The organism is Kamptonema sp. PCC 6506, from assembly GCF_000180455.1.
GTDB classification, from domain to species: domain Bacteria; phylum Cyanobacteriota; class Cyanobacteriia; order Cyanobacteriales; family Microcoleaceae; genus Kamptonema; species Kamptonema formosum.
Genome location: NZ_CACA01000083.1, coordinates 1 through 43730, shown reverse-complemented (window position 1 = coordinate 43730; position 43730 = coordinate 1). Strand labels below are relative to the sequence as shown.

Annotated in this window: 34 protein-coding genes, 1 pseudogene and 1 riboswitch; of the genes and pseudogenes, 16 read left to right on the top strand and 19 right to left on the bottom strand. The window is 42.5% G+C overall.

Translation table 11 applies throughout. From position 1 onward, the window contains the following. The coding region (locus OSCI_RS04320) for an alpha-mannosidase (protein ID WP_052638526.1) at positions 1-2845 on the top strand (2845 nt) is incomplete at its 5' end. 210 nt (positions 2846-3055) lie between these two features. Here the strand turns inward: OSCI_RS04320 and OSCI_RS04315 are convergent. Beyond that, on the bottom strand, positions 3056-3274 hold the full coding sequence (locus OSCI_RS04315; protein WP_007353649.1) for a hypothetical protein: 219 nt from the start codon (positions 3272-3274) through the stop codon (positions 3056-3058). 150 nt (positions 3275-3424) lie between these two features. Between OSCI_RS04315 and OSCI_RS04310 the strand changes: the two genes are divergently transcribed. After that, positions 3425-4069 (top strand): Uma2 family endonuclease, encoded by a 645-nt coding sequence (locus OSCI_RS04310; protein ID WP_007353648.1) that lies wholly within the window; start codon positions 3425-3427, stop codon positions 4067-4069. 165 nt (positions 4070-4234) lie between these two features. Here OSCI_RS04310 and OSCI_RS04305 read toward each other — a convergent pair whose 3' ends face one another. Further along, complete coding sequence (locus OSCI_RS04305; RefSeq protein WP_007353647.1) at positions 4235-5422, bottom strand: anion transporter; 1188 nt, start codon at positions 5420-5422, stop codon at positions 4235-4237. 284 nt (positions 5423-5706) lie between these two features. Here OSCI_RS04305 and OSCI_RS27815 point away from each other — a divergent pair, with 284 nt between their 5' ends. Next, positions 5707-7788, top strand: coding sequence for a diguanylate cyclase domain-containing protein (locus OSCI_RS27815; protein WP_148288845.1), 2082 nt, complete (start codon positions 5707-5709; stop codon positions 7786-7788). 157 nt (positions 7789-7945) lie between these two features. On the opposite strand, the pseudogene gcvP reads toward OSCI_RS27815, so the two are convergent. After that, positions 7946-10899, bottom strand: a pseudogene (gcvP, locus tag OSCI_RS04295) (aminomethyl-transferring glycine dehydrogenase). Positions 10900-11181: 282 nt separating this feature from the next. Here gcvP and OSCI_RS04290 point away from each other — a divergent pair. Next, positions 11182-13119, top strand: a complete 1938-nt coding sequence (locus tag OSCI_RS04290) for a methyl-accepting chemotaxis protein (RefSeq protein WP_007353642.1) — start codon at positions 11182-11184, stop codon at positions 13117-13119. Between the two features lie 51 nt (positions 13120-13170). Here OSCI_RS04290 and gcvH read toward each other — a convergent pair whose 3' ends face one another. Next, positions 13171-13560: a glycine cleavage system protein GcvH gene (gene gcvH / locus OSCI_RS04285; protein WP_007353641.1), complete on the bottom strand. Its 390-nt coding sequence runs from the start codon at positions 13558-13560 to the stop codon at positions 13171-13173. A gap of 174 nt (positions 13561-13734) precedes the next feature. On the opposite strand from gcvH, the gene OSCI_RS04280 reads away from it, so the two are divergent. Continuing rightward, positions 13735-14547 carry an alpha/beta hydrolase gene (locus OSCI_RS04280; RefSeq protein ID WP_026103682.1) on the top strand — a complete coding sequence of 271 codons (813 nt, stop codon included), beginning with the start codon at positions 13735-13737 and terminating at the stop codon, positions 14545-14547. A 167-nt stretch (positions 14548-14714) separates the two neighbouring features. Here OSCI_RS04280 and gcvT read toward each other — a convergent pair whose 3' ends face one another. Beyond that, positions 14715-15887 (bottom strand): glycine cleavage system aminomethyltransferase GcvT, encoded by a 1173-nt coding sequence (gene gcvT, locus OSCI_RS04275; protein ID WP_007353639.1) that lies wholly within the window; start codon positions 15885-15887, stop codon positions 14715-14717. Positions 15888-15981: 94 nt separating this feature from the next. After that, complete coding sequence (locus OSCI_RS04270; RefSeq protein WP_007353638.1) at positions 15982-18048, bottom strand: cation:proton antiporter; 2067 nt, start codon at positions 18046-18048, stop codon at positions 15982-15984. A gap of 198 nt (positions 18049-18246) precedes the next feature. On the opposite strand from OSCI_RS04270, the gene OSCI_RS04265 reads away from it, so the two are divergent. After that, complete coding sequence (locus tag OSCI_RS04265; protein WP_026103684.1) at positions 18247-19371, top strand: THUMP domain-containing class I SAM-dependent RNA methyltransferase; 1125 nt, start codon at positions 18247-18249, stop codon at positions 19369-19371. Positions 19372-19381: 10 nt separating this feature from the next. Here the strand turns inward: OSCI_RS04265 and hpxZ are convergent, their stop codons facing one another. The 3 genes from hpxZ to OSCI_RS04250 all read right to left on the bottom strand — a co-directional run bounded on the left by hpxZ (position 19382) and on the right by OSCI_RS04250 (position 20826). Then, positions 19382-19768, bottom strand: coding sequence for an oxalurate catabolism protein HpxZ (gene hpxZ, locus OSCI_RS04260; RefSeq protein ID WP_007353636.1), 387 nt, complete (start codon positions 19766-19768; stop codon positions 19382-19384). A 192-nt stretch (positions 19769-19960) separates the two neighbouring features. After that, the gene (locus tag OSCI_RS04255) at positions 19961-20380 is read right to left on the bottom strand and encodes a peptidylprolyl isomerase (RefSeq protein ID WP_007353635.1); all 420 of its coding nucleotides are present in this window, start codon (positions 20378-20380) and stop codon (positions 19961-19963) included. Positions 20381-20616: 236 nt separating this feature from the next. Next, positions 20617-20826 carry a hypothetical protein gene (locus OSCI_RS04250; RefSeq protein ID WP_007353634.1) on the bottom strand — a complete coding sequence of 70 codons (210 nt, stop codon included), beginning with the start codon at positions 20824-20826 and terminating at the stop codon, positions 20617-20619. A 612-nt stretch (positions 20827-21438) separates the two neighbouring features. On the opposite strand from OSCI_RS04250, the gene OSCI_RS04245 reads away from it, so the two are divergent. The 3 genes from OSCI_RS04245 to OSCI_RS04235 all read left to right on the top strand — a co-directional run bounded on the left by OSCI_RS04245 (position 21439) and on the right by OSCI_RS04235 (position 26054). Continuing rightward, on the top strand, positions 21439-22317 hold the full coding sequence (locus OSCI_RS04245) for a PstS family phosphate ABC transporter substrate-binding protein (RefSeq protein WP_007353633.1): 879 nt from the start codon (positions 21439-21441) through the stop codon (positions 22315-22317). Between the two features lie 76 nt (positions 22318-22393). Then, the gene (locus OSCI_RS31280; protein ID WP_019487127.1) at positions 22394-24514 is read left to right on the top strand and encodes a sensor histidine kinase; all 2121 of its coding nucleotides are present in this window, start codon (positions 22394-22396) and stop codon (positions 24512-24514) included. Positions 24515-24866: 352 nt separating this feature from the next. Further along, a complete protein-coding gene (locus tag OSCI_RS04235) occupies positions 24867-26054 on the top strand; it encodes a DUF3747 domain-containing protein (protein WP_007353631.1) in 1188 nt (395 codons plus the stop codon). A gap of 50 nt (positions 26055-26104) precedes the next feature. Here OSCI_RS04235 and OSCI_RS04230 read toward each other — a convergent pair whose 3' ends face one another. Genes OSCI_RS04230 through OSCI_RS04220 form a run of 4 tightly spaced genes read right to left on the bottom strand, consistent with a single transcriptional unit; the run spans position 26105 to position 28948 of the window. After that, positions 26105-28099 (bottom strand): pentapeptide repeat-containing protein, encoded by a 1995-nt coding sequence (locus tag OSCI_RS04230; protein ID WP_007353630.1) that lies wholly within the window; start codon positions 28097-28099, stop codon positions 26105-26107. A gap of 4 nt (positions 28100-28103) precedes the next feature. Continuing rightward, the gene (locus OSCI_RS31275) at positions 28104-28256 is read right to left on the bottom strand and encodes a hypothetical protein (protein WP_019487128.1); all 153 of its coding nucleotides are present in this window, start codon (positions 28254-28256) and stop codon (positions 28104-28106) included. Next, the gene (locus OSCI_RS04225) at positions 28249-28617 is read right to left on the bottom strand and encodes a DNA-binding protein (protein WP_007353628.1); all 369 of its coding nucleotides are present in this window, start codon (positions 28615-28617) and stop codon (positions 28249-28251) included. Before OSCI_RS04225 ends, OSCI_RS31275 begins: the two co-directional genes overlap by 8 nt. Further along, positions 28610-28948, bottom strand: coding sequence for a type II toxin-antitoxin system RelE/ParE family toxin (locus tag OSCI_RS04220; protein WP_007353627.1), 339 nt, complete (start codon positions 28946-28948; stop codon positions 28610-28612). The genes OSCI_RS04225 and OSCI_RS04220 overlap by 8 nt, the downstream gene beginning before the upstream one ends. 123 nt (positions 28949-29071) lie before the next feature. Between OSCI_RS04220 and typA the strand changes: the two genes are divergently transcribed. From typA to OSCI_RS04205, 3 genes are all read left to right on the top strand, one after another. After that, positions 29072-30862 (top strand): translational GTPase TypA, encoded by a 1791-nt coding sequence (gene typA, locus OSCI_RS04215; RefSeq protein WP_007353626.1) that lies wholly within the window; start codon positions 29072-29074, stop codon positions 30860-30862. Positions 30863-31197: 335 nt separating this feature from the next. Beyond that, positions 31198-32070, top strand: a complete 873-nt coding sequence (locus OSCI_RS04210; protein WP_007353625.1) for a ParA family protein — start codon at positions 31198-31200, stop codon at positions 32068-32070. Continuing rightward, positions 32067-32519, top strand: coding sequence for a hypothetical protein (locus tag OSCI_RS04205; RefSeq protein ID WP_007353624.1), 453 nt, complete (start codon positions 32067-32069; stop codon positions 32517-32519). The genes OSCI_RS04210 and OSCI_RS04205 overlap by 4 nt, the downstream gene beginning before the upstream one ends. Positions 32520-32628: 109 nt before the next feature. On the opposite strand, the gene hpsL is transcribed toward OSCI_RS04205, so the two are convergent. The 5 genes from hpsL to OSCI_RS04180 form a co-directional block, all read right to left on the bottom strand. After that, positions 32629-34293 carry a hormogonium polysaccharide biosynthesis protein HpsL gene (gene hpsL / locus OSCI_RS04200; RefSeq protein WP_007353623.1) on the bottom strand — a complete coding sequence of 555 codons (1665 nt, stop codon included), beginning with the start codon at positions 34291-34293 and terminating at the stop codon, positions 32629-32631. Positions 34294-34340: 47 nt separating this feature from the next. Beyond that, positions 34341-36146, bottom strand: a complete 1806-nt coding sequence (gene sppA, locus OSCI_RS04195; protein ID WP_007353622.1) for a signal peptide peptidase SppA — start codon at positions 36144-36146, stop codon at positions 34341-34343. Positions 36147-36190: 44 nt separating this feature from the next. Beyond that, positions 36191-37240: a type 2 isopentenyl-diphosphate Delta-isomerase gene (fni, locus tag OSCI_RS04190; protein WP_007353621.1), complete on the bottom strand. Its 1050-nt coding sequence runs from the start codon at positions 37238-37240 to the stop codon at positions 36191-36193. Positions 37241-37303: 63 nt separating this feature from the next. Beyond that, positions 37304-37747 carry a hypothetical protein gene (locus OSCI_RS04185; protein ID WP_007353620.1) on the bottom strand — a complete coding sequence of 148 codons (444 nt, stop codon included), beginning with the start codon at positions 37745-37747 and terminating at the stop codon, positions 37304-37306. Continuing rightward, the gene (locus tag OSCI_RS04180; RefSeq protein WP_007353619.1) at positions 37740-37952 is read right to left on the bottom strand and encodes a hypothetical protein; all 213 of its coding nucleotides are present in this window, start codon (positions 37950-37952) and stop codon (positions 37740-37742) included. The genes OSCI_RS04185 and OSCI_RS04180 overlap by 8 nt, the downstream gene beginning before the upstream one ends. A gap of 310 nt (positions 37953-38262) precedes the next feature. Then, a riboswitch (cobalamin riboswitch) is annotated at positions 38263-38412 on the top strand. Positions 38413-38433: 21 nt separating this feature from the next. Here OSCI_RS04180 and OSCI_RS28195 point away from each other — a divergent pair. The 4 genes from OSCI_RS28195 (at position 38434) to cobW (ending at position 40551) form a co-directional block, all read left to right on the top strand. Continuing rightward, positions 38434-38625, top strand: coding sequence for a CbtB-domain containing protein (locus OSCI_RS28195; RefSeq protein WP_071592475.1), 192 nt, complete (start codon positions 38434-38436; stop codon positions 38623-38625). A gap of 49 nt (positions 38626-38674) precedes the next feature. Further along, complete coding sequence (locus tag OSCI_RS29585; RefSeq protein ID WP_019487129.1) at positions 38675-38848, top strand: hypothetical protein; 174 nt, start codon at positions 38675-38677, stop codon at positions 38846-38848. A gap of 157 nt (positions 38849-39005) precedes the next feature. After that, entirely contained in the window at positions 39006-39392 is a 387-nt protein-coding gene (locus tag OSCI_RS04175) for a DUF1636 domain-containing protein (RefSeq protein ID WP_007353617.1), read from the top strand. 112 nt (positions 39393-39504) lie between these two features. Continuing rightward, positions 39505-40551, top strand: a complete 1047-nt coding sequence (gene cobW / locus OSCI_RS04170) for a cobalamin biosynthesis protein CobW (RefSeq protein ID WP_007353616.1) — start codon at positions 39505-39507, stop codon at positions 40549-40551. Positions 40552-40780: 229 nt separating this feature from the next. Here cobW and OSCI_RS04165 read toward each other — a convergent pair whose 3' ends face one another. After that, positions 40781-43627, bottom strand: a complete 2847-nt coding sequence (locus OSCI_RS04165; RefSeq protein WP_007353615.1) for a sensor domain-containing protein — start codon at positions 43625-43627, stop codon at positions 40781-40783. Positions 43628-43730: the final 103 nt, after the last annotated feature.

Genomic DNA, 43730 nt, shown 5'->3' with positions numbered 1-43730 from the left:
AGATAGGGGAGATAGCGAGGATTTGTTTGTTCATCTAAGAGCTAAAATTCCTAATTCTAAATTGGTTGGGGGCGCAGTTGTAGATCGAGAAATTGTAGAAGCAGTAGAAGCAATTGTACCTGGAAGAGAAACTCCTCTGCAAAATCAACTTGCTCCAGCCTTGCCAATTCAAACAACAATTCAATCTTCCCTTAAACAATTTCAAATTCACCTACTAGGACACGCTCACTTAGACTTAGCTTGGTTGTGGCCAGTCAGCGAAACTTGGGAAGTAGCACAGCGGACATTTGAATCAGCACTCCAACTATTACAAGAATTTCCCGACTTGATTTTCTGCCACTCCACACCCGCCCTTTACGCCTGGATAGAAAAACATCGCCCCGACTTATTTGCAAACATCAAACAACAAGTCGCCGCCGGACGATGGGAAATTGTTGGGGGAACTTGGGTAGAACCAGAATTAAACCTCATTTCTGGTGAGTCAATTATCCGCCAAGTTCTTTACGGTCAACGTTACGCACGAGAGAAATTTGGAGAATTAATGCGAGTAGCTTGGCTACCGGATACTTTCGGTTTTTGTTGGCAGTTACCTCAAATTTTCAAGCAAGGCAAAATTACCTACTTTGTCACCCAAAAGCTAAGCTGGAACGATACAACAGAATTTCCTCACAGTGTATTTTGGTGGCAGTCGCCAGACGGCTCTAAAATATTGAGCTTGATGTCGGCACCGATTGGCGAAGGCATTGAAGCAGTAAAGATGGCAAGTTATGCCTACGATTGGGAAGCTAAAACAGGTTTGAGGGATGCTCTTTGGTTGCCAGGAGTTGGCGATCATGGCGGTGGGCCGACTCGCGATATGTTGGAAGTAGCTAAGCGTTGGCAACATTCGCCGTTTTTTCCCGAATTGAAATTCACTAAAGCGGTTGATTATTTATCTGCGATTAGCGGTAAGTTGTCAGAAGAGTTGTCACAAGTACAGCCGAGAGATGAGACAAATACGCCATTACCAATTCCGGTTTGGAATGACGAACTTTACTTGGAATTCCATCGCGGCTGTTACACGAGTCATGCCGACCAAAAACGTTGGAACCGCCGTTGTGAAGGCTTATTATACGAAGCTGAACTGTTAGCGGCCTTGGCAACTTTGAGTGCAGGTCTGGTTTATCCAAAAGTTGAATTAGAGACAGCTTGGAAACAGGTTCTTTTCAATCAATTTCACGATATTTTGCCCGGTTCTTCCATCGGTGAAGTTTACGCGGAAGCGAATCAAGGTTGGGCAGAGGTGGAACGGGTTGGTGAGGAAATATTAACAGCGGCGATGGATGCGATCGCATCTCAAATTACTTTACCTCCACCGCCGCACCCCCAGGCGCAACCAATTCTAATTTTCAATACCCTCAACTGGTCGCGGTCTGAGGTAGTTGCTCTACCTTTACCAACTTCTACCCAGCTTTTAACAGAAGTTGGAGGAGATATGGACTGGCAAATCTGTGATTTGTCTGGAGAAAGGCTAACTTCCCAGCTCTCTAATCCTGAGCATGACTCTCCGGCTACGCTGTTATTTTTGGCGACAGAGATACCGCCTGTCGGCTATCGGCTGTTTTGGTTATATCCGCAAGCAGTTGGAACCCTTGAGAATGCGTCGAGTGAGGAAGAGAGCCAGAAAAAAGTCAAGCTACCCCAGGTTACACCCGTAATTTTAGCACGAGATCCCGACTTTGAACAAAAAAAATATTTTGAGGCAAAAGATTGGATTTTAGAGAATGAATTTATCCGGGTAAAAGTGGAGAGTAATACTGGCAATTTATCCAGTATTTTTGATAAAGCTGACAGCAGGGAAATCCTCAATCAAGGCGGAGGAAATCAACTGCAAGCTTTCCAAGATAGCGGCCAATATTGGGATGCTTGGAACATCGATCCAAATTATGCCGAACATCCTTTACCTACACCCATATTAAAAGATATTCGTTGGATAGAGCAAGGAAAAATCCAGCAGCGATTGCGAGTAGTGCGACAAATTGGTGAGTCAGAATTTTGCCAAGATTACATCCTCGAAGAGTCGTCACCCGTGCTAAAAATTGCCACAATTGTAGATTGGCAAGAACGTCATGTATTAGTAAAGGTAGCTTTTTCACTTAATTTAGAAACAGACGCAGTAACCTATGAAATCCCCTGCGGTGCGATTGAGCGGAAGACGCGATTAAGTGCGGAACAAAACCCGTCATTTGCTAAATGGGAAGTACCAGCTTTGCGCTGGGCTGACATAAGTGTTGGTGGATACGGTGTGAGTTTATTGAATGATTGCAAATATGGTTATGACGCTCAATCAGATCAATTGCGGCTAACCTTGTTAAGGGGTTCCACCTGGCCAGATGAAGCAGCAGATCGAGGTATTCATCAATTTACTTATGGCATTTATCCTCACGCAGGAAGTTGGCAAGATGCTCAGACAGTTAGACGCGGCTATGAGTTGAATTTGCCGTTAAAGGTGAAGGCGTTGCCGATAGGAGAAGAGGGAGGTAAGAGTCTACCACCTGTAGGTAAGTTGTTGGACTTATCGGGGGAAAATTTAGTTTTGATGGCGTTTAAGCAGTCGGAGGACGATGAGAATATTTGGATTTTACGGTGTTATGAGTGTTGCGGAGGAGAGGGAAGGTTGGAATTGAAGAGCGATTTGGGGTTGGCAATTGTGCAGTCAGTGAATTTGTTAGAAGAAGGGGAGGATGAGGAACTAACTGCAAAAATGCCGAGAGAAGAGCAAGAGAGAATTAATTGCCGGGGGGATGGGCAAGCTTTTAAGATTGCACCTTGGAAAATTGTTAGTTTTGCTGTTGTGAAGAGCTAAGAAGATGGGGAAGATGGGGAAGATGGGTAATTAGCGATTAGCCATTACCAATTATGAACACGGATTTTACCGATTACACGGATTACACGGATTAGTTAGAGTCACGATCGTTGAGTCTGTGAAATCAGAGGAATCTGTAAAATCTGTGTATCCCAATTACCAATTACCAATTACCAATTACCAATTACCAATTACCAATTACCCAGTAGGTTATTCAAAATACTCCTGATATAACTCCTTGAGTAGACTTTCCAATTCTTCTTCAGGACAGCACTCAATCAAAGCTGCAAAGACACCTAACAATTTAGCTGCGCTTTCTCCCAGCATTGGACTTAATCCCCAAACATCCTGTACCCAATCTTGAGGACGATCGTCATCGAAAACAAAACGTTCGAGTAGTTGCTTGGCTTCTATTTTGGAAATCGACATCGGGTTGACCTGTAGCTAGAAAAACGTTAAACTAAATTTATCCGCCTCAAAGATTGTAGGAGGCAATATCTCCTCTACTAATAATAGCGCAGACTTGACAGTTTTGTTCCCTTTTCAGACAAAATTAAAATTTTTAATTGATAATTGCTTATGACTACTTTAAATCTGGTTGCCAAACCAATTAGTCTCATGAAGTTTGCTCCCGGTAGCGCCGTCACGATCGCCAATGTAAGTTGGCTGGAATTCGAGTCAATTTTACAAGAATTAGGACAAAAACGACGGGCGAGAGTTGCTTATAGCCAAGGTAATTTAGAAATTATGGTTCCCTTACCCGAACACGAAATTCCGAGAGATTTAATTTCAGATATTGTCAAAACTTTGCTGAGGGCGGCTGGTATTCGTTATCAACCTTTTGGCTCTACTACGTTTAAAAAAGAAGGTAGAGCAGGTATTGAACCCGATGCTTGTTTTTATATTGAGAATTATCAGCAGATGATTGGTCGTCGCCGACTTGAACCTAACGATCCACCTCCCGATTTGGCTATCGAAGCTGATGTCACTTCTAAAACAACTCTGGAAGCATATCAAGGGATTGGAGTACCTGAAGTATGGGTTTATGATAGTGGGAGGTTAACTATTTATTTGCTGAGGGATGGAGAGTATGTAAAATCTGATATTAGTCCTACTTTTTCACGGATAGCTATTACTAAGATTATACCCGCTGCGGTAGCCCGTTCTTGGGTGGTGGGAAATCTTCAGGCTTTAGAAGAATTGGAACATGACTTACGAAAGTGACACTTTAAATAAAGGTATAGCCTTTCTCAGTTAGATGAGGTACGACTGGTAATTGCTAACTGTTAACTGTTAACTGTTAACTGGGGAAAAATCCCCCCGTCTTCCCATCCTCCCCATCTTCCCTAGCCCCTAGCCCCTAGCCCCTAGCCCCTCTTCATTAAACATTCAATATATCCAAAAATAAGCAATGACCAAAGTGACCAAAGTCAAGGGCAAGCCAAATCGTAAATGTTCCTGAAAACTCAGCCGATAACCTTGCTTACCCCCCACCTCCGCCACAATCAAATTAGCCACAGAACCCAATAAAGTTAAATTCCCCGCCAGGGTAGAAGCAGCCGCCAATAGCAACCAAGCTTGCGTATCTCCTTTCGGAATAAGAGACTGGAGAACCAACACAGCCGGCACATTAGAAATTAAATTAGAAAGAATTACCGTGACTGCCAATAAACTTGGTGGCTGCTCGATCGAACCCGTTAAATTATTTAATATTCCTAGTTCCTGGGTAGCATGAGTAATCACAAACAATCCCGCAAACATTACTAGCAGGTTCCAGTCTATATTACCCAAAATGCGATCGCTATTGACTCGACGAGTAATCAATAAGATACTAGCAGCAATTAAAGCCGAATCTGCTAAAGGATATCCCGTTAAAAATGCGATTAAAAGTCCCGCCGTCACCCATAAACTTTTAAATAATAAAGGTTTAAAAAGACGATAACGAACTAAGGGATAAGTGGGAAAAGGTTTCAAAGAACGTACTTCTGGATAAAGCCACCACAGCCAACCCACCTGAACCAAGAGACAAATTAAAGCAACAGGTGCAAGAGATCGCGCAAATTCTAAATAGCCGATTCCCGAAAAAGAACCAATCAGAATATTTTGCGGATTCCCACTGATAGTCGCGACGGAACCCAAATTAGTACCTCCCGCTAAAGCTAATAAATAAGGTAATGGATTCACAGACAGAGAGCGAGTCAAAGTCAATGTTAAAGGCGTTAATAAAATAGCGGTTGTATCGTTGAGGAAAAATGCTGATAAAATGCCGCTACCAAAGGTGATAGCCACCAAAATTCCCAAGGGACTCTTACCGAAGCGAGTCAAAAAGACTAGAGCTAATTGAAAAAAACCAGAGGCTCCCAAAGCCGAATTAACAACCATCATCCCTAATAGGAAAACAATAGTTCCAGCGTCAATTGCTTCCCAAGCTGAGTTAAGGTTAAGAATTCCCAAAGCCACAACCAAACCAGAACCTGCGATCGCGATCGCAGCACGGTTCATTCGCAGTCCTGGCAAGTATCCCAAACCCAAACCCAAGTAGGTCAGGCCCAAAACTAAGTATTTAAGTAGTATCATGTATTGTAGAAAATCCTGTAGTACCGATTTCTTCCATTGTGGAGGATACTGGAAAAAAGAGATCGATTGGCATTAATGAAGAGCTTATGGCTCCGAGTGCTGCGATCGCAAACAGTCGAGCTTCCAGACAAAGGATGCACCAGACTCCTTAGCACTGAAAATGAAGAGGTTATAAATTTGTTACAATTTGCAGCTTTTTGGAACCAAAAGCATTAGTTTAGTTTCAAGCAAAAGCTAAATCTGACTACATAGATACAGTTGATAAACAACGATTTAAGCCAAAAGTGTCGATCAGAAAATCCCACTCAAGCGACCAAGAAAGAGAGAATCTCCACTCTTCCGATGACTGTACCAGCGTTCCCCAGATGCGAGAATTTTCCACAGAAGGAATGCCTGAACGGGAGTGGTATCGAATGCTGTGGGAAAATCTTCCCTGCATCTACTTTGTTATAGATGCTAGAGGTATTGTTTTTTCCGTAAATCAGTTTGGTGCAAACCGCATCGGTTATAGTCAACGAGAGTTAACTTCCCAACTAATTTTTAGCATTTTTAACTCAGAATGTCGCGATTGCCTAGAAGAGCAGTTTTTCGCTTTCGCACAGCAGACAAACAGCCATTCATCTCCAACCTCTGCCTTAAGAGAAGCGCGTATAACTTGCAAAGATGGTAGCATTCTGACTGTAAAATCGATCTTACACGCCTTGCCGCCACTAACTGGGGAAGAAATCGCCAGAGAGAGAACATTGGTAAGTGGTAATTGCCAATTACCCTTAATTCTACTAATTTGTGAAATCCTATCTGTGCCAATTACTAATGTGGAAACAAGCTCAGAAAAAAAATATAGCCAACTTGCAGAAGAAGCTTTGGAACGAGAGCGAAACCTGTTTACAACTGGCCCAGTTACAATTTTTCGCTGGCGACCCCAAGAAAATTGGCAAGTGGAATACGTCTCCCCAAATGTCGTACAATTCGGCTATGAAGCTAGCGATTTTATCAGCGGTAAATTGTTTTATACTAATATTATTCATCAGGAAGACTTAGCGAGAGTCGTGGCGGAATTCCAAAGTTATAGCGAAGCAGGAGCGACTTCTTTTGAACACAATTACCGGATTGTTAAAGGAGATGGTTTAATCCGCTGGGTGTACGATTTCACCTCAGTTACCCGTAATAGTATTGGCGAAATTGCTTATTGCGATGGGTATGTTTTAGACATTACGGAGAGCAAACTCGCCCAAATTGCGCTTCGCCAGCAAGCGGAAAGAGAACGCTTAGTTGGACAAATTCAAGCTCGCATTCGCTCTTCCTTGGACTTAAATGCAGTTCTCAATACTGCGGCCGCAGAAGTGAGGCAATTTCTGGCAACTGATAGAGTAATTATTTTCCGTTTTCGACCAGACTGGAGTGGCGATGTGGTGGTAGAATCGGCGAGTAAGGGAACAATGTCAATTTTGAATACAAATCTCTATGACCCTTGTTTTGGACAAACCTATGTAGGACAGTACCAAAAAGGTAGAATTCGAGCTATAGAGGATATTTACAATGCTGGTTTGAGCGAGTGTCACGTCAATTTATTAAGCAACTGTAAGGTGAGAGCAAATTTAGTAGTGCCCATTATTCAAAGCGACCAAACAGTTAAAAATTCACCTTCCTCCTCTTCAGTTGTTAATAGAGGCAGTCAAAATCAAAATAGTTTATGGGGTTTGCTAATTGCTCACCATTGCAACAACACTAGGCAATGGCAGTCTTGGGAGATGGAGTTGCTAAAACAATTGGCTACTCAAATTGCGATCGCGATCGAGCAATCTCAACTTTACCAGCAGTTAGAAGCAGCTAACCAAGAGTTACAGAATTTAGCCTCCTTGGACGGCCTGACAAAAATAGCTAATCGCCGCCGATTTGACGAAGTTCTTACCCAAGAGTGGCAGCGGTTAATAGTTGAACCCATACGGCTATCTTTGATTTTGTGTGATATAGACTGTTTTAAAGCTTATAATGACACTTACGGCCACCAAGCAGGTGATTCTTGTTTGCAACAAGTAGCCACTGCCATCCGCGATGCTTGCCGCGAAATTCCGCCGGAACGCCTCTATTTGGTAGCGAGATATGGAGGGGAAGAATTTGCAGTTATTCTGCCGAATACAGGAATTACAGATGCGATCGCAGTGGCAGAGGAAATCCGCCGTCGCATCCAGACTTTAGCAATTCCCCACCAGCAATCTTTTGTCTCGGAGTATATCACCCTCAGTTTAGGCGTAGCGAGTGCTGACGCTGCTGAGGCTTTGCCGGAAACTTTGATTGCTGCTGCTGACAAGGCCCTCTACGAGGCAAAATCTTTAGGTCGCGATCGCGTTGTGGCGAAGGAATAAAGAACAGGGAACAGGGAAAAAAGGAAAAAGCATGAGCATCTTCAATTTTTCATATCATAAACTACTGAAACCCACTTATCCTCTTCCCCTATTCCCTATTCCCCCTATTCCCCAAACCCTAGCCCCTTCTTCCCCTATTCCCCTCTTTCCCTAGCCCCTAGCCCCTAGCCCCTAGCCCCTCGCCATAGGCCTCCATTGGCAAACAAGAACAGACAAAATTGCGATCGCCAAAGGCATTATCAATTCGTCCCACCGCCGGCCAGAATTTGTATTCTCGCGTCCAAGGCGCAGGATAAGCTGCTGCTTCGCGAGAATAAGGGTGATTCCATTCAGATACCATTAGCGATTCTGCCGTATGCGGTGCATTTTTTAACAGATTATTGGTAGCATCCATTTTACCATTTTCAATCTCCTCAATTTCCTTGCGAATCGCAATCATCGCCTCACAAAAACGGTCTAATTCCTCCTTCGATTCGCTTTCCGTCGGTTCCACCATCACCGTACCCGCAACAGGCCAAGAAACAGTAGGCGCGTGAAAACCATAATCCATCAAGCGCTTAGCAATATCTTCCACTTCAATACCAGCGGATTTTTTTAGCGATCGCAAATCCAAAATACACTCATGGGCAACCAAGCCCGCCTTGCCTTTATACAAAACAGGATAGTAACTTTCTAACCGCCGCGCAATATAATTAGCATTCAAAATTGCCACCTTAGTTGCCTCAGTTAAACCCTCCCCACCCATCATCTGAATATACATCCAAGAAATAGTCAAAATGCTAGCACTTCCCCAAGGCGCAGCCGAAACATAACCAATAGATTTTGCCTCTTCAACTTCATTTCCCCCTCCCTTACTAAGGGGGGGTTGGGGGGGTGAATTGTCGGCAAAAATTCTACCAAATGCGACATTACCCCAATTGGCCCCATGCCAGGGCCGCCGCCACCGTGAGGAATGCAGAAAGTTTTATGCAAATTTAAGTGACAAACATCCGCCCCAAAATCTCCCGGCCGACACAAACCAACTTGGGCATTCATATTAGCCCCATCCATATAAACCTGTCCACCTTTAGCATGGACAATCTCGCAAATTTCCTGAATTTGCTCTTCAAAAACGCCGTGAGTAGAGGGATATGTCACCATTAAAGCAGCCAGTTCGCTGCTATGTTTTTCCGCCTTTTTCTGCAAGTCTTCAACATCAATATTGCCTTGGTCATCGCAAGCAACAGGCACAACTTTCATCCCTGCCATCACCGCACTTGCCGGATTTGTACCGTGTGCAGACTGAGGAATTAAACAAACATTCCGATGACTTTCACCTCGACTTTCATGGTATTGCCGAATCACCAATAAACCTGCATATTCGCCTTGAGAACCTGCATTTGGTTGTAGAGAAATGCCAGCAAAACCAGTAATTTCAGCTAGCCATTCTTCAAGTTGTTGGAACAGAACTTGATAGCCTTGAGTTTGCGATAAAGGTGCGAAGGGGTGCAGCTTGCCAAACTCCGGCCAAGTCACTGGCAACATCTCCGAAGTTGCATTTAACTTCATCGTACAAGAACCCAAAGGAATCATCGATGTAGTTAGCGATAAATCCTTACTTTCCAGTCGGTGTAAATACCGCAAAAGTTCGGTTTCCGAGTGATAGCGGTTGAATACAGGATGAGTTAAATAACTGCTAGTACGGGCAAAAGGTTGATATTGTAAAAGCATTTCTTCGGTACGAAATCCAAACAAATCCTTGGAATTAGGATCGAAGCCCGCAAACACATACCAGAGATTTCTCAAATCTCCAACACTCGTAGTTTCATCAATAGAAATCCCGACAGTCTTTTCATCAAAAATTCTTAGATTAATTTGACGTGAATCAGCAGCTTCTATAATTTCTGCCAGCGACTTTTTTGAACCTAATTCAACGCGAAAAGTATCAAAAAAAGGTTCAGTGCCAATTTTATATCCTAAGCGTTCCAATCCAATTGCGAAAGTAGCAGTAAACCTGTGAACTCTCTCGGCAATTCTTTGCAATCCCTCCGGCCCATGATAGACAGCATACATACTAGCCATTACTGCTAACAAAACTTGGGCAGTACAAATATTGCTAGTAGCTTTATCGCGGCGGATATGCTGTTCGCGAGTTTGCAGTGCTAACCGTAAAGCTGGTTTCCCATTTACATCCTTAGAAACCCCCACAATTCGCCCCGGAACTTGCCGTTTAAACTCCTCTCGCGTGGCGAAATAAGCTGCATGAGGCCCCCCATATCCCATCGGTACTCCGAAGCGCTGAGTGCTGCCTACGGCAATGTCAGCGCCAAATTCACCGGGGGGTTTAAGCAGACAAAGACTCAAAATATCTGCGGCGACTGTTACTAAAGCACCGCGATTATGGGCTTGTTCGATGAAATTTTTATAATCATAAATTATGCCATCGGTAGCGGGATATTGTAGCAGCGCCCCAAAAATTTCTTTGTCAAATTCAAAGGTTTGATGGTCGCCAATAATAATATCAAAACCCAATGGTTGAGCGCGAGTTTGTACTACTTCTATAGTTTGGGGATGGCAATCTTTAGAAACAAAAAATGCTTTGGCTTTATTTTTACTGATGCCATAAGTCATAGTCATGGCTTCTGACGCTGCTGTGCCTTCATCGAGTAAGGAAGCGTTAGCAATTTCCAATCCTGTGAGGTCGATAATCATGGTTTGGAAATTCAGCAAAGCTTCTAATCTACCTTGGGCAATTTCGGCTTGATAAGGCGTATAAGCTGTGTACCAACCTGGATTTTCTAGAATATTCCGCTGAATTACTGGCGGCGTGATGCAGTCGTAATATCCCATGCCAATAAATGAGCGAAATACTTGATTTTTAGAGGCAATTTCTTTAAGTTGCGCGATCGCGGCATATTCGCGTGTGGCTGCGGGCAATTTGAGGGGTTGCTTGAGGCGGATCGCTTGGGGTACAGTTTTGTCAATGAGGCGATCGAGGGTGGGAGAACCCAAAACATCAAGCATAAGCTGGACTTCAGCAGCAGTAGGGCCAATATGCCGATTCACAAAGCCACCTGTAGAGGCAGGAGTTGGCTGCTGAGTGGACTTAATTTCAGGGCTATAGGGTGTCAAGGGTGATTCTCCAGTACTGAGTGCTTATTATTTTGTAACATTTTTCCAAATTATCAGGTATCGCGATCGCACTTTGGCAATTACAGGCTAAATCAATATTATCGATGGGGTTACTCTCTCCCAGAGAGTGCGATCGCTCTTCTCCACCTCAGCATTTTGCATTGGTAACATATTAACAGCAGGGGTTCGATCCGCGACGATACCTATCCCCACATTACCGCAGCTAGGGATTAAGGATGCTTTTGTGCTATCATTATTATTGTAAAAAAGAGCTAAAATTTTATGGAAACAACTTTAAAATTCCTAAAAATATCGCAATCGCAAAAGCTTTTACTTAGCGTTATCTCCTTTGCTGTACCGATATTGATGTTGTTATATTTTACAGTTTCTGGGATTAACGACGATATAAATTTTGGAAGAGTGGAAATATTGGGAAATAGACTGCTCTCACCTTTAAGCCAACTTTTAGTATTAGTCTCCAAAGAGCAGAGATTGGTGACTAATATACCCCCAAAAAACAATTACAATTCAAATAATTTAAGTATCACCAGTAATCTTATAGAAGAGAATCTAAAAAATTTAGAAAAAGAAACACAAGTTATCGGTGAAAATTTAAAAATAACTCCTTCATCGCTGAAAGCAGCCGGGAACCCAGAATTACTTCCTGCCACGATTACCGAAAATTGGAAAAGTTTACAAAACAGTAAAAATAGCCTAACTACAGAACAGTTAAGTCAACAATATAGCGATCTGATAAAACGTATAAGGGAACTAATCAATAGAGTTGGGGATACTTCAAATTTAATTTTAGATCCAGCACTCGATTCCTATTATTTGATGGATGTTGTCCTTGCAGGTCTTCCGCAAGCTCAACAACAAATAGGAGAAATTTTATTATATACCCAAAAATTAAGTTTATATAAACAGCTTACCTACGAACAAAAGGTAAAGCTAGAAATTTATGCTTCCTCACTACAAAACACCGATTTGGTGCGTATTCAGCAAGGAATTTCTAATTCTCTTCTCGCCGAGAATGAATTTTATCGCAAGCTGCCTTCATTACAAAATCTTCCACCTGTGCTTAAATATTATGAAACTGCTGTCAATAAATTTACCGAAAGCTTAATCCAGGTTGCTAGAACAGGTAGGATAGAACTACTTGGAGCCAGTTTTTTTCAACAGGGAGAAGACGTAGTTATTCAAGGTTCGCAACTATGGACAGTGACCAGAAAAGAATTAGATAAGCTGCTTGAAAAACGGAGTAAATATTATGAAAATCTGCGCTTGATTTATCTGCTATCAAGTTTAGTTCCTCTGGCTACGTCTTGCTTTTTTTTGTTCGCCATTTTTCAGCAAATCAACTTAAATTCTTTGCTCAAACAAACCCAAGAATCAGGAATTCAGGTTTCTATATCAGCCACAGAATTGTTGGCAACAGCTAAAAAACAAGAGGTAGTTGTCACCCAACAGACAGAATTAATGCTAGATGTGATTAAATCAGCTCAGGAAATTTCGCAAGTAATAGACAAGCTGGTACAAGAGATGGATAAGGTTGCTTCCCAGTCCACGAAAACAGCTAAATTTGCCAGCGATAGTCAATTAGATGTAATCCAGATGAAAGAGGTGATGCAAGAAATGGAAAATGCTTCCAAAAATATTTCTGTTAAGCTAAAAACCATCGATCAAAGAGCGGGAAATGTTGCACTTGTACTTAGTACAATTACCAAGGTAGCAGAGCAAACAAATTTTTTGTCTTTGAATGCTGCGATTGAAGCAGAGAAAGCGGGTGAATACGGACGAGGTTTCGCTATTATTGCTCGTGAAATTCGCCGCCTAGCAGATCAAACTGCTGTTTCTTCTATAGATATTGAACAAATAGTTCAGGAAATGCAATTAGCAGTCTCAGAAGGTGTGACAGAGATGAATAGCTTTATGGGAAAATTATTTCAAGGTGTTGATAATATTAATAAAATTAGTACGCAAACCGGTAAAATTATCGAGCAGGTACAAACTTTATCGCCTGAGTTTGAGAAAGTAAATGTTTCCATGAAAAATCAGTCTCAAAATGCACAAATAATCAGTGAATCAATGAGTAGTTTTGCTCTGGGAATGAAGCACATAAAAAACTCATTGGATCAGACTTTTTTGGCAATTGAGCAACTCAGCGAAGCTGCGATCGGTTTGCGAAACCAAGTGTCGAAATTTAAAGTAAATGATTGAAAAGATCGGACGCATAATTTTTGACGGGGCGCGATCGCCCCGTCAAGTGTCCTACTCTCCCTCTACCTGCTGGCGATACTCCTGGGCTGATAAAGCATCATCTAAGTCATTAGCATCTTTAATGCGTACCTTCAACAGCCACCCTTCGCCATAAGGATCTTCAGCCAACTGTTCTGGAGCATCAATAATGGACTGATTACGTTCTATTACTGTACCCGTAACCGCAGAATAGAGTTCTTCCACAGCTTTAACTGACTCAACAGTTCCTAATCTTTCTCCTTTTTCCAAAGCGTCGCCAATTTCTGGCAACTCCAGAAACACGATATCGCCCAGTTGATCCACAGCAAAGGCACTGATGCCAAGGGTGGCAATTTCTCCTTCCAGCCGTACATATTCGTGACTGTCTAGGTACTTCAAGTCACTGGGATATTCAAAGTCCATATCAATTCCTCACGCCTCAAACAAAACTTTGCTCAGCCATACTAGAATGTTTTACCTTAATCTGCCAGAACTATCGCCAATGGATGCGATCGTTTTTTTGCATAGGCTTTTGACCATAGGATATAAAAATATGTAGCATAATTTAGACAACATATGATGTTACCTAGTTTATTTATGGACAAAAAAACCATTAAGCGATATTTAATAGGAGAACTTTCGTGGAAACGCCTGATACGTTCTATCATTTTTGTCTATGGGTTTCTATGTTTTTACGCCTTTTTCTTAACAGATCGCCAAATATTTCAACCTCAGTCTACCAGCTATCAAGACTCTAGGGAGATTCTGAAGCTAAATTCTACACCAGAAGTACAAATTTCGGCAATCTATCTACCAAACCCAAAAGGAGTTTATACTATCCTCTATAGTCATGGCAATGCTGAGGATTTGGGAGATATTAGACCAATATTGACAACTATTCGCAGTTTAGGTGTTTCAGTATTTGCCTATGATTATCAAGGCTATGGAACCAGTCAAGGTAAGCCTTCTGAGTCAGAATCTTACAAAGATATTGAGGCTGCTTACAATTATTTAACGCAAAAGTTAGGAGTTCCACCCCAGAAAATTATTATTTATGGTCGTTCTGTCGGTGGCGGGCCGTCCGTTGATTTAGCATCGCGAAAACCTGCTGCTGGATTGATTCTAGAAAGTACCTTTATTAGTGCATTTCGGACAGTGACAGTTATACCGATTTTACCTTTTGATAAGTTTGCTAATCTTAATAAGATCGAACAGGTTAATTGTCCAGTATTAGTAATACACGGCAAGGCTGACGAAGTGATTCCATTTTGGCACGGGGAGAAACTTTTTGCTACTGCTAAGGAACCTAAACTTTCTTTATGGATAGAGACAGCAGGCCACAATGATTTGACCAACGTAGCGGGAGAACTTTATCTTGAAAGCTTACGGAAGTTTATACAGTTGTTATAGCTGAAGGAAGAGAGAAGCAGGAAGAAGGAAGCAGGAAGAGGAGGACAAGTTTTGTCGGGTGGGCGCTGCAATTATCTGATTCAATTAGCTGATTCAATTAGAATAAATATCGTCATAGCAGCGCCCACCAAAACTGCTGTTAATTTGTGTTTTCCTGGTTCCTTATTCTATCTTTTGGGCGATCGATAAAATGGTCGTTTAACAACAACACCCGGATAATTTTTCCCTCGAATTTCTACCTCTAACTGCTGACCGATCGCAGCTAGGGGAGTCGGAACATAAGCCAGCGCGATCGCCTTATTTAAAGTCGGAGATAATGTGCCACTGGTAATTTCCCCCACGACTACACCCTCAGACAAAACTGGATAGCCGTGACGGGCGATATGTCTTCCCTCCATTTCTAAGCCTACCAAACGCTTCGCTACTCCCGTCGCCTTCTGCTGTTCTAGAACTTTGCGCCCAATAAAATAGCCCTTACTATCCAAATGAACTACCCAACCCAATCCAGCTTCTAAGGGTGTGGTAGTATCGTCAATATCTTGGCTATAAAGGCACATAGCCGCTTCTAGGCGCAACGTATCCCTAGCCCCTAAGCCGCAAGGAACCACGCCCGCAGCTAGCAGATTTCGCCACAGTTCTTTCCCTGCGATCGCATCTAGCATCACCTCAAATCCATCCTCGCCAGTGTAGCCCGTTCTGGCAATAAAAGCAGGCTCACCGAGTACCGTTGCCTCTAAATGACCGAAAAACTTCACTGCTGCTAGATTTTCCTTGACAAATTGTTGCAGATGTGCTGTAGCTTGCGGCCCTTGAACAGCGATCAGCACTTTTTCCTTGGAGATGTCGATGAAACTAATCCCACTCAATTCTAAATGGGCCCCAATCCAAGCTTTATCCCTAGCACGAGTAGCAGCATTGACAATCATCACCCCTCGCTGTTCGCCAGTGGTAGGGTCGGGGTCTTGATAATAAAAGATAATGTCATCTAATATACAGCCTTTGGCATTTAGCAAGACAGTATATTGAGCTTGACCGGGCTGCAAACGGCCCAGATCCGAAGGTACTAAAGTCTGGAGTTTTTCTATCAGGTTTTTACCTCTGAGGCCGAATTTCCCCATGTGGGAAATGTCAAACATTCCCGCACGCGATCGCACCGCCTGATGTTCGGTATTAATCCCCCTGTATTGTACAGCCATTTCCCAGCCGGAGAAGGGAACCATCCGGGCTTTAAGTTCTAAAGATAGATCGAACAGAGGAGTGCGAGCCAGAGAACTTGTCGCCTCTGGGCGCAAATTTTCAGCGTTACTGGGTTCAGTTGACTTTGCCACAGGTAGCCCCATCGTTACAGATTGATTCCTTCTGATTTTAATGGATGTAACTTCATTTATACCTTCTCTTAGGATGATGAGCCTGGTATAGATTTTGACAATACAACTAGATATTAGTCAGTCGATGTGGTTCTCCCAACATCACGATCGAACAGGTCAACTGTCCAAGCAACTGAGTTGTGACATCGCTGACTGCTAATCCCGCCGCCGTGCGGTTTCTAGTCGATCGCAACACCACCAAATCAGCAGCACCAGACGCAGTGACAATTTCCCTAACGACATCTACACCTCGCCTCACCTCAATCTGAACTTCCGCCTTACCTTCCACCCCTGATTTAGCAACCAAAAGCAATAATTGCGAGTGAATCCAAGCAATCCCAGAATCCTTAATTCCCCGGTTGCACAAATGCAGCACAGTGATTTGCAGTTGAGAATCTCCTAGCGCTCTGGCAAACTGTATTAGCCGCACTGCTTCAGAGTTCAAGTTTTCCACCGGCACTAAAACGCGCTTAATTTTATTGGGTTCAACCAGCAAGCGCGTCACCGCCACTGGACAGTGAGCGGCCCACAGCACGCCGTCAATTACATTGCCAAACAAGCGAGCTCTCAGTCCCGTCCGTTTCCCCCAACCCATAACAATTAAATGCGCTTTTTGTTCGCGAGCAACACGGGCTATTGCTTGGGAAATATCATTATCAATTCTTAGGGTTGGCTGAGATTTGACACCAAGTTTTACTGCCATTTGTTGGGCTTTTTCCAGCAATGTTTCGCTCCGGTGCAAAGCCATTTCTAACTGGGGCGCATCCATGTTTTGAGTGTGAGGTGCGGTAATTGCTAGCGGTACAATTTGACCGCTATTGCCATGAGCTAACAGAGCTGCCATCTCAATTAGATATCTTTCTGTATCGGGATTGTACACTGGTACAACTACCGTTAATGCAGGATTTTCGGCGGTGGATTCCCAATTTTTTGAAAAGGTTTCCGCTTCCACATTTTTCGAGGTAGTTGTTAGCCCTACTGCAACTCTACTGGTAACTATTGGACCTAATGTTGCTGTTACTAACATTAGAACAATTACACTATTTAAAATGTCTTCAGTAAGCAGCCCAGCTCGGTAGCCCACCAAAGTCGCTGCCAAAGTTGCACCAACTTGAGGCAAAGATAACGACCACATAGTTAGAAATTCTTTAGTGTTGTAGCCGTAGATAAGTTTAGCTAAGTAGGCTGCTATCCCCTTACTACTAATTAAAGCCATAACAATCGTCAGGGGAATTGTTACAGAAACAATACTTTTTATAAAAGTTTGGACATCAATTAATAACCCCAAATCCACAAAAAATATCGGAACAAATAACACGCTACCTACGAAAACAACTTTATCTTTAACTGCACCTTCTCCTACAGCTTCATTAACAGCTAAACCAGCCAGAAATGCCCCAATAATTTTTTCTACACCAATGAGCTGAGCGCCTAATGATGCTAGAAAAACGGCTAGCAATACAAATAAAAATTGGTTGCCTTCTTGATCTCCAGTACGGCGGAAAAATTCTCTACCTGCCCAGTCAAAGCCAAAGATAACGACGGCTGTATAAATAGCTAAACTTACCAGCAGAGTGACAAAATTGATGGGTGAGAATTCTCCGGCATGAATAGCAACACAAACGGCTAATACCAACAATGCACCAATGTCTGTAAAAATGGTAGCACCGATTGTTACCATGACTGATTCATTGCTAGCTACTCCCAAGCGACTAACAATAGGATAAGCGAGTAAAGTGTGAGAAGCTAACAGCGAACCTATTAAAATTGAAGCATTCCAATCAAAACCAAAAATTCGACCGACAGCGGTTCCAGCAATCATGGGTACGGCAAAAGTTAAACTGCCAAAACCCATAGAACGATGTTTCTTTTTACGGAACTGCTCAATGTCTACTTCTAAACCTGCTACAAACATCAAGTAAAGTAAACCGATATCTGATAGCAGCTTCATGGTGGGCATTTCTTTGTCAAGTAATTGTAGCCCGTTGGGGCCCAGGAGAACGCCCGCAGCTAGCAAACCAACTAATCCGGGAATCTTGAAGCGCTCAAAGATGATGGGCACACTCAAAATCACCAAAAGTAAAACTACAAAAGGAACAATGGGTTCTGAAAGAACTTCTGCAAAGTGTCCCATAATTAACTCAAGTTGGGGGTGAAGGTGGGATTTGTTCAATTGTCAATGATCTTGAAACTTTTGACTACCCTCCCCTAGATATATAGTTATGATTTGGATATAATAACGTATATGCACTCAATTTACCAATTACCAATTACCAATTACCAATTACCAATTACCAATTACCAATTACCAATTACCAATTACCAATTACCAATGACTAAATATTTTGCTACTGTTGCTCGTGGTTTAGAACCACTTGCTGCTCAAGAATTAGAACGGCTGGGAGCTCAAGATGTTCGTCCTGATTTTACGGGGGTATATTTTGCGGGCGATCGCGCTTTACTTTATCGCGTGAATCTTTGGGCGAGGATGATATTTAGAGTGCTGGTTCCGATAGCTGAGTTCCAGTGTGATGACTCCGATATGCTCTACCGGGAAGTGCAAAAAATTGATTGGGAGGAATATCTGGATACTGACAATACTCTGGCAGTGGACTGCACGGGGGGCAATCAAAAACTGAACCACACTCATTATACTGCTCTACAGGTAAAAAATTCAATTGCCGATCGACAACGAGGTAATTTTGGGAAGCGCTCTAATGTTGACACAAAAAATCCTGATTTGCTGATTAACGTTCACATTCATAAAGACCGCTGTATTTTAAGCTTAGACAGTTCTGGTGGCAGTTTGCATCGGCGGGGATATCGTCCGGCTGTGGGTGCGGCTCCTCTGAAAGAAACTCTGGCGGCCGCTTTATTAGAGATGGCAGAATGGAATCCTAATTTACCTTTTTTAGACCCGATGTGCGGTTCTGGAACTCTGCCTTTAGAGGCTGGTTTAAAGGCTTTGAATATTGCACCCGGATTGTTTCGAGAAAAGTTTGGGTTTATGACTTGGCGAGATTTTGATGAAGCTCTTTGGGAGCAGTTATGGGAGGAAGCAGAAAATAGCGAATTGTCGGAGTTGAAAGCGGTAATTGGCGGTAGCGATCGCGATCCTGAAATTTTAACCCAAGCTCGCACCAATGCACAGCAGGCTGGTCTTAAAGATAAGATTAAGTTTGCTCTAACGGAGTTATCACAATTGGAAGCACCAGCAGATAGCGGCGTACTGATTTGCAATCCTCCCTATGGCGAACGTCTGGGAGATGCTAGCGAATTGGCAGACCTTTATAAGCTGTTAGGCGATGTTTTTAAACAGCGTTTTAAGGGTTGGAATGCGTTTATTTTAACAGGGAATAAGGAGTTAGGTAAAAAAGTGGGACTCAAGACAGCACGGCGGATTCATGTTTATAATGGAACCTTAGAATGTACTTTACTCAAGTACGAACTGTATTAGAATCTAATTTCTAAAGTGGCAACAAAGAAACGTGAGCAGAAACTATTTTCCAACCTTCAGGAAATTTACGCCACATCTGACTCTGCCGGCCTTCCCGCAGAATACCATCAATGATGCGGCGAAATTCCAGAGTTACAGCGGCCATATCTGCATCAAAAGTAACAACTTTGAGATTAAACATTTCACGTTCTAAATTCAAAGGCGATCTGCCTTGGCGAAAAGCTCTAATTCGATCGCTACCATAAAGGTTTTCAGTCACGCCAAAACGCACAACATCTGGTGAATCCCAGAACAGTTCACTGAGAGTTTCAATATCATTAGTACAAAGGGCTTTTTCATATTTGAGATAAAGTTCCGTTAACTCAGACACTAAAATAGGATCATTAATTTTAGTCATAAGAAGAAGGAAGAAGGAAGAAGGGGAGCGGGGGAGCGGAGGAGCAGGGGAGCGGAGGAGATGGGGAGGATGGGGGGTAATTAGCAATTAGCAATTAGCAATTAGCAATTAGCCATTACCAATTACCAATTACCAATTACCAATTACCAATTACCAGTTAACAGTTAACAGTTAACAGTTAACAATTAAAAATTACCGCTCAATTTTGACAGAAATAATCTTGTCGCCTTGGCGGATAGCATTGACTACATCCATATCTTCAGTTTTGCCAAAAGTCGTATGGACTCCATCTAAATGAGATTGAGGAGAGTGGCAAATAAAGAATTGACTACCGCCAGTATCGCGACCTGCATGGGCCATTGATAAAGTCCCTGCCAGGTGTTTGTTGCTGTTAATTTCGCACTTGATTTTGTAGCCAGGGCCCCCCGTTCCAGTACCTTGAGGACAACCTCCTTGAATCATAAAATTAGGGATGACTCGGTGGAACTTCAGGCCGTCATAAAAACCTTTTTCAGCCAAGTCTACAAAATTCTTCACCGTATTCGGTGCATCCTGGTCAAACATATCCAAATGGATAGTGCCTTTTTCCGTTTCCATGATAGCGCGAGTCATGATTTTTTTTGCTCCTGAGAATCAGTGTTCCGTAATCACAAGCCTGAGCGAATCTAGAGAGATTCAAAAAGGATTCGTCAAATTGCGGCTCCCAGATTCTAACATAAGTAGAGGGTACAGAGAAGAGAGCAGAGGTCAAAAAGATTTAGTTACGTTACTAGCAATTGCGTGTAATTCTGGATAGAATTATCCTCTGCGTCTCCTCTCAACTAGGGAGATAATCTTCTCCTTCCAAATTAGTTGGTCGTATAATCGGCATCAATCCAACAACGAGGCAGCGTTTCGCCCGAAGGAAAAACTAATGTTTCCTTGGCAAAACTATCTGGTTGTTGCTCCTCTTGACCAGCTTGAATTTGCCCCGGAACTTCATTCTTCATAGGGCTTAACAATGCCTCTATATCTAGGATTTCTACCAGCGTGCCGGATTCTTTTTCTTTTAAAAGCATAGATTCTCCTTAATTAAGCGAATGTGAGTGAGAAGTTAAACACAATTTCAATGTGTTATTTGTATGCGGAAATCAACATTAATAAAATGTCAAATTAAGTGTCAAATTAGATATAAAATAGGCACTTTAATCTGACAATTTATTTAAGAATTGGCATTTTTTTTGCTCACTATTTACAATCTTAAAGCTTTATAACTGTTTGCGTATCTCTCTATAGTGTTAATTTATTAGGAGTCTTGGGGCTGCTGATTCTCAAGGCAAAAGCAAGCAATTTTTGATAGGACATTTGAGCGATCGCCAGGGAAAACGCATCTATCTCAATTGGTCAGAGACTATCAGGACTTACCCATCGATCCCAAAAAATCAAAATTTAAGATAGCTTCGGGTGAGTGCTGTTAAAGATAACGAATTATAACAAATATTATTCTCAATAAGCTAGAATACGCAAAGTTGCTTGAGAAAATCGGCTCTTGTTTGATCTTCCAACGTTGAGCCTGGATAGGTAGCCAGATAGCTTTAAAATTAAATAAGTTTTACCTCTTTAGGAGGATGCTAATAAGCTAGTATTAGTAAGCAGCTAAGAGCTGTTGGCAATATAGAACAGAAAACTCAATGAAACGCTCATTATCGATCGCAACTTTGGTCTTAGCGCAGATTACAGCCGGAACTACCTTGCTGAGCTTGACTAGCTGTACGCCAGTAACGACTGCTCAAAAAAACGTAGAGCCGCAATCACGGCAAACAGTTAAAATTAGCGGTGCTGGTGCAATTTATCCAGCCTTAAAGGTAGTCGCAGAAGCCTACGAAAAAAAAGTAACAAACACGGAAATTATCTTCTTCCCTCCGAATCAAAGTGGTGGGGGAATTGCGGGAGTAAAAAACAGTTTAGTTGACATTGGTGCTCTTACCCGTCAGTTAACAACTGAGGAAAACAACGGTCAACTAACCTATCGCGAGATTGCCAAAGATGCTCTAGTTGTAGCTACTAACCAGAGTGTGAAAGGGGTGAAAAATTTACAAACAAAAGATTTGCAAAAAATTTACAGTGGTGAGATCGTAAATTGGCGAGATTTAGGCGGGCCAGATGCTAAGATTATTGTACTCGATCGCCCTGAAGACGAATCAGCCAAAAAGCTGTTACGAAAGTATTACCTGGGCAAAAGTGTGACCATAACCTCATCAGCGGTGCTACTATCCCAGGAACCAGAATTAATTAGGGCAATGCAAGACACGCCCTATTCTATAGGGTATTTTTCCCTCGCTTATGCCATTGCAAACAACCTGGTAGTCAACCGCTTAAGTCTGGATAACATAGCTGCGACAGTCGAAAATGTTAAAGCTGAAAAATACTTGATGGTAAGGACTCTCGGTATTGTCTACAAAACAACTCCCAGTCAAACTGTCCAAGGATTTCTTGATTTTGTTGCTAGCGAAGAAGGGGCTACAGAGTTGCTACAATCTGGATTTGTGCCATCTACTGCGAAGAAGTAAACAAAGTGTTATTGATTCACCTGCTTACATTGTTAGCTGGTAATGCCTGTGTAATTGTTTCTCAAGCTCATAACTAATGCAGATTCGCCACTTATTTAAGAAAAACTTGTTAATAGCTAGCGCTAGAAAAGCTCAAATATTGTGGCGGAATGCCCGCTTTAAAAGTATGTACTCAAAACTGGCTTTAAACCAGAAAATTATTGTCCCATTCCTGTTAGTAATCCTCACTCAGGCAATGGTGTTAATGATTGGCTTTGGCTACTGGTTTTCGAGCAGCCTTGAACAGCAAATGATCGCTGAAGTAGAGAGTCTTTCATCACTGGTTTTGCGAGACTTTAACCGGGAAGAACAGCACTTGCAGTTGCAAACTAGGCTAGTAGGCGATACAGCGGCGGTTCGCTCGGCAGTAAATCAGCGCGATACGGTGGCACTCCTCCAGATTTTACTACCTTTAAAAACCACTTTGCAACTGGACTTGATTAAGGTAGTAGACAAAGATGGTGGGGTACTAGCGAACTTACAGAATGAAGAATTAGCTGATGCAATACTTAAGGATCAAACAGCCTTCGATCAAGCGCTCAAAGGGGTGTATCTATCTGATTTGTTAAATCTAAAGAAACCAGACGGACATTTACAGTCTGTTTTAGTTGGATTTGCACCTGTAAAGTCTAAAGATGGTATTATCGGCGCGATTATTATTGGCACTTTAATCAGGGATGATTTACTCAAAAAGCTTACTATTGGTACGCGGGAACACTTGATGGCTTTTAATCAAGATAAAGCTGTAATTGCTTCTACTTTGCCAATAGTTCGGAGCAATTTTTCTTGGGTTTCACCGCCCCAAGAAGCTCGTCCACAACGAGTTAAGATAGGGGGTGGGGAATATTTTGCTAAAAGTGTAGTGCTTTCTGGGCTAAATAATTCTTCTCTAACTGTGGTGCTGCTCAATTCTGTTGTGCCTCTAGACGAAGCTAGACAAGCACTATGGAGGCATTTGTCAATCTTTTTCTTGCTAACTGGGTGTCTCACTACTTTTGTCGGCATTAAGATAGCGCAAACGATCGCTAGCCCTATACAAGCTATCACTAAAGTAGCTCAACAAGCAACGCGAGAAGCTAATTTTACTGTGCAAGTTCCTGTTACTACTAGCGATGAAGTAGGCTTGTTAGCAATATCATTAAATAGTTTAATTGGGCGGGTCGCAGAACATACTCAAGAAATAGAAATGGCTCGTCAGCATTTGGAAAAACGGGTAGAAGAAAGAACAAAAAAACTTTCTCAAAAGCACGATCAACTTTTGCAAACCCATCACCAACTGCGCCAAGCCTTGCAAAATCTTCGGGACACTCAAAGCCAATTAATTCAGGCAGAAAAAATGTCGAGTTTGGGTCAGATGGTGGCGGGAGTTGCCCATGAAATTAATAACCCTCTCAACTTCATTAGCGGCAATCTTAAATATGTTAATAGTTATGTTGAAGACTTAATGAAATTATATCGAGTTTATCAACAAGAATATACTCTGCCAAATAGTGCTATAGAGAATATTACTGAAGAAATTGACTTTGAATTTATAGTCCATGATTTGACCAAAATTTTGTCTTCTATGAAGATGGGTACTGAGCGCATCAGTCAGATTGTGCTGTCTTTACGCAATTTTTCCCGGCTGGATGAAGCGGAACTTAAACGGGTCAATATCCATGAGGGAATTGATAGCACTCTATTGATTATTAGCCATAAGATTAAGGAGGGAATTGAAATTATTAAAGATTATGAAACGTTGCCACCTGTGGAGTGCTATCCCGCGCAACTGAATCAAGTTTTTATGAATATACTTAGCAATGCAATTGATGCTCTCAATTCACAAGAAAATCAGGAAGTCAAGCAAATTATAATTCAGACGGAACTAGATCCGCCCCATGCAGAGCAACTGCATAGGGCGTTGGTGCGGGTACGAATTCGAGATAATGGCCCTGGGATTCCTCCCGAACTTAAAAGAAAGATATTTGACCCATTTTTTACAACGAAGCCGATAGGTCAAGGTACGGGTTTGGGGCTTTCTATTTGCTATCAAATTATTGAAAAGCATCACGGTAAAATTGAGGTAAGTTCAGAGATTGGGCAAGGGACGGAGTTTACGATCGCGCTTCCAGTTAGTCAGTCTTCAACAGGCCATATCCCAGATAGTGAGAATGTTTAAGTGCTGAGAATTCTGCACTCATCAGGTAACGGCGCTGTCTGGGCGGTTTAAGGATAGCGCTGAGGCGGCGACGCTACGAAGGATTCGGTATCCTGGGTATCTAAGCTTGTGAGCGATCGCGCACAACAGCAGTAATGGCATTATGACAGTTGAAGGGGTGGACTCTAGGAGTATGCCTCATCAAAAATCTAATATCGCCTGAGAATCAGCCCCATCTAGGGTAGACTGCGATCTATAAGGTCGCGATCGCAGCTTAAGATCCTGAGACACTTGAGGAAGTACAACAAAAACCCCTAACATTCAAAAGCCCTTCGGCTTCAATAAATATAAGTTAAACAACTCGGTAGGTGTTATGAGAATTTCGTTTAAGAAAACAATTGCAACTTTGGCCACTTCGGCACTTTTGACAATCGGCGCAGTCAGTTCTGCGATCGCATTCACTTTTGACCAAACAGAAATCGAGCAAGCTAATGTCGCTGCCATTGCTCAACCCCGCCAAGATGGTAGTTACCAATTGCTGATTATAGAACAAATACCCAACAAGCGGCAGTGCTGGAGTGAAAGTGGCAGTCGCCCCATCATCGTCAATCCATTGTTAATGAACTTTGATTTTACCAATGATTGCAGACGCGCCACTGATAGCAACGGCTTTTCTATCCGCATGGGCGGTACTGATTTAGCATTGAAATATAGCTTGAGTTTGCAGAATGTTAACGGGGATGTGATACTGGTAGGGACTCCGAGCGATCGCAACGCTCAGCCAATAGCGATCGGCAGAACTCAGGGAACTATTAATGGCTTTATGAAAGTTATTTTAGAACCTGGCTGGCGCTTCACCAAAAGATCGTATCAAGGTAAAACATTAGGACATTTTTATTTCACCAGCAATCAGCTTGCACCGGGAAGTACAGACACCGGAGGCGGTACGGTCGATCCTTCACCAACATTCAAAGATATTGCTAACGATATCTACGCTGCGGAAATTAAAGAAGCTGTTGCCCTTGGATTTGTGGCCGGTTTCTCTGAGGACAATACTTTCCGGCCTCAACTTGCTTTAACTAGAGAGCAATTAGTCTCTTTAGTATTAGAATCTTTGAAAGGAATACAAGGCGCTAATATTGTGATTCCTACTCAAGCATCTTCTCGCCCTTATAGCGATGTTGAAACTACCCGCTGGAGTGCAGCTAAAATTCAATTTGCGCGAGATAAGAACATCGTTAGCGGCTATAAAGATGGCACTTTCAAACCAACTCAACCAGTCACTCGCGCTGAATTAATGGCTGTGATGCGTCGCGCGGCAGAATTTGGTTTATCTGCGCGGGGAATGAGCCCAGTATTAACTCCTAAACAATCGCCGACTAATTTCTCTGATATTCAGAGTCACTGGGCTGCTGCTACTATTAGCCAAATGTCTTCTTATTGTAAGGTAGCTTCTCCGGTTAATGAAGTTGGGAGCCAGTTTTCTCCTGATAGTTCTGCCAAGCGGAATTATGCAGCGGCGGCTACTTTGCGGATGCTCAAATGCGTGAAAGGTCAATAATTAAGTGGATGTAATTACAGGTGGTGGTGGGCAATGCCCACCCTACATTTTTATTCATGAGTAGATCCATCTGGCATAATTGTGCCAGTGAGCTTGGCATTTTCAAAGTTAGCGCCCCCTATTTTTGCATCTGTTAAGTTAGCACCAGATAAGTCTGCACAGCTTAAGTTTGCTGCGCGGAGGTCGGCTGAAATTAGGTCAGCGCCACCCAGTTTTGCATAATTTAAAGATACTTGCCGCAAATCAGCTTCAGTTAAGTCTGCTGTAGTTAAATTAGCGCTATTTAATTTTGCATCACTCAAGTTAACTTGTCTCAAATTAGCTCTACTCAAATTAGTACTCTCTAGGTTTACTCCTTGAAGTTTTGCCCCACTCAAATTCGCATCTCTCAAATCGGAACCACTAAATCTTACTGAACTCAAATTAGCCCCTTGTAAATCTGCTCCCATCAATTTAATATTGGTTAAGTCCCTATCAGTTATATTGGCATTTTGTAGCGATCCATAAGGAACAAGTAAATAAGCACCAGCTTTCACAGGATCAAAATCAATAGGAAATAAAGTTGCTTCATTACAAATCGCTCCTTGAAGCTCAACTCCATTGAGATTTGCTCCATCAAAATTTGCTTCTAACAGGTTAGCATTGCTCAGATTTGCATTCGTCAAATCGGTATTTCTTAAATCTACTTTCCTCAAATATAGTCCGCTTAAGTTAGCTTGAACAAGGCTTGCATCGCTGAATTTTGTTCCTATACTAAGTTTGGCACCACTGAGGTTTGCACCATTCAAATCAGCCTCAGTGAAATTTGCATATTCTAGTCTAGCTCCTCTTAAACTTGCCTTCCTTAATTTGGCTTTCTCTAGTTTAGCCGATTGTAAGTTACCATTAGAAAGATTGACACCGCATAAATTAGCCTCACTAAAATTTGTGCCGCCAGGAAAACTCGCATCTCTCATATCTGCTCCTTTCAAATTTGCCCCACTAAGATTTACATATTGCCAACTTACACCAATCAAATTAGCTTTATTCAAATTAGCATTACTCAAGTTAACATTAGCTAGGTTTTTAGTTCTTAGATCAGCACCAGCTAAATTAATCCCAGCAAAATCTCTTTCTCCCTGCTTGTAACGCTTCCAAAACTCCTCAACACTAACAACAGGTTCCAGACATTCTTCAGACTCATCCTCCACATCCTCACAGCTATCCTCTAAAGCAATATCTTCAGTATCCGCCGCCAATCCTTCCAAATAATCGGCTCGATCCAAGTAATCCGAACTCGCGACAAACCGCCTCTCAATCTCATCCTCACTTAATACTTCACTGCTGTCAAATCGCTCAATTAACTGCTTGATAATGTGGGAATCATTTGTGCGAATTCCCACTTCCCTTTCTGCACTTTGATCGCCATTAGTCAGCAAATTATGACTCCCCAACATCGCAAAACTGGAATCGCATACTAAAAAGTTCTCGTGAGTTCCCAATAAATCCAGACAAAATCGATCGGGATATTCACTAGCTAATTCTTGTAAATCTGCCAAAGCATTATAGCGCCATCCCTTACCGATATTTTGCCGATCTCCCAGATAACCCCAACCAATATCGATCAAACATCCTCGGTTCAAACACTCCCTAAATTTTTGCAGTAATTCATCATTAATGCTATTACAATTAAGCCAAGGGCAGACAATAATTACCCGTTCTTGTGCTATTGATAAAGCCTCCATCAACACAGCACGACTATTGAGGCGATCGCATACTAACTGATACTGAAAATCAAACTCTTCAGCCTGACTATCAACCTCTATCGGCGGCTCGGGAATAATTGCTTGCTCCCCATTCTCTAAATTAAATCTTTGTTGAAGTATCGCAACTTCAGCCATCAAACTTTCTAACTGTCGCGCTTCATAACGTTCATTAAATAGTTGCTCGTGAGCTTCTAACCGCTGCTTAAGTTTGGCTATATATCTTTTCAGGATAACCTGGTTTTCTTCAAGCTGCAATACTCTCGCATTTAAGGATGATAAATCTAATTCTTCCTGTGACATACTGCTACCCTAAAATTAACAAAAAGTCAATATTCATAATATGGCTAAGGACTTGATTGTGGTGTGGGGTGGGTTTTTTAGCCTTTGCTGTACTGTTTAAACCTGTTGGCGAACCCGCCCCTACAACTTTTTGACAATTGTGGAAGATATCAAACATTGCCAACCTCTGCCAAGTCAGCAACTGGCTCAATATTTTCCCCTTCCACTTGTTCCGCTTCAGCCACCGAAACTGTTAACTTTAATCCCAAAGTATTTAGCCAATTTGCTAACGCATAAATCGTTTCACTGCCTTTGCCAGACAACAAATTATCTAATTTTTCCAAATGCAATTTAGCATCTTCAGCCGACATATTTTGTTCCCCCAGAGCCTCAAATACATCTCTCATTGCATTTCGCATAATTCCCAGTTCCAAATCTCCTTCTTCCTCTTCAAAAATGACAGTAAGGTAAGCAGCAGCAAATACAAAATCTTTCAGAGATTGAATCTTATAAGGATGGTAAGGCAAACTTTTAGGCATTTTCTCTACTCCTGTATTCTATCCAAAATTCCTTAGCCGTTTGAATATCTTGCTCTTGAGTGCTTTTATCTCCACCACATAGCAGAAGCACTATAGTTGCTCCTACTTGTCCAAAATAGACCCGATAGCCAGGGCCAAAATCAATTCTAAATTCCCAGACTCCCTCTCCCAGGGAGCGATAGTCTCCAAGGTTGCCACTGCTAACCCGCTCAAGCCTTTTAACAATCTTAGCTTTGCCTTTAAAGTCGCGGAGGGAGTCTAACCACTCCGAGAAAGGAATCCTGCCATCTGGGGTGGCATAACGCTGAATTTCCCTCGGTGTTACTTCCATAATCTTGATTGTAGCCGCTGAGCACTCCAAAATAATACAGCCGCCCTACACACCCCTTGACCACATAAGCTATAATTGTTAAGAAATCTTTAGTTAACGCTCTGAACGTCCCAGACGCAATTTATGAGTCTTCCCATTCGCAACATAGCTATCATCGCCCACGTAGATCACGGCAAAACTACCCTTGTAGACGCTCTACTCCGACAATCCGGCATCTTCCGTGAAGGGGAAGAAATTCCAGATTGCGTCATGGACTCCAATGACATTGAGCGGGAACGCGGTATCACCATCCTTTCCAAAAATACAGCCGTTACCTACAAAGAAACTCTAATTAATATCGTCGATACCCCCGGACACGCTGACTTCGGTGGCGAAGTTGAGCGAGTGCTCGGTATGGTAGACGGTTGTTTATTGATTGTCGATGCCAATGAAGGGCCAATGCCACAAACTCGGTTTGTACTCAAAAAAGCCTTAGAAAAAGGACTGCGACCGATTGTTTTTGTCAACAAAATTGACCGCGAACGAGCTGACCCCCACAAAGCAGTTGATAAAGTTTTAGATTTATTTCTTGAACTCGGTGCTGATGACGATCAGTGTGAATTTCCCTACTTATTCGGTTCGGGTTTAGCGGGTTATTCCAAAAAACACCTCGAAGATGAAGGTGTGGACATGAAACCTCTATTTGAAGAAATCTTAGACCATGTTCCGCCACCAGTTGGCGATCCAGAAAAGCCGCTACAATTGCAAGTTACGACTTTGGATTATTCCGAATATGTGGGACGAATTGTGATCGGCCGCATTCATAATGGTACGATTAAAATGGGTCAGCAAGCTGCTTTAATCACAGAAAGTGGCGCAATTATCAAATCCAAGATTACAAAATTAATGGGATTTGATGGTTTAAAGCGGATTGATATCCCAGAATCTTCTGCTGGTAATATTGTCGCAGTGGCAGGTTTTGCTGAGGCGAATATTGGCGAGACGATAACTTGTCCCAACGATCCGCAAGCTTTACCGTTGATTAAGGTTGACGAACCGACTTTGCAGATGACGTTTTCGGTGAATGATTCGCCGTTTGCTGGTCAAGAAGGGAAGTTGGTGACATCTCGACAAGTACGCGATCGCTTAATGCGAGAATTAGAAACTAACGTGGCCTTGCGCGTAGAAGAAACCGACTCTCCTGATAAGTTTTTAGTATCGGGACGCGGGGAATTACACCTGGGTATTTTAATTGAAAATATGCGCCGGGAAGGTTACGAGTTCCAAGTTTCTCAACCACAAGTTATCTATCGTGAAGTTGCTGGCAAAATCTGCGAACCTTTTGAGTGTTTAGTCTTAGACGTACCCGAAGAAGCTGTGGGTGGTTGTATCGAACGTCTCGGCCAACGCAAGGGAGAAATGCAGGATATGCACGTTGGTGGAAATGGCCGCACTCAAATAGAATTTTCAATTCCCGCACGCGGTTTGATTGGGTTCCGAGGCGAGTTTATGCGTTTGACTCGCGGCGCTGGAATTATGAATCATAGTTTCCTAGATTATCGCCCGCTTGGTGGTGAAATTGCAGCTCGTCGCAATGGAGTTTTGATTTCTTTTGAAGAGGGAATCGCTACCTATTATTCATTGCAAAATGCTGAAGATCGCGGTGTCTTTTTCATCACTCCCGGAACCAAGGTTTATCGGGGGATGATTATTGGTGAAAATAATCGCGGTGAAGATTTGGAACTCAATATTTGCAAGTCGAAGCAGTTAACTAATCACCGGGCCTCTGGCGGTGAGGAATTAGTACAATTGCAAGCACCTGTAGATATGAGTTTGGAACGTGCTTTGGAGTATATTGGGCCCGATGAATTGGTGGAGGTAACGCCTCAGTCAATTCGCTTGCGGAAGGTGAGTAAGAAGTTGGTGAAGCGTTAAAATTTAAGGGTGGGTAATTCCCACCCTTTGTTTTCTGGGTAAAAAAGTGCGGCGGAAGTTATAAAGTTTATAGATACTATAACTGAGCTTGTAATCGCTCTCCAGCATCAGATATTATAAGAAGAGCTGTGAATCGCTCGAAAATTTTTAATTATAGCTATGTGCGATGCGTGAAAAGATAAATATACTATCTAACTATAGCATGATAACAACACTAAAACCTAACTCAATTCAGTAAATAGGTAAATATTAAAGACTAGGCGCGATCGCGAACTCTCCTAATCCCAATAATATGTTTTAATAAATACTTACAGAAAACTTAAACCAGAGCATCCATGAGCCCTAAAACAATAGCAGTAATCAATTTCAAAGGTGGTGTAGGAAAAACCACAGTCAGTTGGTGTCTAGGGAAAGTGCTTTCCGAAGAAACAAACTGGCAAACTTTAATGTTTGACCTCGACCCACAAATGTCATTAACTGAAGCCATCGGACTAAATGAAAATACAGGTCATTTAGATGACAAATTTGGCAAGTGGTACGAAAGATCTATTAAATATCGCCAAACCATTTATGATGCTATTGAAGTTTTTAGAAAAGCCGGAAGTAATTTTAAATTTCCTGTTGGTTTTGACAGTATATATGAAATTGATGAGCAGTTGCATTTTATCCCGTCAGTTGAAGAATTGTACTGGTTAGAACTTGAGGGATTTCAAGCAAAAAATGTTAAAGATTTTATCCGTAGTTTTGTGGGCAAAATCACAAATTCTTCCCATTTACCAAATTATGACTTTATCCTTTTTGACTGTTCTCCTTCCTTTAACCTACTTTCCTACAGCGTACTCTCCTGCTGCGACTTGGTATTAATTCCTGTAAATCCTGATTATTTTGGTTCCAGAGGATTGAGCTTACTTCTCAACTCTCTCAAAAGAAGAATAGAACCTTTTCCTTTTCCCAAAATAGCTGTATTTATGAATAAAGCCAAAACCTACGGAGGTCTGCTGACAAATGAAGTACAATTTTACATGAGAGAGGATAAGAGGATTTGCGCTGAAGCAGCCGCAGAGAATAACATACCAATTAAGTTTTTGGAATCTACTATTCGAGAAACTGTGGGAATTAAACGGGCAATAAATGAAGGAGAATTACCCGCAGACATAGTAACAGACTTTGACGAATTGTGGCGCGAATGTGCGGAGTATCTGAAATGAAAAAAGAAGAAATGTTTCAGAATGATGACGAAGAGATTGTAGAGCTAACTGACGAAATTACTGAACTTAAAGCAATAATGCGAGAAGTTTCTAGAAAATTGACTCGGATTGAAACTAAGGTGAAGCGTGGATTAAATTCTGCCCCAAAAAACTCGGAATCAAAAGTATCTCAACTCACTTCAACTGCTAACGAATCTCAGAATTTATCTCCTGAACAGGTACTAGAGGTTTATGAAGAACTCCGTTTAAAAGCTAAAGCTGGAAATGAGGAAGAAGTCAAGCAGAAATTGTCGGATATGAACTTAACCGATCTCAATCTTCTCTGCTGGGAATTAGGCGCATCTGTGAGAGGAAAAACTCCCTCGCGGAAAAAAATGCTTGATGCTATTCTTGGCAGAATCAAACAGAGTTTGATGCTTTCACGGCATATCGATCGCAAGATGCTATAGCTAGGGATTAGGGGCTAGGGGCTAGGGGAAGAAGGGAATAGAATGAATGGTTTTAGGAATTCAGAACGTCCTAACCCCCAAGACGGTTGCGATATAAAGTTTTCAACACTTAAATTGGAGAGCTTTCTATAATTTTTTTCTCTTTAAGCTGTTGGCCTCTTGATAAATTTTTTAGCACGAGTTTTTGAGGGTTTTCAGCTTCTAGTTGCTGCTCAATTTTGGGTAACTTAAATACCACTCCTGCCAACATCCAGTAATAAACCGTTACTGGATCGACATCTAAAGGATAGTATTGAGGATTGACGCTAATAAAGCCAATAAATACCCAAAAACTAGCCCCGTAAATTCGCAAACTTCGGTCACGCACAGAGCGGTAAGCTTTGAAAGTTAGGAAAGTTAAGTGCAAAAACATCATTTGAAATGCAATTGCACCAGGATAGCCAAGTTCGTATATCAGCTTGGGTTGGTAGGTTTCAATTAACTGTGTAGCACCTAAAAAACGGGTGGAATTGGTAGCTTTGCCCAACCCGATACCTAATAAATGTCCGTCAATAAAATTATGGCTTTGTTGAAATTGATTAAATAGAAATTGTTGAGGCGGTGCAGCATTCCAACGACTGACAAAACTCTCCCACCTTTGTTCAACTATTTGTGGGTTAGTGGCAGCACCTATACAGAGGAGAATGGTTAAACCTACGCCAATGGGAATAAACCGTTTAAAGTTAACCAATTCACCTGTAAGAATTAGTAGAATCACAATAGCAACCGGAACAACAATTAAGGCAGCTCTTTGACCAGAAATAACAGCATTTATAAACACTAATGCCATACCTCCTAAACCCATCATCCGCCACCACAAGGAAGGATCGCTAAAGGCAGAAGCGAAAGTTAAAAAGGCATTAGCAATTAAAAACCATGCCCACTGCCAAGGTGCTACAAACGTCCCAGGTAGGCGGATCATATTTACCTCTGGACTAAATACAAGCGATCCTCCTACAAAACACTTGGCAGTTAAAGTTGCTTTAAATAACAGCTCTCCCGTCAGTCCTCTAGTGCCTGGACATTTCCCACTTGTTAACATAAAATATTGAATTAAACCGAGAGTACAACAAGCGATTGCCAGCAGCAAGTGCATCCGGGTAAAAAATAACAAATCCTGTTTATTACGAATTAAATAATACATACAAGGAATTAGTGCCGAGTATCCGAGCAGCACTTTCAATCCTAGAATTCCTTGTAAAATAGGTTTGTCACGTCCAGGGTTAAGCTGCAATCCTCCATTAGCAAAAATTAGAGTCAAGAAAGCAAAAACCAACACGATACTAAAAGTGGGAATCAAATTTTTAGGAATTATGAAAGGTAGCCTTTTCTTTTTGCAATTTTGAATCAGCGCAATTAGAGCTGGGATGTAGAAAGCATCTTTAGCTATTTGGAAAATTGCATTGCCACCACCTATCCAATAAGTAACTGTACCACTGAAAGGTAAGTAGATGAAAAAAGCCCAAAGAGCTTGACGAGGATATTTATAGGAAAGCATTAAAATTGCCGCACCGCCACCCCCGGCAATAGCTATTTTAACCTTACCTAGTAATAAGAAAATCATCCCAATTAATGCACCAATAGATCCAAAAGTAGCGAACGCTTTCATGGCTTCTTGCTTTTGGCGTGCTGCTTTGCGCTTTTGTACAGCTAGTGCCTTCTTGGTGAGTTTTGGGGTGTTAGTAATGCTTCGCTTCTGTTTCGATTTCTTGGATTTGCGCTTGCTTTTCAACATTACTCAATCAGTTTAACCTTTAACTGTTCACCGTTAACAGCTAACGGTTAATCAATTCGCAAATTAAAAGGCAAACGAGTATAAATGCCATGAGGGTCATTCATAGATTTTAAAATCATCATTTCATGTTGAAATTTATTAAACTCTGCCGTCAGTGGATCGAGCCTTACATCTGGTTTAGAAACGCGAACTCCTGACAATCTTTCCAAAATTCGTTCCTCTAAACTGCGGCGTTTAGGGTACTCTTCTAAGTGCCAGTTATCTCCTAATTTGGCTTGCTTTGCTGCTGCTTGAATCGCGTTTTCTATACCTCCTATTTCATCCACTAAACCCAATTGCTTCGCCGCCGAACCCGACCAAACTCGCCCTTGAGCAATTTCTTGTACCTTGGCCAACGGTAGCTTGCGGGACTGTGCTACTTTCTGGGTAAATCGGTCATAAATTCGATCGACTACTCTCTGTATATTTGCTAATTCTTGAGGAGTTTTGGGACGGGAAATAGTTTCTGAATCTGCATAGCGACCAGTCTTTACAGTATCCCAAGAAATGCCATTATTATTAGCTAGCCTTTGGGCATTCATCAGCAAACCAAAAACGCCAATAGAACCTGTAATTGTATTGGGTTCGGCAAAAATTCGGTTGGCATTCATCGAGATCCAATAGCCGCCGGAAGCTGCTAAGTTACCCATTGAAACTATTACTGGTTTCTTCTTGCGGGTGAGCACTACTTCTCGGCCAATTACTTCAGAGGCGGTGGCGCTACCACCGGGACTGTTGACGCGCAGGACTACTGCTTTAACGTTTTCATTTTCTCGCAATTCTCGCAGTTCTTTAGCAATGCGATCGCCTCCTACTTGAGTTGGGCTACCTTCGCCGTCAACGATGTCACCTTCAGCATAGATCACTGCAATTTGTTTCTTATCGTCAGCACGAGCATTTTGGGTTTTATTTTCACCAATTTTGGTGTAATTTTTCAGGGTGATTTGCTTGAAAGATTTATTCTCTCGATCTATTCCTGTGAGTTTCTTGAGCTCTGCAACTATTTCATCAAAGTAAGCGACTTTATCAATCAGCTTGCTGTTGAGAGCTTCATCTGCCATTAAGGTGCCGCGATTGTCTGCGATCGCTTGTAATTGACTTGTTTTTAATTTCCGGTTCTGTGTAACTGTATTCAGAAATTCGCTCCAAATATCTCCCAACCACTGTTCTGTTTGTTGCCGATTTTCTGGGCTCATTTTTTTGAGCAAAAATGGTTCTACGGCTGACTTATATTTGCCCACACGGGTAACTTGTACGCCAATGCCAAATTTTTCCAGCGCACCTGATAAGAACATCTGTTCGCTGCTAAAACCGTTGATTTCTACACCCCCAAGAGGGTTAACAGCAATCGTGTTCGCAACTGAACCGAGATAATATTCCCGTTCTGTCCAGTCCATATCATAGGCAAAAATGGGTTTTTTTGACTTTTGGAAATTCTGGAGAGCCAAGCGTATTTCCTTGAGATTTGCCCAGCCCGTACTACCGCTATCGGCACTACCTTGAAGATATAGTCCGACAATTTTGGGGTCTTTTTTAGCTGTTTCTAAAGCATCTAAAACGCTTCGGAGAGTCATCGTGTCTGAGCGGTCTTCAGAGAGCGCTTCTCCGATTGTAGTGTTAGGTTTGGAGTCAGTAATGTTTAGTGAAAGGTCTAAAACAATTACAGATTTGTCTTTAACTTGTGGCCCTGATTCTTTGGAGGCAGCAGCAACTATCAAAATCACCAGTCCCCCAAATCCTAGAGTGAAAATAAGGCCAAGTCCTAGCAGGTTTCCCAGTAAGCTAGCAAAGGTATATTTTAGAAAATCTTTCATTGTTATTGGTTAGTGGTGATTGGTTAGTGGTTAACAGTTAATAGTTAACAGTTAATAGTTGACAAAACTCCAGAATTTTTTAGATCGTGGAGGTTAGAACTACCTGTACAGAATAGAACTGTGGCGATCTCTGCGATTAAAATTTCAACTAGCTCGTTAACGGCTGCTTCTGATTCGGCTGCTGCTTGTAGAAGAGGCCATGCTAGTCCAGCTATGTCGGCTCCCAGCGCGATCGCTTTTGCTACATCTAACCCATTTCGCAATCCTCCAGAGGCAATTAGCGGGACTTTTGGCGCTGCGGTGCGGACGTTAACAATGCACTCGGCGGTTGGTACTCCCCAGTCCGCAAATGTGCTGCCTAGCCTGCGCTGTTTAGCATTTTTTGCCCGTTCTCCTTCTATTTTTGCCCAAGAAGTGCCACCAGCTCCAGCAACGTCAATCGCACTTACACCAGCTTCGAGTAATTTCATTGCCATCACTCCAGAAATGCCATTGCCGACTTCTTTAGCAATCACTGGTACTGGCAATTTATAGCACAATTTAGATATTTTATCAAGCAATCCTTTAAAGTTAGTATCACCTTCAGTTTGAATGCACTCTTGCAAGGGATTGAGATGCAGAATCAAAGCATCTGCTTCTAAAATATCGATCGCTTGTTGGCATTGTTCTAGACCGTAGTTATAGTTTAGCTGCACGGCTCCGATATTAGCAAATAAAAGAATATCAGGAGCTCTCTGCCGCACGGTAAAAGTATCAGCTAATTCCGGCTTTTCTAAAGCTACGCGCTGAGAACCAACACCCATTGCAATTTTATAATGTTGGGCAACATCTGCTAAGCGATAATTAATTGTCTGGGCTAATTCAGTGCCCCCAGTCATAGAAGAAATTAGTAGCGGTGCAGCCATTTTTTTGCCGAGGAATTTTGTACTTAAATCAATCTCGCTCAGACTTAATTCTGGCAAGCAACAGTGAGCAAAACGGTAGCGTTCGAGTCCATTAGTAGTTTGATGAAACTGTACATCTTCTTCGAGGCAAATACGGATGTGTTCTGCTTTGCGAGTTTGGGTTTGTGCTGAGGGCGTTAATGGTATCACGTTTGTTAGTTTTGAATTGGGCAGGTATCAATGATGGTAATATATAAATAAATTTTGTAGGATTTAAGCGATCTCATTCCAGATTTTAGCTGGGACAAAGCGAGTTAAGTGTCTAACATTTGTAGTAGCGATAACGGTATTTTCACCTTGATTGCTAATAGTGAAAGCCTGTGCTGCTAAAATTACATCTGCATCCAGAGCTTGATTGTTTGCTGTTGGTTGACCTTGTTTTCTTGCATCAGCCCAGAATTCAGCAGCTTTCAACATTACTTCTCTGGTAATAGGAGTATAGCCAAGTCGATCGATCAGATTGTCGAGGCGTTGAAGTCCCTTCTCTTTATTAAGCCGAAGCAATTCGCGACGAACTTCATAGTCAGCAACTTCTGACACTTTTACTGAAATTCCCGCTCGCAGTAAATTTTCCAGCCAAAATTTGATTTCGGGATTGTTCCGAGGGTGGCTAATCATTCCTAGCGGCCCAGCATCTAACAAAACTATTTTACTCATTAAAAAGTCTCTCTGCTGAAACTATATCTCGCTCTTTGTCAAGTGCTGCTTTTAGTGCTGGCCAGGTTTCTTCATCATATCCTGATTCGTCCGTCATCCATTCATCCAGCATATCAATAGTCTTCTGTACTTGTTCTGGAGTTAGAGGTTCTAGTGACGATATAGCTTTGGGTTGAATCTGTTGTTCTATCTGCTGTGAAGTCATGCTGTTTAACTCTAGGTTGTTTAGGTACGGAGACTATTGTAACTCTTTTTCACTCCGCTAGTGCGATCGCACTTCTTACTATAGCCTATTGATATCCATGAATACACTTTAAATCGAGCGCAAATTTCATCAGGCATGAGCTGGGATTACTAATTAGTATTTTAGTATTTTAAGCTAATTTATATTAATATTTCGAGAGCAATTAGCATCCTCACAGCCACTTGCGATCGCACCAGCCTTCACTACTCCTCAAACCCCAAGTATTTTTACTCAGCCTCCAATCTCTTCCTCAAAGACAGCAAGTGTGATACAATGCTAAAACTCAGTCGGTTCTAGCGGGGAGCACCCGCTAGAGGTAACGGGGAAAGTTCGGTGCAAATCCAACGCTGTCCCGCAACTGTAAAGGAGAAATCACCCAAATCTCCAAGCCAGAATGCCCACCACTGTTTTAATTATTCTAAATTCATCAGCGAGGTACATGATGACTACGCAATCACTTCTTTTAGTTCAGAAACAGACAGCAAACTTTGCTTTATCAAAAGCACTACAAGCGACACTCTATATCTCGCTTTGTGCTTTAAAACTCTGGACAATTTACTTCGCCAGTCATCCAGCAGTTCACAACAAAGTACATTCTCTACGTCATCATACTTTGATGGTTAGTTGCCATTAAAGCTGTCAGAAATAGCCATCAGCTTTAATAGTAGCAAACCAAAACTAAAATGTCAAAATTCAAGTTAATGCCGCTCAGCATCATTTTTGTGATGAGCATTACTGTCTATGGTTGGGTAGGGTTTTTACAAGTAACAAAACCAACAGTCCGACTGAGCGTAGAGCCGCCTCTAAGTCAAATTGTATCATTTGAGCAGAAGCTACCGCGCCTCAGTCACCAGTGAAATTGACACTGCAAGCAGTAGATAAAGCAGGTAAACCTTCTGACTTTATCCGTTCCTGAAAATTGGTTGAAATATCGTAACTTTTGTTGGCAAATTGTTGGACTTATCACCCCAATTTCAGGGTGGAATTAGATTAAATTCTCAGGATGATTCATTGATGAAAACTCAACATACTCTATTTGTTTGTACCGCCTGCGCTAGCATTTGGAAAGATGGAAAACGAGAAGGTAAAAGCGGCGGCGAACACCTATTAGAACAAGTCTCGCACTTAGCAAAAAATTGGGAATTGCGAGATGATTTCCAGATTCAAGAAGTCAACTGCATGAGTGCTTGTAATCGTTCTTGTGCCGTTTCTTTTGCCGCTTCTGGGAAATATACTTATCTCTTCGGTGACTTACCCGCCAACGAAGGTGAAAGTGCCGCCGCAGTGCTAGAATGTGCTAGCCAATACTATGCAAAACCTGATGGTTTATTGCCTTGGTCGGAGCGACCAGAACCGCTAAAAAAAGGCATCGTTGCCCGGATTCCACCGCTACCAAATTAATCCGTAATGCCTCCCCCTGGGTGGTAATTGAACTGCCCAGAGAGCGACGTTACGGAAGCATTACGTATGCAGTCCCAAACAATCACAAATAGTAAAAATTACTGGACTTTCCATGAGCGCAAAAATTCCCGTTACTGTAATCACAGGCTTTCTCGGCAGCGGCAAAACTACCACAATTCGTAATTTGTTGCAAAACAATCAAGGGCGGAGAATTGCTGTGATTGTTAATGAATTTGGCGAAATAGGAATTGATGGAGAACTCCTGCGTTCCTGCCAAGTTTGCGATGAAGAAGATGCACCAAATGCCAATGCTAATACAAACATTGTCGAACTTACAAACGGTTGCCTGTGTTGCACAGTTCAAGAAGAATTTCTGCCCACAATGCAGCAATTATTGCAACGGCGAGAGCAGATTGATTGTATCTTAATCGAAACCTCTGGTTTAGCACTTCCTAAACCTTTAATTCAAGCTTTTCGATGGCCAGAAATTCGCACTGGGGCGACAGTAGATGGGGTGGTTGCAGTTGTAGACTGCGAAGCTATAGCAAATGGTACTCTTGTCGGAGATCTCGACGCATTAGAAGCTCAGCGTCACGCTGACCCCAATTTAGACCATGAAACACCGATAGAAGAACTTTTTGAAGACCAGTTAGCCTGTGCTGATTTGGTGCTATTAACTAAAGTAGATTGTGTTGACTCTCAAACCCAAATTAAAGTCGAAGATTGGTTAAAACAACAGGTGCAGAAAAGTGTTAAAATAGTACATTGTCAAGGCGGTCAAATTAATCCCAATGTCCTGTTAGGATTTAATGCGGCTGTTGAGGATAACTTAGATGCTCGTCCTAGTCACCATGATACAGAAGAAGAACACGATCATGATGATGAAATTAATTCAGTATACTTAATTGCAGAACAGGAATTTGAGCCTCAAAGCTTGGTGGAAAAACTGCAAGAATTAGTGCAAGAACAAGAAATTTACCGCATTAAAGGTTTTGTTGCCGTTCCCAAAAAGTCGATGCGTTTAGTGTTGCAAGGAGTAGGTTCCCGTATAGAATATTTCTATGACCGTCCTTGGCAAACTTCAGAACGGCGGGAGACAAAGTTGGTGTTTATTGGTCGCGAAATCGAGCAGTCTAAAATTCACTCATCTTTGTTATAGCAACCGCCAAGGCGGTTTAAGAGGGGCTAGGGGCTAGGGGCTAGGGACTAGGGAAGACGGAAGAAGGGTTTAGAATCAGGGTTTTAAATTCAGAATGTCCTAACTGCCTTGGCAACTGCTATAACTGTTAACTGTTAAGTATGGGCGGGGCGGGTTGATAAGATTTGTCGATATCGATCGAGGATCAAAGGCGAACCCGCTCCTACGGAACTTAATATTATACAATTAATTAATTAATATTATAATCTTGAGCAGCTAACATTGCCGTTGCAGCAATACTTGTCAATGGCTTAGAGAAAAAGTATCCTTGACCGTATTCGCAATTATATAATTTTAACTGGGCTAATTGTTCGGCAGTTTCCACACCTTCAGCGATCGCATCCATCCCCAAATTGTGAGCCAGCATCACAATCGTCTGCACGATCTCCCCAAGACCACTACTGCGAGCTCGCCCAGTCTTCCCCATCCTGCTGACAAAAGAGCGATCGATCTTCAAAGTATTAATCGGAAAATGATGTAAGCGGCTCAAAGACGAATAACCAGTACCAAAATCATCAATGCACAACTGAATATTCAAATCCCTCAACCGCTTGAGGATTGTCCTAGCATTGCCCGCCCCCTCCGTAATCACACTTTCCGTAATCTCCAACTTCAAACTACTTCCCTCCAACCCAGTCTCCTGCAAAATTTGCTTAAATTTATCAATCAAATCAGGCTGCGAAAACTGTTGACCAGACAAATTCACACTAATCGCTATTGGCGGATTGGACTGAAACTGTAACTGCCAAGCCCGCATTTGGCGCGTGGCTTCCCACAAAACCCAACTGCCCAAAGGAATAATTAAACCCGTTTCTTCCGCAAGCGGTATAAACGACGAAGGCGAAACCAGCCCGCGATGGGGGTGTTGCCAGCGCACCAGTGCTTCAAAACCACTAATCCTACCGTTTGCCAAACACACTATCGGCTGGTAATAAACTTGAAACTCTTGGGCAGAAATTGCCCGCCGCAAATCAGTTTCTAACTGCAACCGCGCCACAGCACCAGCGTACATAGCCTGATCGAACACAGCAGAACGAGCCTTACCCCTTGCTTTAGCCTGGTACATAGCAATATCAGCATCTCGCAGCAAATCCTCTGCGGAATGGCGAATTGGGAATTGAGAATGGCGAATTGGGGAGAAATTACATACATCCTCACAATGTTGCTCGGTTTTACATTGTAAGGACTGCGTTCCTCCGCCCGTCCAGAGTTGTAGAGTTTGCGCCCCCCCCTTGACATCTCCCAAATCCCAATTGAGTACAATACCAATGCTAGTGGTGGTAAAGATTTCTAGTCCGTTGAGGTTAAAAGGCAAACTCAATTGTTTGTGAATGCGATCGGCTATTTCCGTCGCGCCGCTGACATCTTGGATACCCTCAACTAAGATTGTAAACTCGTCTCCTCCCAGCCGCGCAATGGTGAAAGATACTCCAGCGATCGCACTAGAAGCACTAGAAGCACTAGAAGCATCAATTGCTACTACTTGCTCGTCATTTTCTAGCTGTTGACTTTCCCACACCACACCCTGTAAACGCTGAGCAAAAGCTATTAGCAGTTGGTCGCCCACCATGTGACCGAGACTATCATTGATTACCTTGAAGCGATCGAGATCCAAAAACAGCACTGCAAACCGATAGTCTGACTGTTTCTTAGCTAGTTTGATCGCCAGACTGACGCGCTCCATAAACATCAAGCGATTGGGCAAACCAGTCAAAGCATCATGAAAAGCATTGTGCAGCAATTCGTCTTCTACCCGCTTGCGTTCGGTGATGTCTTCGACAATGCCTTCGTAATATAGTAGTTCGCCGTTTTTCCCCCTGACAGCGCGGGCACTTTCGGAAACCCAAATCGGTTGACCGTCAGAGCGGTAAACTTGAGACTCAAACTTAGAAACTCGGTCGTACAATTGCATCTGACCCGTAAACTCAGCACGTCGATTTGGGTCAACGTAAAGTTGAGCGTTGGCGGTGAGTTTGTCGATCAATTCCGCAGCGTCATTGTAGCCATAGATCCGTGCTAAAGCAGGATTAGCGCTGATGTAGCGCCCGTTAGGGAGAGTTTGGAAAATGCCTTCAACCGCATTTTCAAAGATGCTACGATATTTCTCTTCAGCTTGGCGTAGAGCTTCTTCTGTTCGCTTGTACTTAGTTACATCTCGCGCTACTAAGAGTACCGAATCATTTAATATTGGCGAAACTGTGACGGCAAACCACATATCCGCATTATCAATCGGCAAGCTGTACTCGAATTGGACTGTTTGCTGAATTTCTAGGGCATGGTGAATGTAAGCCAGAAATGTGTCCGCCGTTTCCCGATCTAAGACTTCGTGTAGAGTTTGACCGAGAAGTTCCGAAGCTGGTTGGTAAAGTAGAGAAGGATTCGTGGAGGCAATTTTCAGACAACGGCCTAAGCGATCGCGCACAGTAATAATATCAGTCATCGCCGCAAACAACGCTTTGAGTTCGGCTTCCGAAGCACGCAACTGTTCTTCAGCCATTTTGCGCTCAGTGATGTCAATCCCAACAGTAAATGCGGCTCTGTCTCGGTCGTATTTTTGAGCAACAATTAAATAAATACGAGTAATACCATTAGCTTCTAACCTGACTTCAGAAACAGCTTCGCGATCGCTCCTAGTAAAAAACTGGCGCACTAACTCCGTAAACTCATTATTGCCATTGAGAAAGCCAATTTCCTTACCCTGAAAATCCTCTGGAGATAATTTGCACGCCGTCGCTAAATGCCGGTTCACGCCTAGATAGTGCAAATCTGAGCTAATCCAAGAAACCATTCCCGGTACCGCTTCCAAAATCGCTTGCAGTTGTTCGTTCGCCAACAGCAGAGCTACTGTTGCCCGTTCCACTGCTTCTCGCGATCGCGCCGGAGCTTGTACCAGCACAAACACCAAAATCCCCGCCAGTACAGCCAAAGAACCCCCCCCCAGTCTCAGCCATCGAGAGCTAGGAGATTGCCTCGGCCACCCACCTGTAGGAATTGCTGCCAACTGCCAAGAACCATTCGGTAACGATACCTCTAACACAACTGGATTTTGCTCGAAAACCGACCCATCCCCGTAAAATACCGCTCCTTTCGCCCCTAACCCGTCCTGGCCTCGGAGAGCGTACTGTAGGGGAGATGGGGAG

Coding starts and splice junctions, on each gene's coding strand:
- OSCI_RS04310 (WP_007353648.1), top strand. CDS start 3,425: ATGACTACTTTAAATCTGGTTGCCAAACCAATTAGTCTCATGAAGTTT.
- OSCI_RS04245 (WP_007353633.1), top strand. CDS start 21,439: ATGAAACGCTCATTATCGATCGCAACTTTGGTCTTAGCGCAGATTACA.
- OSCI_RS04175 (WP_007353617.1), top strand. CDS start 39,006: ATGAAAACTCAACATACTCTATTTGTTTGTACCGCCTGCGCTAGCATT.
- OSCI_RS04280 (WP_026103682.1), top strand. CDS start 13,735: ATGGACAAAAAAACCATTAAGCGATATTTAATAGGAGAACTTTCGTGG.
- OSCI_RS04220 (WP_007353627.1), bottom strand. CDS start 28,948: ATGGAAGTAACACCGAGGGAAATTCAGCGTTATGCCACCCCAGATGGC.
- OSCI_RS04265 (WP_026103684.1), top strand. CDS start 18,247: ATGACTAAATATTTTGCTACTGTTGCTCGTGGTTTAGAACCACTTGCT.
- cobW (WP_007353616.1), top strand. CDS start 39,505: ATGAGCGCAAAAATTCCCGTTACTGTAATCACAGGCTTTCTCGGCAGC.
- OSCI_RS04305 (WP_007353647.1), bottom strand. CDS start 5,422: ATGATACTACTTAAATACTTAGTTTTGGGCCTGACCTACTTGGGTTTG.
- OSCI_RS04210 (WP_007353625.1), top strand. CDS start 31,198: ATGAGCCCTAAAACAATAGCAGTAATCAATTTCAAAGGTGGTGTAGGA.
- sppA (WP_007353622.1), bottom strand. CDS start 36,146: ATGAAAGATTTTCTAAAATATACCTTTGCTAGCTTACTGGGAAACCTG.
- gcvH (WP_007353641.1), bottom strand. CDS start 13,560: ATGGACTTTGAATATCCCAGTGACTTGAAGTACCTAGACAGTCACGAA.
- OSCI_RS04290 (WP_007353642.1), top strand. CDS start 11,182: ATGGAAACAACTTTAAAATTCCTAAAAATATCGCAATCGCAAAAGCTT.
- OSCI_RS04230 (WP_007353630.1), bottom strand. CDS start 28,099: ATGTCACAGGAAGAATTAGATTTATCATCCTTAAATGCGAGAGTATTG.
- hpxZ (WP_007353636.1), bottom strand. CDS start 19,768: ATGACTAAAATTAATGATCCTATTTTAGTGTCTGAGTTAACGGAACTT.
- OSCI_RS04255 (WP_007353635.1), bottom strand. CDS start 20,380: ATGACTCGCGCTATCATGGAAACGGAAAAAGGCACTATCCATTTGGAT.
- OSCI_RS04235 (WP_007353631.1), top strand. CDS start 24,867: ATGAGAATTTCGTTTAAGAAAACAATTGCAACTTTGGCCACTTCGGCA.
- OSCI_RS31275 (WP_019487128.1), bottom strand. CDS start 28,256: ATGTTTGATATCTTCCACAATTGTCAAAAAGTTGTAGGGGCGGGTTCG.
- OSCI_RS04225 (WP_007353628.1), bottom strand. CDS start 28,617: ATGCCTAAAAGTTTGCCTTACCATCCTTATAAGATTCAATCTCTGAAA.
- typA (WP_007353626.1), top strand. CDS start 29,072: ATGAGTCTTCCCATTCGCAACATAGCTATCATCGCCCACGTAGATCAC.
- OSCI_RS31280 (WP_019487127.1), top strand. CDS start 22,394: ATGCAGATTCGCCACTTATTTAAGAAAAACTTGTTAATAGCTAGCGCT.
- OSCI_RS29585 (WP_019487129.1), top strand. CDS start 38,675: ATGTCAAAATTCAAGTTAATGCCGCTCAGCATCATTTTTGTGATGAGC.
- OSCI_RS04185 (WP_007353620.1), bottom strand. CDS start 37,747: ATGAGTAAAATAGTTTTGTTAGATGCTGGGCCGCTAGGAATGATTAGC.
- OSCI_RS04180 (WP_007353619.1), bottom strand. CDS start 37,952: ATGACTTCACAGCAGATAGAACAACAGATTCAACCCAAAGCTATATCG.
- OSCI_RS04315 (WP_007353649.1), bottom strand. CDS start 3,274: ATGTCGATTTCCAAAATAGAAGCCAAGCAACTACTCGAACGTTTTGTT.
- OSCI_RS04270 (WP_007353638.1), bottom strand. CDS start 18,048: ATGGGACACTTTGCAGAAGTTCTTTCAGAACCCATTGTTCCTTTTGTA.
- gcvT (WP_007353639.1), bottom strand. CDS start 15,887: ATGGGGCTACCTGTGGCAAAGTCAACTGAACCCAGTAACGCTGAAAAT.
- OSCI_RS04250 (WP_007353634.1), bottom strand. CDS start 20,826: ATGCTTTTAAAAGAAAAAGAATCCGGCACGCTGGTAGAAATCCTAGAT.
- OSCI_RS04205 (WP_007353624.1), top strand. CDS start 32,067: ATGAAAAAAGAAGAAATGTTTCAGAATGATGACGAAGAGATTGTAGAG.
- OSCI_RS28195 (WP_071592475.1), top strand. CDS start 38,434: ATGACTACGCAATCACTTCTTTTAGTTCAGAAACAGACAGCAAACTTT.
- hpsL (WP_007353623.1), bottom strand. CDS start 34,293: ATGTTGAAAAGCAAGCGCAAATCCAAGAAATCGAAACAGAAGCGAAGC.